This is a genomic window from Niallia sp. RD1 (assembly GCF_024219955.1).
GTDB lineage: Bacteria > Bacillota > Bacilli > Bacillales > Cytobacillaceae > Niallia > Niallia alba.
In genome coordinates this window covers 3,616,172-3,673,842 of record NZ_CP100420.1, presented here as the reverse complement: position 1 = coordinate 3,673,842, position 57,671 = coordinate 3,616,172, and the positions used below count along the sequence as shown (strand labels likewise).

Genomic DNA, 57,671 nt, shown 5'->3' with positions numbered 1-57,671 from the left:
AAAAAAGAAGGCTTTTTGTTATTCAAACCAACATTTATAAAAGTCTTATTTAGAAATGATTGGCACCCATAATTCATGCCGTGGTTTGTGTCCTGGCCCATAGTAACATTCCATGCATGGTAGATTGGCAAGTTCATAACCAGATGTAGGAACCCACTCGGCATATAATCGTTTCCAGGCTTCTACAATATTTGGAAAAACAGCCCATGTTGCTGGTGGAATAATTAATGTTTCCATTCCTTCCCTTGCATCGCCATCATACCGAACACCCGTAAAATAATTAAATGCTTCATCCATTATGGCCGCTTCTTTCCCACACACACCCAAGATCCCTTCCAGCGAACACTTTGGATTTTCCCATGACAGATCAATCAATTCCTGCATAAATCCATCTTTTTTCGCCTTACTCCAAATCGTTGGAATTGTTTTAAACGCTCGACTTGTTTTAACCGAATTACTCTTCCCAATGATTCTTAATTCAAAGTCTAAATTTTCGATTCTATATTCCATTTCCGTATCTCCTTTTATGGATAACTGAAAGGAGATTTTAGGAAAGGCCTTCAGTTGTGTTCCTTGCTGGCGGCATTCCGAAGGTTTTATTCCATGTAATTTTTTAAAAGCGCGAGAAAAAGCATCAGCTGATTCATACCCATACATATTCGCAATCTCTAAAATTCGCTTATCGCTTTTTTGCAACTCAAACGCAGCAAGAGTTAAGCGTCTGCGTCTAATATATTCGGATAAAGAAATTCCTGATATAGATGCAAACATTCTTGAAAAATGAAATTCCGAACAATAAGCAATCTTCGCTAATTGTTTGTAGTCTATTTCTTCTTCTAAATTCTCTTCTATGTAGTCTAAAACATTGTTCATTCGATCAAGCCAATCCATACATTTCCTCCTTTCGTTATCTATTTTAAGAAAATGAAAGACGTTTCGTACGACATTTATTGCCTAAAAAAGTAGCTTTTATAGAGGTAAAGGACAGCTGTGGCATGACTCCACATTCGTGGAATAATATTTGTTGCTTTTAGCAAAAAAAGAAATTTTAGATTCTCTCCGTTCTTTCCTTTATTTCAATCTATAAGCTCCCTTCATCTCCTTACAAAAATTAATAGCAAAAAGATATTTAGGGCATACTATCATCAGTTTAATAAATTGGAGGTCCATCTATGAATAATAAGCAAAGATTAACTTCTTCAGAAATTACAGGATTGTGGACGCAATATATTCAAAATACCATGTCGACTTGCATTAGTAAACATGTTTTAGCAACAGCTAAAGATCCAGAGATTCTTTCTCTTTTTAAATTTACTTTAAATCTCTCTCATAAACATTTAGAAATGGTTAAAGACTTTTTTAAGTCTGAAAATATAGACCTTCCAAATGGATTTACAGAAAATGATGTTCATTTAAATGCTCCGGCTCTATTTACAGATAACTTTTGGTTAATTTACATACATGATATGACCTTGCATGGTCTATCCGGATACACTCTTTCTTTTAGTAATTCCGCCAGAAAAGATGTCCGAAACCATTTTTATCAATGCAATATTGATACAATGGATCTTTATAATAAATCAATTGAAGTTCTATTAGATAAAGGAATCTATCAACGATCTCCTTATTTTTCTACAAAACAAACTGGAAAGTCTCCTACCCAACTAACCTATATAATGGACTCATTTGGAGACAAAAGGCCTTTGAATACTATGGAGGCAGGAAATATTTATTTTAATTTAAAGAAGAGCATTGTAACGAAAACACTACTTAATGGGTTTAAACAAGTTATTCAAGATAAAGAAATTCTTAAGTTTATGGAGCAGTGCTCACAAACAATTCATAAGAACATCAGTATTTTCACTTCTTTATTTGAAAAAGAAAATCTTCACTCTCCAAACTTACTAGATGGAGAAACAACAAATTCTGTAGTTGCACCTTTCTCAGAAAGACTAATGACCTTTCATATAGGTTTTCTATTTCATTTAGCAGCAACGTATTATACAACTGCCATGATAACAAGCATGAGAATAGACATACTAGGACATTGCGACGCAGCCATTTTAAGAGATTTAAAAACAATTTCGTTGTTCGGTAAACTAATGATTAAAAAAGGATGGATGGAGCAATTACCAGAGGCAGATGACCGAACAGAATTAACTTAATTTTATATTTACATTAAGAAGAACAAGAAACATAAATAAAAGAGATGCCGTTTTAAATGGACATCTCTTTTTTAACCTTTCATTTGAATTAATCGTAATCCATTTAAAATAACGATTAAAGCTGCTCCTGTATCGCTTAATACTGCCATTCAAAGAGTTAACATCCCGGGAATATCATTACTAACGCAATAATTTTAATAAGAATAGAGAACCAAATATTTTGTTTAATGATTGCTTACTTAGTTTGATGGTGTGTGGAAGGATTTTGAAGGTCTTCTTGCACTAGCCAACCTTTATAGTAAAAGAAACTTAAATAACAATTAGAAAAGGAAGCTTAACCTCCAATATAAACACTTTCACATGTTCCAGCTTTTGGTTCATAAAAACAGTGATCTTTATATTGACCTGCAAAAGGTTGGTCATACCATGTTGGAGGGCACGGAGCATATGGATTAAAATACCAAAGAGCATATTTCCCTGGGTGCTCTCGCCAATAATCTAAATTTTGTTTTGCTAATTTCTTTTCAGCAGCTCTGGCTCTTTGATAAAACACATTCCCTTTTTGAACCGCTTCAAAAGAATAATTTCCTCCTTGTACTTGAAAAATGACTTGTGAAATGGTTCTTAAATCTACAAAATCTGTACAATCCGCTTTAAGGCGATTAACAATTACATTTCCAACGTATAACATTCCTTGCGGTCCTTCACCTTCGGCTTCTGCTCTCATCATCCTTGCCATTAAGTCAACATCTGAACTTTTGTAACTTACTCTTGGCATTTTGTCACCCCTAAAATATAGTATGAAAAAGTCTTTATTGAAAAGTTCTTATTTTATAGTTTTATTCAACGAAACCCCCGTAAATTCCCCAAAAAATAAATGTTATTCCTAAATTAAGAAAGAATACTAGTCCTTATGTATTAGATCAACGAAAGCCTTCCAGAAAAATAGTTTAAATGAAGCTATCACAAGATGATTGTTGAGATTTAACAAAAAACCAGAGTAACAGGAGAAACTCTGGTGAAAATTTATTATCTATTTAAATTGGGATAAGTCATAGAAAATCATGAGAAATAGGTAAGCTAAAACTTTTTTCGCTTCGTTTGATAACTATCTGACTTTTAAAATAATTTTCCCTTTTGCCCTGCCAGACTCCGCATATTCCATCGCCTTTTGAGCATCTTTAAAAGAGAATACTCTATCAATTACAGGTTTGATTTTACCAGTCTCTATAAAGTTTGCAATGATTTGTAATTGTTCTCCACTTGGCTTCATAAACAAAAACGTATATGAAACATTATGTTTTTTTTCAAGTGCCGTAAGTTTATGACTTGCTGCTGAAAACAATAATGTTTTAATAAATCCTGAACCATATTCTTTACCAAAACGAGCATTCGGCACTCCCGAAACGGAAACAATTTTTCCTCCGCCTTTAATAATATCGAATGATTTTTCGAGTATCTTGCCCCCAAGTGTATCAAATACGGCATCATAATCTCTCAGTATCTCTTCAAATTTTTCTGTTTTATAATTAATAATTTCATCTGCACCAAGAGATTTTACTAAATTCGTACCAGCTTCACTAGCAGTTGTTGCAACAGTGGCACCCATTAATTTTGCCAGTTGAATGGCAAAGGTTCCAACTCCACCAGCTCCAGCTTGAATCAAAATCTTTTGTCCTTTTTTTAATTGCATGATGTCGTGTAACGCTTGATAAGATGTTAAGCCAACCAGAGGGATTGATGCAGCTTCTTCAAAACTCAAATTTTTAGGTTTTAAAGCTATATCATTTTCATGAATAGCAATATATTCTGCGAAAGTACCAATCTTACTCTTACGTGGACGTCCATATATTGCGTCACCAACTTTAAAACGCGTCACTTTTGAGCCAACCTTTGCCACAATACCAGAAAAGTCATTACCTAGGATAAGCGGCATTTTATACTTAACTAACAATTTCACTTTCCCATCCCGTATTTTAAAATCAATAGGATTAAAACTAGCAGCATGAATTTCTGCGAGTACCTCATATTCACCCATTTCAGGTGTGGGCATTTCTGTCAATTGCATTGGGACTTTCCCATACCGATCTATAACCATTGCTTTCATAATCTATACCTCCAAATAATGTATATTTCTATTTATAATTTCAATAAAAGTCCTTCATTAACTTTTCAATATCCAACACAAGCGTTTTTAATAAACTTAATTTCGTCCGTACATTAATATAATAAAAGTTTTTTGTTCCTTCTTTACGCATTAAAATAATACCAGCATCTCGCAAAATTTTAAGATGATGTGACACAGCAGGACGAGAAAGATGTGTTTGCTCCGTAATTTCACCGACACGTAAGCCTGTTTGACAATCCGTTCCCATTAAAACTAACAAGATAGATTGCCGTGTTTCATCCCCAATCGCCAATAGTACTTGCTGACAATTAACAAAATCTTCTTTGATAATAGCTAGTTGATCCTGCTTATTCATTCATTTAATACCTCCAAATTCGGTTTAATGGTTTAAGTTGACGAACCATATTACCGAATCCAATACTATATTATTATTGGATTCGGTGCAATATTGAGAAAGAAAATCGAGACGAATCAAATCATGTGTTTAAAATAAAACCCTAGGCAAATGGCTAGGGTTTGTAAAGCATACAGCGTCTATTAAAAGAGAGAATATTTTCTTTAATATCGACATACCGGATAGCTGATTGTATTTTATTCCTAATGAAAGCTGCTTGTTAATTTAACCAGAATAGGAAGCAACTAAGGATTTTTTGAATTCGTTCTTAAAGCAAACTTTCTTCTAAAACCTTCATTTTATAAAAATATTCTTGTTTATTCATTAAATCGTTATAAGAACCACACTCAACAATTTCTCCATGGTCCATTACAATAATTTGATCCATATGCTCTAAACCATTTAAGCGATGGCTAACTAAAATAAATGTATCCTGTTCAGCGTATTTAAAAATTTCCTGATAAACACTTTGTTCTGTCTGTGAATCGAGCGATGAGGTTGGCTCATCTAATAACCATAGATGCCCTTTTTTCAAAAATGCTCTTGCAATAGCCAACCGTTGTTTTTCACCGCCTGAAAGATTTTCTCCTTTTTCTAACACGCGATGATCTAGTGAAAAATGTTCTAGCTTCACTTTTGCTAATGCTGCTTCCATTTGCGTGTCACTAAGTTGTGATTCAGCTAATTGAAGATTTTCACGAATAGTGCCGTAAAAATAATAATTTTCCTGTAAAACAACTCGCGTTTGTTCCCAGATTGCCTCACTAGATACAGTCGACGTGTCAAAATCTCCCCAATAAATCTTTCCATCATCTACATATTGTAACTTTAAGATTAGCTGAAGCAAGGTGGATTTTCCGGAGCCACTAGCACCGACAATCGCTGTCTTTGACCCGGCTGGTATCACGAATGATAATTTTGGAATCGTTTTACGCCAATCCCCCATATAAGTGAATTGAACATCTGTAAACTGTAATGACGGTGCAAGGCTAGGTAATTTATTTATAGGAATCTCCCTACTATCTTTAACGAAACTCGAGTCTTCAACTACTTCATATAACCGTGTTGATGCATCTCTGCTTTCTTGCATATAAATAGGAAAAACAGCCATCGGTGCAGCAGACTCAAAGACAGTTAAAGAAATCATGACAAGCATCGCCAAGAATATCCCCTCAAGCATCCCATTTGCAACGAAATAGGCTCCAACTCCTATGACAAGCCAACTTGTTACAAAAGTCATAAAACCATTAAACGATTGACTAGATACTTTATTTAAATTTTCTACTTTTTGTTGGTTAATATACGATTCAGAATGACTTAGAAGCTGTTGTTGTTTACTTGGTAATTGATGAAACAGCTTTAATTCACGAAATCCATACATTACCTCTGTAATATGTGTTGATAGATTACCACGCTCCTGCCTCACTTTCCCCTTAATCTTAACTTGCTTTAAGGAAAATAAGGCCGGAATGATAATAGTGGTTAAAAAAAATCCAAGTAAGAGAATCACAGCAATTGCGAGTGAATAAAAGCAAACAAAAAAGATGGTACTGACAAAAACAAGCAAAAGAACTAACGGAGGATAAAACACCCTTAAGAAGAAATTTTGCAGGCTTTCTACGTCTCCAACAACACGAGCCAATAAATCCCCACTTCTATACTTATGAAAAATTTGGGGAACAAGTGGCGTTAATTTTTCATAGAAAGCTATTCGTAAATTACTTAGAATTGTAAATGTTGCGCGATGGGAATAAAGTCGCTCTCCATACTTTGCTCCTGCTTTAACAAGACCAAGTAACTTAACTGTTGAAGTCAATATAATTAATGTATAAAAGGGAGGAATTAATGCAGACTTAGATATTAGATAACCGCTCGCAGCAAATAAACCGACACTGCTAATTCCAGCAATAAAACCGCATATGACAGCAATGTTAATATCTTTTTTCTCCATTAACATCAATTTTATTATTTTCTGCAGTGCACTCACTATTTTCCCCTCCCTTTTTGGATCATTACTAACTCCTTATATGCCGGTGAATTTTCTAATAATGACTCGTGTGTTCCAACAGCTTGTAGCTGTCCATTTTCTAAAAAAAGAATTTGATCAGCATTTTTTATCGTATGTAAACGATGTGCTACAGTAATCACCGTTGCTGTTTCATTTAATTTCTGAATCGATTGCTGTAAGATTTTTTCAGTAGCTAAATCAAGTCCACGCGTTGGTTCATCCAACAATACAATATGTGGTTTTTTTAGAAAAGCACGTGCAATAGATACTCTTTGCTTCTCTCCACTGGAAAGTCCTCTTCCTGCTTCGCCAATTCTAGTATCAAAGCCTTGTTCTAATGTTTCAATCAGTGATGCAAGTCCCGCTAATTTCACTGCTCCCTTAATTGCTTCTAAGCCAACCTCTTCTGTAGTACCCATCGCAATATTTTCACCTATCGTTCCAGAAAAAATATAAGGGTTTTGTGATATATAAGAAATTTGTCCCAACCAAGCAGATTCTGTATATTTGATGAGATCTTCTTGATTAATGTAAACCGAGCCCTTGTCAGGAGTAATCATACCTGCTATTAAATGAAGTAAGGTTGTCTTTCCTGCACCACTAGCGCCTACAATAGCAATTTGTTGCTTAGGTAAGAAAGTCGCTGTCACAGTTTGCAATCGAAAATTTGTATTTGAATAAGTAAAATTCACTTGATCAAGCTGAATAGTTGGTGGCTCTTTCCACTCTGGAAAAGTTTGTTTTCCCCATAAAGTAGGTTCATCTTCTTCATCAAACACTTCCAATACTTTTTTCGCTGCTCCCATGCTGCTTCTACCATTATGAAACGTTACTCCAAGTTCTTTTAATGAAGTATAAAATTCCGGAACCAATATTAAAATCAGAAATGCAGTAAAAAAAGAAATACTTTCATATATAATTAATTGAATAGCAAGTTCTAAAGCTACAATTCCAATACTTAACATTGATATAAGTTCAAGTGCAAAAGATTGTGTAAAGGCTATTTTCAATATTTCTAGCGTAGTATCGCGAAAGCTTAAACTACTTTTTTCTAATGCTTCTTTTTGCCGATTTGTTTGTGCAAATAGCTTTAATGTTACAAGCCCTTGTAAGGTTTCTAAAAACTTACCAGAAAAAGAAGCTAGTTTCTCCAACTTCTCCTCTGATTTTTTTTGTGTTTTAATACCAATCACTATCATATAAATTGGAATAAATGGAGCAGAGACCATTAAAATAATGCCTGAATTCACATGCTGTGTAAGGATAACGATAAGCATTAAAATTGGCACAAATGTACTCTGCATAACCTGTGGGATAAACTGACTATAAAAACTGTCCATTTCATCTACACCATCAAGCAGCATACTTACTTTTTTCCCCGTCTGACCTTTTTCAGCTAATTGGACAGAATTAGCAACATATTTTTTTAATAAAGTCTTACGTGTATCAGACTTTACATCGCTCGCAATCGTAACACCAATCCGCTTACTTACATAATCCGTACTGGACCTTACAAATAAAATCGCAAGTAACATTAGCAGCCACGGGATAACTGCTGAAAACGTCTGGTTTTTTAGAAACACACCATCGACAATGCTTGTCATCACATAAGCCTGTGCAACAATTGCGATACCCAGTATCAAGGTTAATCCAAGTAAATAATAAATCTTTTTCTTATGCATCCAAACCGTTTTCTTTAAATTTTGCATGAACGATTCCGCCCTCTAATTTAGAATTTAGCGTATTCATCATTTTTTTCCTTTGGCATAATCTGCATCAAATAAAAATAAGCGCATCAATAAGATTAGGGAAGGAACTAATAATAAAAGTCCCCCAATAAAAGCAATTATAAGCGCCAGCGCCATGGATGGATTTGTAACACTATCTTCTATATTGATGTATGGATAGAGCAAATAGGGGTACTTAGCCATTCCGTATCCGAAAAAGGCAAAAAAGAATTGCAGCATAATTGCAATAAAGGCCGTACCATAATTTCTGCCAATATATAATAGACTAATACCAATTAAGAAAAACCCCATCGATAGACCAAATATCCACCATAAATCCAACATATTTTCGTAGTTAACCCGATTTCTCTCACTTAAAGCAATCATAGTTGTTAACGCCATAATAATGGTTGGCGTTGCCCAGAATAATGCCCATTTTCGTACCAACTGTAGTGCTGCAATATCTTTTGCTCTTGATGCATAATAGGTAATGAAACTTGCACTAATAAATAAAACAGAAACAATAGCTAACGCAACAATACTCCATGCTAATGGACTAGTAAATAACTCAAAAAACTTTAAAGAAACATGACCATTTTGTTCAGAAATAAAGCCCCCTTCTGAAATCGTTAAGGCGACCGATAACGATGCAGGAATGAATAGCCCTGTGGCTCCATATAGAAACATATAGATATTACTTTGTTTTGAACCATAATTTTCAAAAGCGTAAAAGGACCCTCGAATTGCTAACAAGATAATGGCAAAACTTGCAGGTACAAGTAATGCTGATCCATAATAATAGGCTGAAGACGGAAAAAAACCGACGATTCCCACAAAAAAGAAGACTAAAAATACATTCGTTACTTCCCAAACAGGCGATAAATAGCGCGAAATAATTTGATTAATGATATGGTCTTGCTTTGTAATCTTTGCATAGTAAGCAAAAAATCCTGCACCAAAATCAATAGATGCGACAATTAGATATCCGTATAAAAACAACCATAACACCGTAATTCCGATTACTTCATAACTCATTTTTTAACCCCCTCTTTCCATTCAGGGTAATGTTTCTCCAACTCAAGTTCTGCTGGATTATCTTTAAATAATTTTCGTAAAGTTATCGTAAATAATGTCCCGAGTACAATATACAGTGCTAAAAATAAGAAAAACATATGCAAAATATATGGTGAGGTAGTTGCTGCCTCATCAACAGTCATGTAACCTCTTACGATCCAAGGCTGTCTTCCTAATTCTGCAAAAACCCACCCAAGTTCCACAGCTAACATTGCAAGGGGACCACTAATGGCGATTAGCCAAAGCATAAATCTACTGTGTTCGTTCCAGCGTTTAAACCTGTTTAACACAATATACAAAAAGGAAATACCTAATAGGAAGAAACCAATGGATACCATAGAATCAAATAAATAGTGGATGATTAATGGTGGTCTTTCCTCTTCTGGTGTGGCTTCCAAACCAGTTACCTCACTCGTAAAGTCACCGTGTGCTAAAAAGCTTAAAAATCCTGGTACTCTAATCGCTCCAACGACTTCATTCTCTTCATTCAACCATCCAAAAAGAAGGAGATCAGCATTCTCTTCTGATTCAAAAAGCCATTCTGCCGCAGCTAACTTTTCTGTCTGATGTTTTGCTAAATATTTTGCCGAGACATCACCTGCTAATGCAGTTATCACTGAGAATATAAACATAGCGATAACCGTCATCTTTAGTGCTTTCTGATGATATTCACGAGCCCCTTTGTTTCTTAATAGCGCAATCGCAGCAATCGTTGCTAAAATAGCAGCAACTGTTAAATACGAACCACCTAACACATGAAAAATTCTCGTTGGTGATGATGGATTTAACATTGCTTCTAACGGATTGACCGCTACAAATTCTCCACCGACCATCTTAAAACCATTTGGTGAATTCATAAACGAGTTTACAGTAGTAATAAAGACTGCTGACATACCCGCCCCAATCACAACTGGCAATGTCAATAACCAGTGCGTATATTTACTTTTGAAACGATCCCATGTATATAAATAAATGCCTAAGAAAATAGCCTCAAAGAAAAACGCAAAAACTTCCATAAATAATGGTAAAGCAATCACATTACCTGCCAGTTGCATAAAGTTTGGCCATACTAAAGATAGCTGCAGAGCAATTGCTGTCCCAGTTACTACTCCAATTGCAACAGTAATAACAAACCCCCTAGACCATCTTTTCGCTAATAATTCATAGTGTTTGTCTCTTTTTCTAATGCCGATAAATTCAGCTAATGAAATAAACAATGGTACTCCGACCCCTAATGTTGCAAAGACTATGTGAAAAATTAGGGTCATTGCGGTAATCAATCTACTAATCGTGACCGTATCAAAATCCATGTTTTCCCTCCTCTTTAGTTTTTCGTATTGTCAAAACTTTATATAGAAATAGGCTATTATATCCTATAATAGAGGGCTTTTTGAGCAAAAAAATTGCCACCCCCTGAATTCTAAGGATAATTGAGGTTACCACACACCCAACAACCTAGAATAGGAAGTGACAAATTGTACCCTCAAATTATAACCTATTTACTTACTTTTATTAAGTACCAAGATCAGGTTATTCGAACATTATTAACTCTTTTGATTGGGAAAAGTATGTTTGATAAACCTGTAGAAAAACCTGTAAATAAGCCTTATCGAAAACTACAGGTAGACGACCTCCCAATCATCGAAACCCTACAAAAGTTTGATTATAAACTTCTTTTGAATGAGTATCAGGAGAAAAATGGGAAACCCCTTAAACCTGTTCGAAGACACTCAAATTCAAAAACAACTGTTCCTTCCAGCATAAAATGTCCAAAGTGTGGTGCTCCATCTGATTTTCTTTATGCAAATAACGGAGACAAGGGACAGTATCAATGCAAGGTGTGTACATGTTTGTTTAACCAAAAAAATCATTATTCAAAAGAGGCAATTTTAAAATGTCCTCACTGTGCTAAAACGCTTGAAAAGGTCAAAGAGAGAAAAGATTTCGATGTATTCAAGTGTAAAAACAACGACTGTTCTTATTACCAAAAGAAACAAAATGGACTATCTTCAAAAGAGAAAAAACAGTTTAAAAAGGATCCACAGGCATTTAAAATGCGTTATATTTTCCGTCAGTTTCGTATCGATTACCAACCCTTATCGAAGCGTTCACCTCAGAAACCAAAGTTGGATTTATCAAGACTATATGTGTCGCCACATACATTGGGACTGATTTTGACCTACCATGTGAACTATGGGTTGTCAGCCCGTAAAACAGCTGCACTCATGAAGGATGTACATGGTGTATCCATCTCCCACCAAAGCATTTTGAATTACGAAAATAGCGTAGCACTGATGCTTAAACCTTATGTGGACCATTATCCTTATGAGCTTTCTGATCAATTCTGTGGAGACGAGACCTACATTCGAGTGAAAGGTCGCTGGCATTATTTATTCTTCTTTTTTGATGCCGTAAAAAAGATTATTCTGTCTTATCCTGTTTCTCCTAATCGAGATACTCAGTCAGCCATTCTGGCTATCGATGAGGTTCTTCTAAAGATGAAGGAAATCCCTAAAAACCTCACGTTTATTGTAGATGGCAATCCGATTTACCTATTAGCCCAACATTTCTTTGCCCAACATGATATTTCGTTTGATGTGAAGCAAGTCATTGGATTAACCAACGAAGATCCAGTATCAACAGAATACCGACCACTCAAGCAAATTATTGAACGACTCAATCGAACGTTTAAAGGAAATTATCGCTCGACTCATGGGTTTGGATCTGATCATGGATCTGTTTCTTTCGTCACTTTGTTTGTCGCATACTTTAACTTTCTACGGCCTCATTCAGCCTTAGAAGGAAAAGTACCTGTGATTCATCCAGAGTTACTTCAGCTTCCCAATATGCCAGCAAGATGGACTAAGCTAATTGGATTAGCTCAAGATTGGATTATAGAACAAACAACCTAGCTTTTGTTTAGCTGAGCCCTGAACCAGCAATCGGCGGAGCGAACTCTTGACAAACCGAACTTGCCAATGGTTTAAAATGGAAAAAATCAAGGGCTTATTTGGCATGCCTTCTTTTGTCCCCTTCGCCCTTGATAACCTGAATTCAAACCATTGGTGTGTTTGTCAAGAGCGATTGCGAGCCTCTCCACTTCAAAAAGGAAAGAAGAAAAAGACTTCAGGTTACTTTTTCATAGAAGTTTTGACACTACCTAGTTTTTATTAGGATGTTTTCATAAAGTTTGTGGGTATTAACCCGCAGTCTGAAAACACTTCGCTTTCCATGAAGCGAGCGATCTCACCTGTTTTGCTAATCCCATAGGGAGTCTAGGTGTGTTCAGGCTGCTCATAGATTAAACAATTAATTTCCCTCTTTTAGTAAGTGAAATAATGAGCATAATAAAGCTGTATCATAATCTATATAAACTTTCTGGAATTTATTAAATTCTAACTCCATTTATATTCATGATTCTCTTTTAGAATACCCAAATTAATCTACACTTATGTACTTTACTAACTATACAAACACTAAATAAACATTAACACTATTATTATGATGTTAACACAGAAGACAATCATTAAAATGTGTACATTTTGAGAAGGATTTTTCTTCCATTTGTTTTTACAACATAACGAAAAGGACCAATTCATCATTTGAATTGGTCCGAAAACATTTTAAAGGAGATCACTATTTAATTTTTAAAATTATCTTCCAGTAACTATAATAATTACTTATTCATTCCTTCAAGACCTAATAAAATATACGCATACCAACATAAAGAATGAAATTACGATAATGCTTGCAACCCATAACCAAGCCATATCCATATTGCCTGAATCGATCGCAACATAAATAGCTGTTGGAATGGTTTGCGTTTTGCCAGGAATATTTCCTGCAAACATTAAAGTTGCCCCAAATTCGCCTAATGCTCTGGCAAAACTCAAAATTGCTCCTGAAACAATCGATTTAAGTGCAAGAGGCAAAGTGATGTACCATAATACTCTAAATGCATTTGCTCCATCTACACGTGCAGCATTTTCAATATCACTATCTACAGCCTCAAAACCGGTCCGAGCAGATTGATACATAAGTGGAAAAGCAACAATTGTTGAGGCGATCAGTGCAGCCCACCAAGTGAATAAAACAGGTTGGTTAAAAATCCATTCCATTAAATGGCCAACTGGACTGTTCCGACCAAAAATCATAAGCAGCAAAAATCCGACAACTGTGGGAGGTAACACTAATGGTAATAAAAATATTGTATCAACGAGAACCTTCCCTTTAAATTTTCTATTAGCCATAACTTTACCAAAAAACAACCCCAAAACAATTACTAATATAGTGGAGATAGATGCAATCTCAATGGATAATTTAACAGGTGACCAAAAGTTACTTGCCATTTTTTATTACTTAAGATCCTTAAATCCGTACTCTTCTAAAACCTTTATTGCTTTATCGCTTTGTAGATAATTATAGAATAGTTCGGCTTCTCCAAGATGGGAACTATTTTTTATGATCCCAACTGGATAGATAATCGGATCATGTGAATCATCTTCTGCTGTAGCAATAATTTGCACTTTTTCAGAAGTTAAAGCATCTGTTTTATAAACAATACCGGCGTCAACATTAGTCGTCTCCACATATGTAAGAACTTGGCGAACATCCTTTGCATAAACAACTTTTTCCTCTAGTGTACTCCAGAGGCCTAAATTTTCTAATGTGTCCTTACCATATTGTCCTGCTGGTACGGATTCTGGTGTTCCAAGTGCTATTTTAGTTGCTTTTGGTAAATCTTCAAAACTTTCGATCCCCTTAGTTGAATCTTTCGGTATTACCAATACTAAGTCATTTCCGACTAAATCAATCCCATTACTCTCTTCAATAAGTCCCTCATCCACTAAATTCTGAAATTTATCCTCGGCTGCTGAGAAGAAGATATCTACAGGAGCCCCTTGAGAAATTTGTTGTTGGAGTGCACCTGATGCCCCAAAATTATAATTAAGTTTTATAGTTGGATTTTCCTTTTCAAACTCTGTTTTAATATCCGACAACGCATCTTGCAAACTAGCAGCAGCAGAAACGGTCAACTCCACCTTCTCTTTACTCGTGTCTTGATTGTTATCCGCTGTCTCTGTTTGTTCATTAGTTGAACATCCAGAAATAAAAAGCAATAGTATTAGCATACAAGATAACGCTTGATAAATTTTTTTCATTTCAAATCCCCCTTTTTTATAATTAGTTATAATTGATTATAACTAATTATAATTACTTATTATATCGAAAATGAAAAAATTCTTATATTTTTCTCTATATAAATGTACTTTGGGAGAATTATTAAGTTAAAATACAAAATGGAGGGATGTAAATGTCAAAAGAATTTTCCTATACCATTGAAGAAGTGTCTCAACTTTTAAAAGTATCCAAATTAACCCTTTACGACCTTGTAAAAAAAGGAGAACTTCCTGTATTCCGAGTGGGAAGACAAATGAGAATAGATGCTAATGATTTGAATACGTATATTAACAGACAAAAGAACAACCAAAGCACTATGGCTCAACCATTCGAACCGAAAAGGGAAACAAAAGATCCTTTTAGCATAGTAATTAGTGGACAAGATATGGTTCTTGACATACTTGGAAGATATATTGAAAGAAATTCCCCCTATCATGCATTGCGTTCCTATACAGGAAGTTTAAATAGTCTTATATCCATGTATAATGGGAAAATGGATATTGTTAGTTTACATATGTTTGATGGATATACAGGAGAATACAATGTCCCTTATGTCAAGAAAATTTTAGTAAGCCGCCCATATATTCTACTCAATCTTTTATCTAGAAGAGCAGGTTTTTATGTAAAAAAGGGAAATCCCTTAAACCTTACTTCATGGACTGATTTAAGGAGAAAAGATATAAGAATTATTAATAGAGAAAAAGGTTCGGGAGCTCGGATATTACTTGATGAGCAGCTAAGAATTAACGAAATTCCTTCAGGTGAGATCATAGGATACGATCAGGAAGAAACTAACCATCTAAGCGTCGCTTCCGCTATCTCTACTGGAATGGCAGATATAGGAGTGGGCATTGAAAAAGCCGCCAAAATTGTTGGAATTGATTTTATACCATTAATTACAGAACGCTATGATCTTGTAATGATTAAAAATGATAGTACGGAACTGCTGATTAACACAGTGAAGAATATTCTATCCTCCAGCCAATTTCGGAAAGAAATTGATTCTTTGGGAGACTATGATACCTCTATAACGGGCGAAATTATTTATGAAACATTTTAAAAAGAATTACTTCGCTTCTTTTAGAGTATTGCAGAAAATCTCACGACCAATAGAATCTAAATACACTTCTTGTAGACCAAGATAAAAACTTTATACATAAAAAACAGTTCCGCTATGACGAAACTGTTTTTTATGTATATTTTTATCGTCTTATTTCATAAAGTGAAACTTCCATCAGCGGGGGGATTTCCTTCATTTCCCACTGAGGGTTTTCCTATACCCTTTTTCTGATAATCAAGATGAACTACTATATCTTGAATATAGAAATAAATAGCCCCATCGCCAACAATTCTGCCCATCCCTACAATTTGTTCATTATCTTTGACTGTGAGGCAGTAAATAGAATTACTTAAGGATGTTTCCGCCACTTCAAAATTCATATAATCAGTCCATCCCACAGAGTCACACAAATATTTGTATTCTTCCAATGTTGGCATATTCGCTTCAATCTTAAAGTTTTTCAAAATGTTTCCCCCATCCTCCCACACTATCTAAATTCTACTAAACTTCTTATCTATGCTATTACTCATTATATCAAACCTTTCCTTCTTTAACTTCATACATAATAGCTTCGTAAGACCGCAATTTTATCTTTTTTAGATCTAAACTTGAGTTATTGTAATTACTAATTAATATCTCTGCTTTTGAGTTATTAGACATTTCATAAGAAAACTCTTTTTCATGCTCGTAAAAGTTACAAACAATTAAAATTTTCTTATTCTCTAAAATACGTTCATAGGCGTAAATACTGTCATCCTCAGGATTGAGAAGATGATAAGTACCATAAATAAGAGTAGTATTATTCTTCCTCATATTGATTAATTTTTGGTAGTGATAAAAAATAGAATTTTTATCATTGAGAGCATTTTCTACATTGATAAAAGTGTAATTGGGATTTAGTTTCATCCATGGTTTCCCTGTAGAAAAACCTGCATTTTTTTCATCAGACCATTGCATCGGCGTTCTCGCATTGTCTCTTGCTTTCAAATAAAACGATCTCATAATTTCTTCTTCACTAAAACCAGCTTTTATCCGTTCTTTATAGATATTTTGAGTTTCAATGTCGATGTAGTCATCAATTGAGTCAAAAGCAGCATTCGTCATACCAATTTCTTCTCCCTGATAAACATAAGGTGTACCCTTCATTCCATGTAATAAGGTTGCCAACATCTTCGCTGATTCGACCCGATATTCACGATCATTGCCCCATCTAGATACAATCCTTGGTAAGTCATGATTGTTCCAAAATAGGCTATTCCACCCTTCTTGATCAAGAGCGTATTGCCATTTACTTAATACCTGTTTTAACTCGACTAATTCTAATTTCTTTAAATCCCATCTTTGCTTACCTGGTACCTTATCTAATTGCATATGTTCAAATTGAAACACCATATTTAATTCTTTTCGGTTAGGATCAGAATATAATTTTGCATTCCCTGTTGTTGCTCCCCATGTTTCCCCAACAGTTAGTAAATCGTGTTTTCCGAAAGTATTATGATACATTTCTTGCAAATAACCGTGTAACTTGGGACCATTTTCCTTAATAAGGTTATCTGGTTCCTTCCCTATTAAATCAATGACATCCATGCGAAAACCACTTATACCTTTATCAATCCAGAAATTCATCATGTCCCAAATGCTCTGTTTCATCTCTTCATTTTCCCAATTTAAATCAGGTTGCTGTTTGCTATAAAAGTGTAAATAATATTGACCTGTACTTTCATCATATTCCCAAGCTGATCCACCAAAATTAGAATTAAGTTCATTTGGCTCCTGACCATTTACCGAATCACGCCAAATATAATAATCTCTAAAGGGGTTATCTTTTGATTTCTTAGCTTCAATGAACCATGGATGCTGATCTGAAGTGTGGTTTACAACTAAATCCATAATAATTTTTATGCCTCGCTCATGACTCTCCAATAACAGTTTATTCATATCATCCATTGTTCCATATTCAGCCAAAATAGAATGATAGTCACTTATATCATAGCCATTATCAACATTAGGAGATTCATAAACAGGGCTTAACCAAATAACATCAATCCCTAGTTTTTTCAAGTAATCTAATTTTTGTATCATACCTTTTATATCACCAATTCCATCACCGTTACTGTCATTAAAGCTACGAGGATATATTTGGTATATTACACTTTTATGCCACCATTTTTGCTGAAATTTTTCCATTTGGATCCCCCTTTTTGTATTAGACTCATTAATTCAGTATAATTAATTGCTATTATTACTTCTTGCACTTTTATAAAAAAAATAGCACTATTTTCACTTTAGGAGAAAATTTATGAATAAGAAAACTTTAAAAGAACAGTCCACACATGGTACTCCATTATTTCCGTTGCACATATACAGCAAGGTTAGAGAAAGAGAATACCATGTAGACTTCCATTGGCATGAGGAACTAGAGTTTATTTTTGTTGAAAACGGAGTAATGGAGATAACTATAAATGCAGAAACATTACAAGTTGCAAAGGGGCAGTTTCTTTTTATCAATTCTGGTGACTTACATAAAGTTACCTCAAAAGGCCCCTCCATTCACCATGCCATAGTATTTCATCCGCAAATATTAAATTTTGACTATCCTGATATAAGTCAAAGTTCTATTATTAATCCTATCAGTAAAGGATTTCTGCGTTTTCCATCTACTGCTGAAATTAAGGAGGACGTAAAGAAATATATAGTCGATAAGCTTAAAACAATCATTGCATTAAACAATGCTGAATCTGACTTAGCTGCCTTAAGAATTAAGATCACATTGCTAGAAATTATTTTAGGGCTTTATGAGAACCAACTTTTTGGAAAATTACAAACGAACATTAAAGAGAAGCAAGAAAACATAAAAAAAGTAATTACCTATATCCAGGATAATTACGATAAAAAAATATTACTGGAAGACTTAGCTTCTCTTTTAAATATGAACAAAAACTATTTCTCTAAATATTTTCATACAGCCATTGGAAAAACACCCATCCCCTATATTAATGAATATCGATGTGAAAGAGCTGCTGAGTTATTAAAAAGCAGTGACCTAAAAGTCTTGGATATTTCCTTTATAGTTGGTTTTGAAAATTTCAGCTATTTTATTCGTAAATTTAAAGAACATAAACGTTACTCCCCAACCCAATATAGAAAGAAATTTTATATGGAGAATGTGCAATAATGGATTACTCTTAAACTAACCTGATGTTCTTTGCTTAAGTAAAGAATTCATTTCATCAGCAATAAGTGGTAAATATTTATTCAATAGAACAAGGATAAAGACTCTCAACTCCAACTACCACTTTCTTCTTACTCCATGAGATAGTGGCGTTCATTCATCTGATGAAAACCACTTTCCCTCTTACTCTACAAAATAGTGGCGTTCATTCATCTGGTGAAAACCACTTTTCCTCTTACTCTACAAAATAGTGACGTTCATTCATCTGATGAAAACCACTTTTCCTCTTACTCTACGAAATAGTGGCGTTCATTCATCTGATGAAAACCACTTTTCCTCTTACTCCACAGAATATTGGCGTTCATTTTACTTATGAAAACCACTTTTCCTCTTACTCTACGAAATAGTGGTGTTCATTCATCTGATGAAAACCACTTTTCTTCTTACTCCACGAAATAGTGGTGTTCATTTTACTTATGAAAACCACTTTTCCTCTTACTCTACGAAATAGTGGTGTTCATTCATCTGATGAAAACCCACTTTTCCTCTTACTCCACAGAATATTGGCGTTCATTTTACTTATGAAAACCACTTTTCCTCTTACTCCACAGAATATTGGCGTTCATTTTACTTATGAAAACCACTTTTCCTCTTACTCCACAGAATATCGGCGTTCATTCTGCTTATGAACGCCTGTTTCACTCAAGCTGCCGTTAATGGATTTTTAAAGTATTTCTAATACTTCATTAATTGCCCAGCTTTGATGATCATGAAATAAACTTTCTACTGCTTGAATTGGTTCCATCCATTTAAGAAAATGACCTTCTTCTGTTGGTTCACCTATTTGTTTTACCATATTGCATAAATAGAAATATCCTTCACTAAGATAATATTTATATTCATTTGTAGAATAAAAATATCTTCGAGCATTCCCTATGAATGGACCTATTTCTATTTCCATTCCCATTTCTTCCAAGGCTTCTCTTATTTAACACTCTTGGTGTGTCTCCTTGTTTTCTATTCCTCCACCAGGGAGAAAGTATTTGCCATCACTAGTTTGCATGATGGCAATTTTATCTTTCTGATTATTAAATATTATACAATAAGCCGCAGACCTCTTTATCTATTCTTTGCCTTCTTCTATTTCGCCAAACGTGATTATATTCAAAATTTCCACCTCTAGATTTATAAACTTTTTTCATTCTTCTTCCATTTACTTGTACAATAAAGCTTCTATACTTTATTAACATTAGGTGAAGGTGAATCTAATAAAGTTTAATCACGTACCATTACCATCAGAGACCTATCCACCGTTTTCTGAATCTTGTATAATCGTAGTTATCCAATTTCCAACCATTTTCTCTCCTTCTTCATAATTACTTATCTCATCAGGCAATATTTCCATCGTCTGATACTTCTCTGGGAGATTATACACTTTTCTCCTTAATTCTTTGTTTCTATCGATTCATCATCTATAAGTATTACTTTCTTATTATCAATTGTGACAAATGAACGAGCTGTATATTCTATCTGATTTATATAAACATAGTAATGGCTTCTGTGATTCGGCTTGCAACTAATATGATGCCCCTTCAACTTTGTGAAGCTTTCTTAAACATTTCGAACTGTTTTGATAACAGATAAAATTCTTCCAAATAGTATTTGTTCTCAATATGCTTATCTTTGTTTATATCAAACGTGTCAATAATTAACTTTACATCAGGACTGCTGGGGATATTTTTGACTTTATCATTCCAAAGTTTTCTATACGGCATTAACAATTCTTTCACTAAAGCATCTATTTTTTCATGCTCCAGATCAGAGCCATAGTTTACTAGAAAAATAGGCTACAATACAGGGATCTCCCTTACCTATCAAAATCAATTATTATCTTCTGCTCAATCTAAGGAGTCTATCTCTTTATTTTTGTGATTCTTTGTTGCCTTAATAGCGAAGAACTGCGGAATCAAATTCAACAGACTAACCAAAATTAATAATTGATATGGAGATATTGGCTTAAAATAGCCCTCCCATCTTTCGTTCCCTGCCATCTCGCTGATAAAATAAAAAGAAATGATGACAGATAATAGATTACCAATTATAAGAAAAAGTGTATGGCTGTATGCTTTCCCGAAGTAAGCAAGAAACACAGTCACCACAATCATTACTACATAGCCACGCATGGAACCATTTGCAAAATCCTGATACATGGAAAAATAAACAAAAGGAAAACAATATAAAATAACAAGCAGAATTCCTATTAAAATTTTTTTCATTTGCCACCTCTCTTACATAAATATTGTTCATCATTCCCTATTCCGTAATCACTTCAATATCCTCATACGTAGGTTTTTCCTTTGTGTAGGTAATCCAATATTTATATTCTCTTGAAAAATTAGCTGTAAAATGTTCTATATAGGTTACTGCCTTTGCTGATTCTCCCAGCACTTTTACTTCTTTAATAGTTTTATCTCTAAATGGCAAGGTAATGGTAACAGAAATATCCTCTCTTTCAAATATCATAGATGTATCACTAGAACCCATACGATCCTCTGGACCCGCTACCCATTTTAACTTTCCTTCTTTATTCTCTAAAATTACTAAGTCAGGATTATGCGTGTTGCCACTTTCATGTTTATTTTTAAAAATAACATAAATGAAATCATCTTTTAGGTCATAATCAATTATTTCTTGATTCTTTAATTTGTTTTCTGCCATTACATTCATGATTTGTTCTTCAAGTGATCCAGTATCTGTTGATTTTTTCCCATCATACTCTTTCCCTTCATCCAAACACCCTACCAATACGAACAACATTAATAAAGAAAAAAATATCTTTTTCATATAATAACAGCTCCAGACAGTTTTCTTTAATATACGGTTTAGAATAGAGAAGAGATTCAATAAATGATGTTATTATACAATTTTTACACTATATGGATTTTTTGTAAGATGGGTATTTCTAATGAATGAAAGATTATATATTGGAAAATTTCTTGAACAAGTGTTATTGCAAAATACTAAAAACAAAACAATTATCGGCAAAAAAGAAGCCTATCTTATATGAATTACGCTCTTATATAAAAAATTAATACGTTGTGGAAAACTTACTTCCCATTTTCTTTTATGTAATCACCCATTAGTTCTAAAAATGTTTTAAACAATTGATTATCACTTTTTTCAAATTCGCTTATAAGTTTGTCTAGATATTCTTTATTAATGTCATAACTAGAAATTATCATCTTCCATGCTGCTATTCCAGCTTCATCAACTATCTCTTGATCAGAATGTTTTAATAATCTTAAGATATTATCAAGTTGTTCTGCTAAGATTTCTTCATCATAAAGCATGTTATTGAATGCCTCTATCCCTGTTAGAACATCTATTTTTTCTTGACTTAATACTAACTTTCTCGCTTCTTCCAAGGTATAGGATATCACTTCTTCTCCCTCATCATCTTCTTGCATTTCTTCCTCTATTTCTTCGTGAAGATAGAGATTTTCTAGCATCTTATCAAATGAAGAATATATTTCTATTATCCTCTCATTATCTGTTTGTATGAATATCACTTTAGGCTCTTCTGTTTTATCGTAATCTAACGCAAGCCATTCATGCCCATCCCCACTTAATAAAATGATATTTCTCCTTTTGATTTCCCATTCTTTCACATAATAATCTGTTTCCATAATTCCGTTATTTTCTTTTATTCCTAATAAGTGGTCTATTATAATATGGTTATCATTTTCCCATCGATCCAGGGATATTGGTAATGCATTATAATGTAATTCTCCACCGTTTTTTTGCTTTAAAAGATTTATATATGCTTTAGGAAGCTTCACATTAAAATGCTTTTCTGCTAGATTAATATCTTCGTTCGTTAAACGACTTAAAGTATAACTACTCTCGTCTTCTTTCCAGATATCCATACCTAAATTCCCCTTTCTCCAAAAAACGTTATTATTTCCATTTTTTATTATATTATACAAGTAGGTTTAATAACAAAAAATCTCAATTAATAACAAGACTATACAACTATTAAATATTTAAATAGTTGTATAAATTTTCCTTTTAACCTTCCTTTCTTCACAAAAATTGCAACTTTTTCAATTACCAACCGTATAACTAGTAAATGATCCTAAAGGCGATGATAATTATGTTTAAATCTGATTTAGCAAACTTAATTTCTAAGCTAGTTTTTTATTTTATTATTCATATGATTGTTTTAGTTAATGGTTTCTTTAATGATCGATTACATTTGATCTTTCTAAGCCTTTATATTGTGGGTTTCCATAGACGACATCATAAAATATAAAAAACGAAAAAGGAAGGAGTCTTAAAGAGCTTCTCTTTTCACCCTTTCTTTCCGTTTATAAGTTACAAATTTAGACATAAATCACCATTTACTGTAACCTCCAAGAATGTTAGGCTTTTATTATATAGGAGGTTACGTACTGTGAAGGATAAACTTTTATATATAATATTAATTAGTATTTTACTTACTTTTACTTTTGTTGGATTTGGTATTCAGCAATTAATTGAACAATGCTATTCAACCAAAGGTTCGAACTGCGACATCTTTTTTCTTTAAAATAGATTGTTTCTGTTTATTATAGAAATGCAAATTATTCCATTAGAATAGAGTGTCTAAGTTGAAAATAGAAACTAACGACAAATTATAGTAATACATAATTCTGACTCCATTTTATTAAAAGATTGGCAAAGCGCATTGGATCTTATTATGACAATTAGCAGCGAAACTGGCAGTAATCAAAGAAGCTATATCCGATGATTTTTCAAACTTTGTACAAGACTTGTTGGAGGTATCCTTCCAAAGTTCATCAACTACCAGTAATGCCTTTCTTACTTACTGTCTGCTTTTCCTCTACCTTTGTAATAGACTCTTTTTTGTCCGTTCGGTGTATAGATTAGGAGATGCTCTCCTTTTTCATCATGTTCCGATTCAGCTAAATTACCAAATATGTAAATTAGGCCAAAACCATCACATTCCATTATTAAACGATATGCTTGCTCCTGGTTATAAGCAACAACTAAGTGGTTTTGGTCTCTTGACCTAATCAGATAATCAGACACCAACTGTTGTTTTACTTGAACGGGTCACTTCTAATTTGACATCATAAGAAGCAGTAATTATTTGTTTTTATTTAGGAGAAAAAGTAATCATTCATTTTATAAGAGTACCGTCTACTTCATCTGCATTCATTAAACCAACAAAACTTTATGAACCTATAACACTATCGCCTTTCCCAGAAATAAAATCGTTGCATGCAAGCCTGATATACCCTAAATATTCCCATGTAAAGTCTTTGAATGAAGTATCTTGTGTAACTGAAACTAATTGATTTCTATTTAAGAATAAGACCTTTTTTTACCTTCTAACATTGATTTTCTAGCTCCAACCCAGTTCACAGTAAACCTTCCTCACAATAGTTATTGAATCGTTAAATATTAATTGCTAAGTGTGTTATCATAGATAGAAATACGCATAAGAATAAACCGAACACTGCTCCAAAAATCCCCACTATTACATAACCCTTCATGTTCTTATCCCACATAAGTTATCAATTTAGCAATAACCCAATTATCACTAGACAACTATCTCTTTAATTTATTCAACATAAAATAAAACAAAAAATTAATGGAGGTATAGGTTAATGCAACGAACAATAATTACCGGTCTTAATGGTGGTGCTATATACCAAAACTTTCCGAATCCCACTTATGGAGCATGGAACCAACAATTGTTAGGATATTCCCCCTATCATTATATGATTGGAAATCAATATTACCAAATTGCTCCAAGACCACCAGGAACACAGATTTCTTCTCCCTATTTAGGACCTAATGTTCCGTTCAGTATTAGAAGAGTGTTTTAATATCTTATATTGCTCTTCCTCCCAAAGGAAGGAGAGCAATATTAAGATATTAATCCAATTCTTGGTTCCGACACAAATGTCGGTAGCAAATACTGAACAATAGTTTCAAGCTGCACAACAAAATAAACATTTACTAAATTTAATTATTTATGTTAGTACACTAGTGTTGCGTTAATTTAATTTAACTATTAAAAATACTTGAAATGTTCAATTTTATCATTTTATGCAAAGAAAAAGTCCTTTATAATGGATAAGTTAGGTGGTAACCCGTCCAAATCCACTAAAAAGGACTATCGCATGGACAAGATTACACGAAAAACTTCATTTGGACAATGGTTTTCACCAATAAATCTTCAATTATTTGAAGAAAACGTGAAAACGTTGAAATTAGATTTCTATACGAAAAAACTAACGACAGAGTCATTTCTAAAATTATTACTTTTTGCGCAGCTAGAAGAAGTCGAAAGTCTGCATGCGCTGAGCGATTGTCTTTTCGATGATCAACTGCAAAAGGGCATTGATCTTGATTCTATCAGTATTTCCCAACTCTCACGCCGTTTAAATGGCATGAATCCAGACTTATTCCAAAAGCTTTTCCTTGATTTAGTTTCACAAATTCATGCCAAAACGCACAACACGAAACTTGTGATGCCATTAAAAATCATTGATTCAAGCACATTGCCTCTCAATTTGACTAATCATAAATGGGCAAAATTCCGCAAAACAAAAGCGGGTGTTAAATTGCACTTACGCCTTGTGTTTATGGAAAAAGGTATATCCTATCCCGAAAAGGCCATTATGACAACGGCCAAAGAACATGACCGCGGTCAGCTTGAAGTAATGGTTGATGACAAGGAATGTATGTATGTGTTTGACCGTGGTTACTTAGACTACGAACGCTTTGATCGGATGACAGATGACGGCTACTTTTTCCTTTCTAGGCTGCGAAAAAACGCAGTCATACGGGAGGTTTACGATTTTAAACTACCCGAGAATACATCTGTTTTGTCGGATCAAATGGTGTTGATTGGTACGACGCAAAACCGTGCCGAAAATTACTTTCGTCTTCTAAAAGTGATTGATTCAAAAGGAAATGAGCTTCATTTAATCACAAATCGTTTTGATTTAAGTGCTGAAGAAATCTCAAAGATGTATAAATCACGCTGGGCGATTGAGTTATTTTTCAAATGGATTAAACAACATCTCCATATCAAAAAGTTTTACGGCCAAAGCGAATGGGCAATTCAGAATCAAGTGTTTATCGCACTTATTGTTTTTTGCCTGCATGTTCTCGCACAAATCGAGACAAAAAGTAAACGAAAAACCCTACAAATTAGCCGATATTTACGGGCAGCTTTGTGGAAACCAGCACATATTTGGCTTCGAAAGATTGAAGGAAAAACCATTCCTTAATAAACAAATTGTCGTCGTCTCTTAAGTCTAATTGTAAAAAATTTCCAAATGGATGGATCCACCTTTAGTTGGGTATTTACTTTTTTGGCTCTTAACAGGGGACATATTTAAACTGAATATTCTAACAACATTTATGCAACACTAGTGATGTTAGTATTCTTAATATAAAAAATTCGGGGGCGAAATTATGTCATTTGCAAACACACCAAAACCACCCTATTACGCTGTGATTTTCACTTCTAAAAGAACAGAAGAAGATGATAAAGGTTATGGTCAAGTTGCTAATTTAATGGTTGAACTTGCTTCTAAACAACCAGGCTTCTTAGGTGTAGAAAGTTCTAGAGATCAAGATGGCGTCGGCATTACTGTTTCATATTGGGAAAATCTAGAATCTATAAAATCTTGGAAAGAAAACATGCCTCACCAAAAAGCTCAAGAAAAAGGTAAAAGTGATTGGTATTCCAAATACATAACTCGCATTAGTAAAGTGGAAAGAGATTATTCTTTTAGCCTATAAAATTGATCTGTGGCTTCGTGCAATCGAAGCTCTTTTTATTACACATTAGTTATCTTTCTGCAGCTCCTCCCATTACTAACACCGTATCGCTAGGACTCCATTTTTTAGATGTTTGAGCAACTATCCCGCGAACCATAGCATACAAATCATTGGACTTAGTTGTATTGCATCCGAAATTAATGGTAAAAGAATCTTTATCGATATACTTTCCGTCCACAAGACTAGCACAATTTATTGTCGCACTTCCTGCATCTATTATTCTCACTAGTACTGTTTGTGGATTACTCCAAAACGCCGCTCCTCCTTCTGCTGCTACTTCTACACGATTTATTTTGATTGTCTTTTTCACTCCGTTTAAAGTTAGATCGTGAGAGCCTAGTAACATGTTCTTGATTCGTTCTTTTTCTATGGAATATGCTTTTTAATTGGCTGACCAACAACAATCTGATATGTTGTTCCAGGTAGATGATGTAATGCTAATAAGACTCTTATTTTTGTATCCTCATGGGCTTTGCTATCTACCATAAGTGAGCCGCCAAACTCCGATTCAGCAAGCGCCAGAGTACCTGCAAAACCTTTTCTACCGTTAAATTCGAATATCATATCATCCTTTCCGTGACTACTTTCTATGTGCCTATTACGGTATTCTCCAATAGCACTTTTAAACTTAACTATTCCAAATCTACTTGCATATTTAACCTCCTCATTTCCAGGATCAATGCCTACTATTTCCATGAGTCTCACCTTCTTGCAAAATATTAAGTAGTTAATATACTATATGGCAGTTATCTCTATTAATGCCTGTCTATCAAAATAAAAGTTAAAAAATATCTAAATAAAAATTAAAAAGGATTTTACAAGATTGTACAGAATATTGATACTGAGGTGTTTATAGATGAAAGTACATATTGATAAGTACATTGAAGAAAGTGGATTACGGAAAGGCTTTATTGCGAAGAAGTTGGACATTTCATCTACTCAACTATCGAATGTCCTAGCTGGTAGATCTTTCATAAGAACGCCTAAATTATTTTTGTTGGGGAAAATATTGAATTGTAAAGTGGATGACTTTTACGAATTTGAGGAGGATGATTATTTGAAATAAAAACAGCCCAACTCATTTGAGAAGGGCTTCTTTTAAACTACATTAACCAAATTTATATTCTTACTATTTCTTTATCTTTCATTATCATTTAAATACTCAGATATAAGATAGAGAAACGTTTTAAATATTTGATCTTGTCTTTTTTCAAAATCTGAAATGACATAATTTATAAATTCTCTTTTCACATTATAGCCCATTGTAATGGCACTCCAAGCCTTTTGTGCAGCGTATTCGACCACATCCTCCTCATCATGTTTTAACAATCTAATGATATCATCTTGGTGTTCGGCTAAAATGTTGTCCTCATATATATAATGTTCGAATGCATCAAGTCCATTTTTAATTTCAGAAATATCATTACTTCTTACTAATTTTCTTGCTTCTTCAAGTGTAATTATAATTGCACCTTCGCCAACTTGATCATTTTCATTTTCTTCTTGAATAAAAAGATTATCTACCATTTCATCAAACGATGAATATAATTCTATAATCTTGTCTTCCTCTGTATCGATATAGATAACTTTAGAATTCACTGAATGATTGTAATCTAATGCAAGCCATTCATGGCCATCACCACTTAACAAAATAATATTTTTTCGTTTTATCTGCCATTCTTTCACATAATAATCTGTCATCATGATACCCTCATTTTCTTTTATCCCTAATAGGTGCTCAATTAATAAATAATTATCACCTTCCCAACGATTTAGAGATATTGGTAATGCGTTATATAATAGATTCCCTCCGTTCTTTTCCCTTAAAGTATCAATATATGCCTTTGGCAATTTTACACGAAAATGCTTTTCTGCTTTATCTATATCTTCACTTGTTAAATTATTTAGAGTATAACTACTCTCTTCAGATTTCCAAATATTCATAATTTTAACATTCCTTTCATATAAATGTTTATTTTTGTAAAAAAATAATATATTATGTAATTTAGGTAAATATTCTGACTTGTTACAATAATATACCAATTTATTAAAAAGGAGAAGAGTTGTGAAAAAATATATTTTAAAAATAGCAACAGTATTATTACCAATTCTATTAATTTTTAGTACATTAAGCGAAGCAAATATTAACGCTGCACCAAATATAAATATATACCCAAAAGATCCAAGCGATCCTGTTACAGAAGAACAATATGAATACCTTGAGCCAGATTTAAAGACTTATGAAGATATCAATATAGACGAACTAGAAACAGTACCAGTTGAAACCTTAGAAGATGAACCTGAAAATATTGATGATTTTGATGATGAACCAATTATCGATTTTGATTCTGATTCAGAATCACCTGATAAAGCGCCTGTAATAGAAGAAGCTGAAAAAAATAATAATCCTCCCTATGGTGGAGCTATAAATATCTATCCTACTACAAGAATAAAAAAAATGGTAAAACTAAAACAGTAGAAGTTCAAGTTTTTAAAGGAAATGGTAAGAAGGTATATGAAACGGTTAAAAATGGTCATATGGCTAATAAATATCACCCAGTGACTAAAACTTTCTATAATAAAAATTCTTTCCCCGTATTCCCTGGTAAATCTTTTACAGTTTCATCTAAATATTGGAAGTCGTCTAAATCAACGGTTTGGAATCAAATAAAAGGTGATGTAAAAAAAGCTGTGACTTCTGATTTCAATTATTCTAAATTATTTAATCAAAAGCAGATTAATCAAATAAAAAATGGAAAATTCCCTGATGACTTTAGATTACATCACCATGAGAAATCAGGAAATTTCCAATTAGTTCATAAAAATTTACATGATAAAACTGGCCATACCGGCGGCAAATCTATTTGGGGTAGCTGGTAAACAAATAATAAGATAGAAAATATCCGCCTTTATATTTTATAAAATTCGGAATATTTACCCAATTAAAGGATAAGCCCCTCTCACCTAAGAGAAGGGCTTTTGTGTGGAGCCTAAGCTGTACAACTATTTTATATCCATCCACATTACTTTATGCGGATTTTTTGCTTTGGATAGATTTTATCAATATTTTTAATACTTGGATTTAACTTTTTGATTGCTGTAACGGTTGAACTATATTTCTTAGCAATCTTAGTTACATTGTCTCCACTTACAACTGTATGATATTTCTTAGTGTGTACTTTAATGTTTGTCCTACATAAATTTTATTCGGCCGTTTAATTCTTGCAGACGTTTAACTGTAGTACCCCATTTAGATGCTAGTTTACTTAATGCATCTCCACTTTTCACCTTATATGTCTTAGTAACTTTCTTAGTTGTGCTTGCGGCTGGTTTGGCAGCAGTTTCTTTTTTATCTACAGAAAACTTTAACTTTTGGCCAGCTTTAATTAAATTTGCATTTTCAATATTGTTCCAACTGGCTAGATCTTTGACAGTCACGTTAAAATCATTCGCAATCTCTGAAAGAGTATCACCACTTACAACCGTATATATGCCATCAGAATTCTTCTTACATTTGCTCGGAGCTGATGGTTTTGTAACGATTTCACTACCTACTTTAGTTTCTTCTGGAACAACAACTTTCACATCTCCCCAATGACCAGGTTCTTTTTTAATATCATTTCGGTCAATCGCTACTCCTGCAACTTTGACATCATTCTCAAACTGATGCATGTGAATAAAATCAGCAACATGACCGCGACTCCATGCATATGTTTTCCAATAGTAATCAACTTTTCCTTTCACCGCTTGCATTACATTGTAGGAACCATATATCCCAACCTTATAATCCTTCAATTCTGATTTAATACCTTCCACAAACTCTAAAATTTTGCTCATATGACTAGAGAGCATTGAAATCTACAGCAAAGTAAATAGCTATCCCTTCTGGCTGTTCAACTGCTTTTGCAAAACCCTCAGCTTCTTTCGCATGAGAAATTCCCTGCTCCTTGCTAAAAAATTGAATTCCATTATTACTTTTCTGAAAAATACTAATCAGCTTTAAACCAGCATCTTGAATTGCCTTTGTCTCCGCTTTATCAAAAGACTTCCAACTATTCCCGAGATAACGAGCCACATATTCAAAGCCCTCTTTTCTCAAACCAGCTGCTGTTATACTATTTAATTTAGTTGCACAATCAAATCCTTTTACCATTATCCATTCACACTCCATTTAATTTTTTATAAAAGAAATTTATAAAAGAAAAAGGATAGCCGTCATAGCCATCCCTTACTTTGTTATAGATTTAGCTCCACTGTATAATCCACAAGCTGACAAACCAATGATTAGTCCATATACAATCCCTGTTTTCAGGTCCACATCCAAATATAAAATCCCTACCGGTACCCCCAAAAGAACAGAAACTAAAGGAGCATACCTAACTGGTAATCCTAAACTTTTCTTAAACAACTCCACTAATGCAATAAATACTGCAACTGTTAATTCTCCCACTTCCAACCTCTCCCTTACTTTAATTTTTGCTTGATATCATCCAATTTCGTAATGACTAAATCATACTTATCACTAAACTTATCAAGCAGATCCTACAAACGATTTTCCCTCTCCTTGTTATTCTTCATAACATAAATAAGGAGCCATACGAATAATAACGCAAATGGCCCCTGAGTAAGAAAGTATTTAGTTAGTTCTAATTCCAAAATGGTTTCACCTCCTCAAAAGGACATAAAAAAGACTCCTCCTAGTGGAAGAATCCAAAAATACCATTAAATTTAACGATAAAAACTTGCAACAAAATTTTTCACATTCTCATCTGAAACAACATTCGTGTATGCAATATTAACATTCAATCTATTTGTACTAGGCTCTGCTACTATATCTATATAGCTAACCAAATCATACCTAGCATTGGGAATTACAAGTTGAACAAGCTAACCAGGATTGAGTATCAAAAACATTTAAACCGATTAAGTGAAAAATACGCTAAAACAACCGTACAAACCATCCATTCCATTTTCTGTACTGCCATAAATAAAGCTGTTGAACTTGAGTTATTGCAACATAATAATTTTCTAAATCTGAAAGTTCAAAAAGATAATGAAATAGAAAAGAGAAATTATTTAACTAGGGATGAGGTCAGTACTTTTATTAGAACAGCAAAAAAGGCAAGCCTCATCACTACTTGATTGTATCCTTCTTATTAAGAACAGGTCTTCGAAAAGGTGAACTATTAGCATTAAAAAGGCAGGACATTAATTTTGAAAAAAACTTATTGTCATTTCGAAGTCTAGAAATGATAAAAAAGTCAAAAAATCTAAGACGTCTTCTAGCTTCCAAACAATTCCTATAGGTGATAAGCTTATTAAAGATTTATCAGCGTATAAAGATTGGCAAAAACAGAATAAAGAGAGATACGGGGAGAAATACATTGATCAGGATTATGTCATTACAACGTGGAGTGGAAGACCACTAGGTCCATATGGTATCAACAAAGTACTCAAAAGCATTATTGATAATACAGATCTTCCTAAAATTAGTCCACACGGCTTACGTCATACACATGCTATTATGATGCTCGAGAGTGGTAATGATATTAAGGTTGTTAGTGAGAGACTTGGACACCCAGCACTTAACGTGACCTCTGATGTATATTTATATATAACCAAAAAGCACGAGTTGGAAAGTGTTAACCGATTAGAAAAGTATCTAGAAGGAGATGAAGAAGATGAGGAATAAAAAATTGGGGGGGAAATTGGGGGCAACGAACATTTTCACCCCCTCATAACCCCTGTAAATCCCGCTACATCACGCGCTTAAACATCTTCTCCATCTCATAAGTAGAATAATGCACAATAATCGGTCTCCCATGCGGACAAGTAAATGGATCCGATGTAGTCCGAAGTTCGTCGAGTAGGCTCTGAATTTCGTCGTTTCGCAAATGACGGTTTGCTTTGATTGAGCCTTTGCAACTCATCATGATGGCTGCTTCTTCTCTTAATAGTTTGATGTCTACTTTTTTCATGGAGAGAACTTGTTCGATCATTTCTTCGATTGTTTCTTTTTCTTCGCCTTTTGGGAACCATTGTGGATGAGAGCGAACTAGGTAGCTTTGCTGGCCAAATGGTTCGAGAAATACGCCTACTTTTTCTAATTCGACTTTATTTTCTTCTATTTTCATCCACTCATCTAGCGAATAATCTAAAGTTAATGGAATGAGCATTTCTTGTAATTCATTATGAACTTCTCCGACTTTTTCACGGAAAAATTCGTATTTGATTCGTTCTTGGGCAGCGTGTTGATCGATAATGTACAGCCCTCTTTCATTTTGGGCAAAAATATACGTTCCATGCATTTGACCAATTGGATAAAGTGGCGGTACTCTTGATCCTTCGACTACATCGGCTATTTCTTTCTCTTCCCATGTTTCCTCTTCTACCTCGGCTGGTAATGGTGGAAGGATAGTATTCGACTCTCCGCCTAAAAAGAATGGTGCACTGTCCATTGGATTGTTCTCTACTTCCTCAGCCGGCCAACTACTTGGTGCATCTTCAACAGGCTGATTCCATGTCGATTTTTCTTCTACCTCTACTTTTGGAATCGAAAAAGTTGGTTCGGTCTTTGGAATAGATGGTATCGCCGGTTCTCTTATCGTGTCAAAGCTAAAAGCTGCTTGTTCTTCCTTCGGAGCTGGCTTTTTCTCCCGGATAAGCCCTGCTGGAATAAGTTCTTTTTTCTTGAAGGCAGCTTTAATCGTATTACTTACGAGTTCATATAATTCTTGTTCTTTACTGAAGCGAACTTCCATTTTCGATGGATGGACATTAACATCTACTAAAATTGGATCCATTTCTACATTTAAAAGAACAATTGGATATCTGCCAATCGGCAATAACGTGTGATACCCTTCTTGAATGCTGCGAACAAGGGAATAGTTTTTAATAAACCGTCCATTAATCATCGTGGAAATGTAGTTACGTGACGCACGAGTGATTTCCGGCAGTGCCATATAACCACTTAATTTAAAATCAAGGGTGCTTGCGGAAATAGGAATCATTTTTTTCGCTATATTTAAGCCATAAATGCTCGCAAGAACCTGTCTTACATCCCCATTACCATTTGTATGAAGTAACTTGCGGTCATTATGGACTAAACGGAAACTTACATTAGGATGTGCAAGTGCCAGTCGGTTAACGATATCGGTAATATTGCCAAGCTCTGTATGAATCGACTTCATATATTTCAGTCTTGCCGGTGTATTAAAGAATAAATCGCTGACGATTATCTCTGTTCCTTTTCTTCCGGGTGCGCCCTCTTGTTTTACTAAATGGCCACCTTTCAGCTCAACTGTTGTTCCTTGTTCTCCTATCGAAGTCGTTAAAGTGACATGGGAGACTGAGGCAATACTCGGTAGTGCCTCTCCTCTAAATCCAAGAGTGCGAATACGGAATAAGTCATTTTCATCCTTGATTTTACTTGTCGCATGTCTAGAAAAAGCTGTTAAGACATCCTCTTCCTCAATCCCTTGTCCATTATCGAGAATGCGAATGCTTTGTAAACCAGCTTCCTCGATAAATATTTCAATCGACGTACTTTTGGCATCTATGCTATTTTCCACTAATTCTTTTACAACAGAGGCTGGCCGCTCAACAACTTCACCTGCAGCAATTTTATTCGAAAGTGCATCATCCAGTTGAATAATCTTTGCCATTGTTTCTCCTCTTTTCTTTCCTACTTTTAATCAGATTAATCGGCATATGCATAAGATTGAACTGTAGTACTAATTTCGGCGTTCAACTTGTACATGAAGACCATTATTTTCGGTGTTTCTCTGTTTTTGGCTTTCATCTTGCTTATGAACACCATTTTTTCAGGCGTTTATCTATTTTTCGGCTTTCATCTTGCTTATGAACGCCACTTTTTCAGGCGTTTCTCTATTTTTCGGCGTTCATCCCACTTATGAATGCCACTTTTTCAGACGTTTCTCTATTTTTCAGCGTTCATCCTGCTCATGAAAACCACTTTTCCCAACATTCCTCTGTTTTTCAGCGTTCATCTTGCTTATGAACCCCACTTTTTCCAACATTCCTCTATTTTTCAGCGTTCATCTCGCTTATGAACACCACTTTTCCCAACATTCCTCTGTTTTTCAGCGTTCATCCTGCTTATGAAAACCACTTTTTCTAACGATTCTCTATTTCGTAGCTTTCATCTCACTTATGAACATCATATTGACTCACTTTATCCGTCGTTTCGAACTTTTTTATGAAGTTCATACAGTGTATTTAATGCCTGCATTGGTGTCATTTCTAAAATATCCAAGTCTTTAAGTTTGTTTACAATTTGCTTTTCCTTTGTAGAAAGAGCTTTTTGAGGCTTTTTCACTTCTGTATCAAAGAAGGATAATTGTGCTTCTTCCTCGATTTTTTCTGCTTTTACAACAGGTTGTTCGATTTGCGTGACTGCTGCTTCTCCAGCAAATTGATCTTTTTGCTCTAGACTTGTTAATAGTTCTTGTGCGCGTTCAATTAGTGCTTCTGGTAATTCAGCAAGCTGGGCAACGTGAATTCCGTAGCTTTTATCTGCTGCTCCTTCTTTAATTTTATGAAGGAAGACTACTTTTCCATTTTGCTCCATTGCGCTAACATGAACATTGCTTAATGACTGAAGCTCTTCCGCAAGTACAGTTAGTTCATGATAGTGGGTCGAGAATAACGTTTTAGCGCCGACTTCATGATGGATATATTCAATAATCGCTTGGGCAAGCGCCATTCCATCATAGGTGCTTGTACCGCGTCCAATTTCATCAAAGAGAATTAAGCTGTTATTGGTTGCATGTAAAAGTGCATTTCTTGCTTCTAGCATCTCAACCATAAATGTGCTTTGACCAGAAATAAGATCATCTGCTGCACCAATTCTCGTAAAGACTTGGTCAAATAATGGCAATACTGCTTCGTCTGCTGGTACGAAACAACCGATTTGCGCTAAAATGCTTGTTAAGGCAATTTGGCGCATATACGTACTTTTACCAGACATATTTGGTCCTGTAATTAACAGCAACTCTCTCTCTTTATGCATCGTGCAATCATTAGCGACATAGTTCTGCGCGTTCATCACCTTTTCCACTACTGGATGACGGCCATTTTTAATAGAAAGAGTTCGATCACTTGAAAACTCTGGCTTCACATAGCGACGATCTTCACTAACAGTTGCAAAGCATTGTAATACATCTAGCGTACTGACTGTTTTTGCTAAATTTTGCAAGCGCGGGATATATTCTTTGATCGTTTCTCTGATTGTTGTGAAAATCTCATATTCTAGTTCAACCATTTTTTCTTCTGCTTGCAAGATTAAGCTTTCTTTTTCCTTTAATTCTGGTGTGATATAACGCTCTGCATTGGCAAGTGTTTGTTTGCGCTCATACTGTCCTTCTTGTAAAAGATGAACATTTGCTCTTGTTACTTCAATGTAATAACCGAATATACGATTATAGCCGATTTTTAATGATTTAATGCCTGTTTTTTCGCGTTCTTCTCTTTCCAGCTGGGCGATCCACGTTTTACCGTTTCGACTTGCATCACGGTAGCTGTCTAATTCAGAATGATAGCCATCTAAGATGATATTTCCTTCTTTAATGGAAAGTGGTGGATTTTCAACAATTGCCCGTTCTAATAAATCGGTTATATCTTCACATGGATCTAGTTCATCAGCAAGTCTGGTTGCTTCTTCTGATCCGAACGATGCAACGATTTGCTGAATGATTGGCACTTGTTGTAGCGATTTTTTTAGTTGTACAAGATCTCTTGCATTTACATTACCAAATGCCACTCGGCCTGCTAGACGTTCTAAATCGTACACTTCCTTTAGCTTTTCCCGTAAATCTTGGCGTTCAAAGTAATGACCGATCATCGTCGCTACTAAATTTTGACGATATTCAATCTCCTCTTTATTTAAGAGTGGGCGGTCAATCCACTGTTTTAAAAGTCTTCCGCCCATCGCTGTTTTCGTTTCGTCCAATAACCAGAGGAGCGATCCTTTTTTCCCTTTTGAACGAATCGTTTCTGTTAATTCTAAATTTCGCTTGGAATAATAATCTATATTCATAAACTGATCGATTACATAAATCGAAACAGGCTGTAAGTGATCCAAGCTTCGTTTTTGTGTTCGATATAAATAATTAAACAAGCGTGCAACGGTGTTTTTCAGCTGTTGCTTTTCGACTCCTTGCAATAAAGGAGCATGCATATCTTTTTCATCGGTATCATTTTCGATTGAAAGCGTTAAAGTTCCTCGCTCCTGCAATCGCTTCTGATACTCTTTGGAAAAGTCATCTGAAATAACAACTTCTTTCGCTCCTGACAAAGATAGTTCATTTAATAACGAATCGATGCCAGTTAAAATGGTTGCTTTACTTTCCCCAGTCGATAAATCGCTATAGGCAAAGCCAAATTTTTCGTCTGCAAATAATGAAATAGTGGCAATATAGTTGTTTTCTTTATCGGAAAGATTTTTTCCTTCCATCATCGTACCAGGCGTGATGAGCTGAACGACTTCTCTTTTCACGACTCCTTTTGCTTGCTTTGGGTCTTCTGTTTGTTCACAGATTGCTACTTTGTAGCCGCGCTCGACAAGCTGTTCAATATAGTTAGGAGCAGAATGATGAGGAACTCCACACATCGGAATTCGCTCCGCTCCCCCACCTTCTCTACTCGTTAACGTAATTTCGAGCTCTTGTGATGCTTTGATTGCATCATCAAAGAACATTTCATAAAAATCCCCTAAACGAAAAAATAAAAAGGCATCCTGATAATCTGCCTTTACTTGTAAGTATTGTTGTATCATTGGCGTATATGTCGTCATAACTTCCTCCAAAATCCAAGTCCAAATCTATTATTCTCCCATTATAACATAAAGAAATAGAATATTTCAGTGGGGGGTTTTGGGAAAAGACATCAAATTTATCCTTATAAAAAATTAGCTGTTTTCATGAAGTAAGATGTGATAACTAGTTCATTCCATTGCGCTCGAGACATTCCACTATCTTTTTAAAAATAATACTAGTAATTCGCAAGCAAATCTTCTATAATTTAGCTTGCTACAAAAGTTAATATTAGGTAAAGGAGCAATTATCTTGAAACGTTATTTATCGATTCTTTTAGCTATAGTTCTCATGTTTAGTTTTATGCCGTTTTCAAGTGCTGATGCAAAGACAAAGGTTAAAACGTACAAAAATTGTACTGCCCTTAATAAGGATTATAAGGGTGGCGTTGCTAAATCTAAATCCACAAAAAATAAAGGTGGAAAAACGAAGTACAAACCTTATGTTTCGAAAGATTTATATGAAGCAAACAAAAAAAGCGACCGTGATAAAGACGGAATAGCTTGTGAAAGATGATAGGAACGCCTTTCTCCTATACATATAGGAGAAAGGCGTTTTTATTCTTTATAAGGTTAAGCAATACTAACCAGAACCCCCATTATAAGAAAAAAAGACTAGGAAAAGCTCCTAGCCTTTACTCCTCTTCTCCGCCTACGAGAAAGTCTGGATTTAATTCTTCAAATTCTTCGTCTTCTACTTCATCTTTAAACCATGCATCATCATCTTCTTTGCCGCATTCGTCTGTGCAAACTTCTACACAGATTTTTGTTTCTCCAATAACTTCTACGATAAATTCTCTTTCTACATGAACAATAATTTTATTGCCATTTGGAGAAATAACTGCTTCGATGCAGTTTGGTTGTTGTAATACGCGTGCAATCACATCGTGATCTTCTAGGCAATCAGGGTCACGATATTTTAGTTTAATGACATCTGTATATTTTACACGCTCTGTAACAACTTCTGTTTGTGTGTTGTCATTATAGGAATACCAAACGTTAATGTCATAGTATCCGCAAATTTCTACTGTTTTACCAACCTTTTCCGCTTCATACGTATGGTTGATAATCCAGCAGCCCAAGATGCTTGAAGGGCTGTTGTCTGGGCAGATCGTATGATTGGATTTTGTGAATTTACGTCCTTTCGCTACGACTGCCTTTGTAATAATCTCTCTATATTCTCCCATGTTCGAGCGAAACCTCCTCATTCATTTTCATTTCATCCTATGCGGGATAGGAGTCTAGTGTGCGACAATTTTTAAAGACTATAAATAATGCTTAAATCTACTTCATTGTATGTAAAACTTGGGTAAGTGTGCCGATATTAACCATTTTTCTAGACGAATAACCTCTCCTTTATCCCCTTTCCACGCTGCTTTGTTGACCCACATATACGGAATTCTCTTCTTAGGTAAAAACCAGCTTTCCATCAAAACTATCTTAACCATGAATCAAAACCACCAGTGTGAACTGGTGGTTTGCTCTGCGGCTAAAAGCCTCTCTTACCGGCCTCGGCCTTAAAGGCCCACTGAAAAGGTTTCCCTTCTGCACCACATTCACTCACCAATTCTAAAGAATTTCTTTATTTACTTCCGATTTTTCTCACCCGTGAACGGATCGAATTCTTCGAACAAAGTTAGCTGATCAGCCATATAATCTTCTTTCAGCTGATTTCTTATATATTCTTGTATTTGTTTCTTATTTCTCCCCACGGTATCAACGTAGAAACCACGACACCAAAATTTACGATTCCCATAGCGATATTTCAAATTCGCATGTCGATCAAATATCATCAGGCTACTTTTTCCTTTTAGGTAACCCATGAACTGCGATACACTTAATTTTGGTGGAATACTAACCAACATATGGATATGATCCGGACAGGCATTTGCTTCATGTATAATGACACCTTTTCTTTCACATAGCTCTCTTATGATTTGTCCTATACTCTTTTTGTATTTGCCATAAATAATTTGCCTTCTGTATTTTGGGGCAAAGACTATGTGATACTTACAATTCCATGTTGTATGTGCTAAACTGTTCATGTCCTTCATAAGGGCATACCTCCTTCTTGCGTGAGATAAAGTGGTCGGGAAACCAACTTTATCCTACCATGAAAGGAGGTTTTTTTGTTACCTCGCTATAAGCTCTCCGGAACCCCCGGCATAGCCAGGGGTTTTCGAAACCATCAAAAAAAATATGCGAATGTATTAATACATTCGCGGATACAGCTTGTTCGAATCTTTATATACTGTAGTATACGGTAAGGGGGTGAGGAAGTTGGCAGGGTTATTTAATAAAAACGATCAGTTTGATTTTAAATTCAATGTGAATGGTAAAGAGGTAACTGGAGAGGACGGAGCTAAATACGCACAAGAATTAATCGAGAAGCTATCAACAGAAATGGGTGGCTTAGTACAAAAATTAACAAAAGGTGTTTCTGAAAATGTAGCGGGAAGTACGATTGAATCGCTAAAAGATAAGGTTGCAACAAATGTTGATTTGGATTCTATTAAGGAAAAAGTATTGCCTAATCTTAATCCAGAAACGCTTAAGAGTTTACTAAATCAAGATACACTAAGTAAACTCCAAGAGAAATTACCTGTCATTGATGCTTCAAATGATGATGGGAATCTTAAATTAAACGTTAATGGCAAGCCTATTTTTTCACTAGATATTTCAGATTTCATCAAAAAATAACGATTAAATCTCACTTTTGAAAGGAGGTGAAATCATATGTTGTCTAACTACACATCTGATTGTCACAAAGGTAACGGTTCAAGACTTGCTGGTACTGATGTTACTGCTAAAGGTAAAAGCATTGGAAATAAAGGGGCAGAACTTCGCGGATTCACTAACGCTACTCAAGGAAATGGTAACCTTGCTAACCAATTTACTGCTTCTGGTGCTGCTGGTGGTGCTGCTGTAGGTGTTAACTTATTAAACTTCTTTGTTGGTGGTATTTTAGTTAATGCTAATGTTGCAGGTGATGCTACAGCTGTATCTTACAATGAAAACAGACCTGAAATGGTGAACGAAGGTTAATCACCTTTATTGAATAATCACTCCTACAAGAGATAAGCATATAATAAAGGGCAACATCTACTTGATGTTTGCCCTTTTCTTTTTTTACATACCTAATAGGAGGAGGGGAAAAGAATGGCGAAGGATAAAAATTCTGGATTGACTGCTGAAAAATTAAAAGAGCTTGGTGTACCAGAGGAGTTAATTGATACAATTCTTGAAACAGGAGGGCCTTCTGTTAATACACATGCAGAGGGCGGAAATGGCGGAAGTGCTGTCAGTCTTACTTATGTGGATAATTATTCTGTTCTATTTCTTGTCTATACGTTTCTTTTGCAAACAGTTAATGATGGAAACGCAAAAGATAAAGAAACGAAGCAGCTTAATAAAGCATTGCTATCGACCTTACAAACGGCTATGAAGGAACAGCAGGAATATCGCAAGGCTTTCTTACGCGCGATTAACATTTTAAATAATCAGAATAAGTAAAAACCAAGCAAAATTATGCTTGGTTTTTCTTTTGGATGTTTTAATTGTATTCGTAAATAAATGGAGCTCGTTGCTTTCCGCTTCAGACACAAGATTCGTCTGTGGGGACTAACATTCCCCCTCATCTCCTCCAGGAGTCAAGTGTGCTTCACCCTAAACAACACAGAATGCTAACGTTATTTAACGAGAAACAATCCAATCTTACAAAAAGCCATTTTTTACTCTTCTTTCTTTTTCTCAATGGAGGAAAGAATTTCGGTTTCGACTGTTTCTGAGATTGTTTTTGTTACCATTTGTAGCATGTCATTGACAATTCCCTGTGATTCTTTAAATTCACTGACAATTGGTAGTTCGTCGATTTCCTTTTGCAGTGCATCAATTTTTGCTTCTGTTTCTTTTAGAGCAGCAATTTTCCCATAATGTTGGAGATTAACTGCTTGCTTTTGCAATTTTTTGATTTGGGCAATTCGATCATTCACTTTTTGGTTTTGATTGATTTGCTTTTCTGCACGCTGATAAAACTCAACTTCTTCTGTATCACGAATCATTTTGGCTAGTTGTTCTGTTCGCTCGATGATTTCTTCACGTGTGTACTTAGCCATTAATTTGCCTCAACAGCTTCTGCTTCTAATACCTCAATCATTTCTCCATTTAATGACCATGTTTTCGCATCTGTAATTTTAACAGAAACAAGTTTGCCGATTGCTGACTTTGGTCCAATAAAATTCACTAGCTTGTTTTTGCGAGTATAACCAGCAAGTACATCCGGATTATTCTTACTTTCCCCTTCCACAAGAACCTCCACGATTTTGTCTTGGTAGCCCTTCATGGAATTAGCAGAATACTCATTAACTAATGCGTTTAGGCGCTGTAAGCGTGCCTTTTTCACTTCCATTGGAACATTATCTTTCATTCTTGCAGCTGGTGTGCCTTCACGTGGAGAATAAATGAATGTATAAGCAGCTTCAAAGCCAACTTCTTTATAAAGAGATAATGTTTCTTCAAATTGCTCATCTGTTTCATTTGGATATCCAACGATAATATCCGTTGTTAAGGTTAAATTAGGAATAGCTGCTTTCATTTTGCGTACTAATTCTAAATACTGCTCTCTTGTATATTTACGTGCCATAATTTTTAACACATCAGAGGAACCAGACTGAACTGGTAAATGGATATGCTCCACTAAGTTTCCGCCTTTAGCTAGTACCTCAATTAAATGGTCATCAAAATCTCGTGGATGACTTGTTGTAAAACGAACACGTGGAATATCAATTTTACGCATTTCTTCCATTAAATCTCCAAAACGAAATTCAATATCTGTGAAGTCTTTTCCATATGCGTTTACGTTTTGACCAAGTAGCGTAATTTCTTTATAGCCTTGTGCAGCTAAATGGCGCACCTCTTGAATAATATCCTCTGGACGGCGACTACGTTCTTTCCCGCGAGTATAAGGAACGATACAATAGGTACAGAATTTATCACAGCCGTACATAATATTTACCCATGCTTTAATTTTTCCGTTACGTACTTTTGGAAGGTTCTCGATTACGTCCCCTTCTTTAGACCAAACTTCGACTACCATTTCTTTCGACATATATGCTTCATGAAGAATGTTTGGTAAACGGTGAATATTATGAGTACCAAAGATCATGTCTACTTGTGTGTAAGTTTTTAAAATCTTATTTACTACTGATTCTTCTTGGGACATACATCCACAAACACCTAATAAAAGGTCTGGTTTTTCTGTTTTTAAATGTTTTAAATGGCCTAACTCGCCAAATACTTTATTTTCTGCATTCTCACGGATTGCACATGTATTAAGAAGGATAACATTTGCATCATCCACTGAATCTGTTGCTTCATAGCCTAATGCTAAAAAGATCCCTGCCATTACTTCTGTGTCATGCTCATTCATTTGACAGCCGAATGTGCGAATATAGAATTTACGTCCTTCTCCCATTCCACGGAATTGTTCGGGAATAGAGAAATCTTTTTCATATCGAACTTCTTCTTTTCCACGTCTTTTTGCATCTTTTAGAGAAGGTGCTTTATATACTGTCTCGAAATATTTGCTATAATCCTTTTCGGATTTTTTGTCCGAAGAATTATTGCTTTCAATTTTTTGTCCTTCTAAACGTTGTTTTTCGTTCATTTCAACTACTCCTCTCTTATCGATGATTTGGTTTCATCCATAAGTTTGTTAATATACATGTTTTAGATTAGTTCTTATAGATTGTTATTTTGCTTATGTTAGGAAGTTGGTTGTTTTCGTCTCAGGAATTTTTTCGCAAGGGAAGTTGAGCATCCCTTTTATCTACAGAAAGTAAACTTAAAAACTTCCTAGATTTTATAAGCAAAAATCTATATAATAGCAGTTGCTTTTATATGTACTATTCTTTATAGACATATTTTCATTATTCTAGTATAAGCCTTTCACCATTTGAAAACAATAGCTAGGTTACAAAGAAAAATTTCTACTGTTTTCTTTATGTATAACTTATAATTCACAACAATAGGCAGTTCAAACCCTCCCTCACAAGGAAGAAATTAAACTGCCTGTATAGCTAGATTGGAATACCCTTTATTTAGGGAATCTTTTTACCATATTCGTATATAAAAACTTCTCTACTTGCGTACTAGTATAATATTTTGTTAGTTCGTTTATTAGATTAGGATAATCAGCAATGGAAGCTAGACCTTTTACCGTTTGAGAGATTCCATCAAAATCGGAACCAAAGCCGACATGATCTTCTCCTCCGAGTGAGCAAATATAATCTAAATGCCGCAATATGTCCGTAATAGTTGCTGTATTTGTCCCACTTAAAAACTGTGGGACAAATGTAATTCCGATTACACTATCCGCTTCTATCATTGCTTTGATTTGCTCATCTCGTAGATTACGAGGATGGGGGCAAAGATTATACGTATTGGAATGGGATGCATAGGGATGATCTGCTTGCTCCATTACATCCCAAAAGGCATTTTCTGATAAATGGGAAACATCCACCCATATATCTTGCTTATTTAAGAGCTTTACTGTTTCTTTACCAAATAAAGATAAACCTGCACCTCGAGGTTCTAAAGCACCATCAGCAACAGCATTCGCATAATTCCAAGTTAGACCGACTGCCGACACACCTAATCGAAGCAATGTTTTTAATTTCAATAAGTCTCCACCAATTGCATCACAACCTTCAAGTGTTAGAAGCGCACCGGTTTCCCCATCTTTCAAATCCTCGATATCTTTTTTCGTACGAATAAATTTAAAATCTGGATTCGGCTGTAAGATTTTTTCGTAAAAAATTGTCGCCATCGATAGTGCTGCTTCAAAACGCATATCGGGATGAACGGACTCTGGAACATAGAGGGCAAAACACTGAATCTTTGTTCCCCCTTTTTGCAACCCCTCCTTCGTTACATGAAGCTTATCACTATTCTGAAAATTGATTGTTTTATCCATAAACATTTTATATAATACATCACAATGCCCATCAAAGTATTTCAAAAAAACTTCACTCCTATACGAATATGTTCTATCTTTTTCTATGTAAATCTTGGCGGCTTTCCATCAAGACATCATTAATTACAAACAATTTAATCCTATCCTTATATAAAGAAAACTTCCATCAGTGGAGTTCTTATTGACCGTTAAGAGTGAGATAAATAAAAAGAAAGGGCGTCTCATTCATTCGGTTTGCTTACGCACAGAGTCAAGAGTCTAGTTGGCGAAAGTTCGTTTTCCAACTTTTCATTCTTGCTGTGGGACTAAACCTTATTGATGAGACACCCCCCTCCTTTTCGGAGGTTTGCTCTATTTTTCTAAACAGAATCTCCCTCAAGAGGATTCTTTTGGCCGAGCATACCACTCATAAGAAGGGATAAATTGGGAAAGTAATCAAAATCATACTTTCTTATTTTTCATCTAATCTTATTTTCTCTTTATCTAGGCTCCACAATGAGCTTGATGGCTGTTCTTTCCTCACCGTCAATAACGATATCAGTGAAGGCAGGGATACAAATTAAATCCACTCCGCTAGGTGCTACAAATCCTCTTGCGATAGCAACTGCTTTAACCGCTTGATTTAATGCACCTGCACCAATTGCCTGGATTTCTGCTCCACCTCTTTCTCGTAGAACACCTGCAAGCGCACCAGCTACAGAATTGGGACTAGACTTTGCTGAAACCTTTAATATCTCCATTTCTAGCTCCTCCTTGTTTAACCCCCCCGCATGTACATTAAGATTAATGAACATATCAGGATATATATCATTCCAATGTTACTATATTCCAAGTTAATTACACATATTCCAGCTTGGACATAAAAACTTAGAAAATTATTTGATTTTTCAAGGAAGAGCTAATTTTCCATAAAGAAAATTTCCATCAGTTGGGATTTTTCCTCATCCCACTGATGATTAGTTGCACTTATCAAGCCTTTACGAGAGGATTCGATTAGGAATAAAAAGGATGATCGTCATTAATTAAGATTCGTTCGATTTTTTTCGCTTTGCCAGTCTTGTTATCCACTTCAATTAGACAGCCGCTTAACTGAGCTCTCCCGCTTTTTGGCGGCTCAAATCGTGTTGGCAAATTTGTTAAAAAGCGATTTAGTACTAATTCCTTTTGCATACCAAGTATTGCATCATATGGACCTGTCATGCCGACATCTGCCATAAAGGCTGTTCCATTTGGTAAAATGCGATTATCAGCTGTTTGCACATGTGTATGTGTTCCAACAACAGCTGTAACTTTTCCATCTAAATACCATCCCATTGCTTGCTTTTCACTTGTTGCCTCTCCGTGAAAGTCAACAAAAATAAGATCGGTACGTTTTTTCGCTTCATTAACTAAACGATCGATGACGATAAATGGATCGTCACTCGGATTCATAAAAGTCCGCCCTTGTAAATTTATAACTGCTACTTCTATATCGTTAATTTTAACAAAGACCATCCCTTTACCTGGATTATTTTCAGGAAAATTTGCCGGTCTTACTAAATATTTCGCTTTATCGATAAATTCAAATATTTCGCGATTATCCCATGTATGGTTTCCCATTGTTACCGCTTGAGCACCAATTTCTAAAAAGCTTCGGTAAATTTTCTCAGTAATTCCTTTTCCACCGGCAGCATTCTCCCCATTGATAATCGTTAACTGTGGACGATATTTTTCCTTTAGCTTTGGTACGTACTCTTTAATCATGTCACGGCCCATAGAACCTACAACATCACCAATAAATAAAATATGCATGTCTTTTATCCTACTTTCTACTCTTCACTATGTAACAGTGTAACATACAATTCCCTTTCGTTCACAATCCCATTTGACTCTAATTAAACTTCCGGAAATTATTTGCTTTTTCATACAAAAAAACGGTGCAATCGCACCATTTTTTATTTTGCATATTCAACCGCTCTTGTTTCCCGAATAACGGTTACTTTTATATGACCTGGATAATCAAGTTCTTCTTCGATTTTCTTACGAATATCGCGAGCTAATCGATGAGACTCTAAATCATCTACAAGATCTGGTTTCACCATGATTCGAATCTCACGACCTGCTTGAATAGCGAATGATTTCTCTACTCCATCATAAGATTCTGAAATTTCTTCTAGTTTTTCCAGACGGCGAATATAGTTTTCTAATGTTTCTCTTCGCGCCCCTGGTCTTGCAGCTGAAAGTGCGTCAGCAGCAGCTACTAGTACAGCGATGATTGAAGTTGGTTCCGTATCACCATGATGGGATGCGATACTATTGATTACAACAGGATGTTCTTTATACTTAGTAGCAAGCTCAACCCCAATTTCCACATGGCTTCCCTCTACTTCATGGTCAATTGCTTTACCAATGTCATGTAGTAAGCCGGCTCTGCGGGCAAGGGTTTGATCTTCCCCTAGTTCAGCAGCTAAGATTCCTGATAATTGTGCCACTTCCATACTGTGCTTTAATACATTTTGTCCATAGCTTGTACGGAATTTTAGACGTCCAAGGATTTTGATTAAATCTGGATGTAACCCATGAACACCGACCTCAAACGTAGTTTGTTCCCCGATTTCACGAATATGTTCATCCACTTCTCGACGTGCTTTATCAACCATTTCTTCAATACGAGCTGGATGAATACGACCATCCTGAACGAGCTTATCTAACGCAAGTCTTGCAGTTTCGCGTCTTATTGGATCAAAACCAGATAGAATAACTGCTTCTGGTGTATCATCAATAATTAAGTCAATTCCTGTTAATGTTTCAAGTGTGCGAATATTACGTCCTTCTCGACCAATAATTCGACCCTTCATTTCATCATTTGGAAGGTTAACAACGGAAACTGTAGTTTCTGCAACATGATCAGCTGCACATCGTTGGATTGCAAGTGACAAAATTTCTTTAGCCTTTTTATCTGCTTCTTCTTTTGCTCTAGTATCACTTTCTTTAATCATTATCGCAATATCATGAGCAACTTCTTGCTCTGTACGCTCTAAAATGATGGACTTAGCCTCTTCTCGAGTCAAGCCAGAAATGCGCTCTAGTTCTGTTTGCTGCTTGCGAACCATCTCATCCACTTTGCTTTCCATCTCTTCCATATGCTGTTGTCTTTTATTAAGAGAATCGTCCCTCTTTTCTAAAACCGATTCACGTTTATCTAACGCTTCTCCCTTGCGATCAAGATTCTCCTCTTTTTGCAATAAACGATTTTCTTGTTTTTGTAGTTCATTTCTTCGATCACGAACTTCTAGTTCTGCTTCACTACGAAGCTTGTGAATCTCATCCTTTGCTTCTAACAAAGCTTCTTTTTTCAATGCGTCTGCTTCACGCTTTGCATTTTCAATAATTTGTTCAGCAGTCATGGTTGCATTACTAATTTTTGCATTAGCATTGGACTTTCGAATAAAATATACGACAAAGCCAACAACGGCAATAACGATTAGAATAAGCAAAATGGAGATGAGTGTTATTAGATCCATCATTTTCACCTCCTCTTGCTATCAAATTGTGTTTGTTACGATTTTAAAAGTATTGGCTTAATGTTCCTTTTTTCAATCGAATTTCCCTAGTCATATAATTTGTTTTCTAGGTTTTCATACTTATAAAAATGTAAAATATACAATTCAATTGTATAGTTGTACCAATTTATTGTCAAGACTTTGAACTAGTAGGTTTCACCTAATTCTCATTGGCTATCTAGCTATTATTTTTCTCTAACAATTGCTCTATTCTTCCTATATGTATGAAATGTCACTTTATTAAAGCTGTAATAGATTATCCAAACCTAACCTATCATCCGTATTATGGTCAGAAAAAAAGCTTGTTAAACCTGATTGAGTCTTTTATTCTGTCCGTTTTTTTCAAATGCATTATTGATTGGTGCACTAACAATTATATTTTGCATTAATATATCTATGAAAAACAAGTATGTTTTCTAAAAAACACAAAAAAGATGGTAAGCTAGAAACGCCGTTTACCATCTTTTTTAGCATTAATCGATTAATTCAAATTGTTCTTGGTCGTCATTTTCAGGCTTCAATGGTACTTCTTTATCTAGCCCGTAATGGTCGCGAATTTTCTTTTGAATTTCTAGGCGCATTTCTACATTTTCTTTTAAGAAAAGCTTCGCATTTTCTCGGCCTTGTCCTAATCTTTCGTCATTATAGGAATACCAAGCTCCGCTCTTCTGAACAATATCAAGTTCTGAACCAAGGTCAATTATCTCGCCTTCTTTAGAGATACCTTCTCCATACATGATATCAACTTCTGCCACTTTGAAAGGTGGTGCAACTTTATTTTTTACAACTTTAATTTTTGTCTTGTTCCCTACCATATCTGTCCCTTGTTTTAGCGTTTCTGCACGACGCACTTCTAAACGAACAGATGAATAGAATTTCAACGCACGACCACCAGGAGTTGTTTCAGGATTTCCGAACATTACTCCAACTTTTTCACGAATTTGGTTGATAAAAATAGCAATCGTTTTTGATTTATTAATTGCTCCAGATAATTTACGAAGAGCCTGTGACATTAAACGTGCTTGAAGTCCAACGTGAGAATCTCCCATTTCTCCTTCAATCTCCGCTTTTGGTACAAGTGCTGCTACAGAGTCAATTACTAGAATATCAACTGCTCCACTTCGAACTAAAGCTTCTGCAATTTCTAATGCTTGTTCCCCTGTATCTGGTTGGGAAAGTAATAACTCATCAATATTAACGCCAAGCTTTTGTGCATAAACTGGGTCTAATGCATGCTCTGCATCAATAAATGCTGCTTGTCCGCCATTAGCCTGAACCTCAGCAATAGCATGTAGTGCTACTGTTGTTTTACCTGAACTTTCTGGACCATATATTTCAACGATACGACCTCTTGGATATCCACCAACACCTAGGGCTGCATCTAAAGCTAACGATCCACTTGGACTAGTAGAAATGACTTTATCAGCTTGCTCTCCCAGCTTCATGATACTACCTTTACCGAATTGCTTTTCTATTTGTTTTAACGCCATTTCTAATGCAGCTTGACGATCACTCAAATACGTTCTCCTCCTTATATAAAAAATGAATCTCACTATCATGATTCATTCGTTGTTTAAAAGAATATATACTTAATATACCTTTTTTCTATTCATTTGTACAGTAAAAAATCGAACATTCATTCGTTTTTTTATTTTTTCATGGAAAGGAGCTCTATCTTTAGTAGAACGTAAGCCGCTACTAGTCATTATCTATTTTCCAACATTTTTAATAGAAAGTATTGACCGTATTTCACACTTCTAACTCGATTGCCGGCTCTTGTTCCACTTAAAGCTAACGCCTCTACTTTTGTCGACTCGCCTTTTTTGGCAATCCCAATATAGACCGTACCAACCGGGTTACCTTCTAATTCATCTGGACCTGCAACCCCTGTAAAGCTTATTCCAATATCCGCATTTAGTAATTGGGCAACATTTTCAGCCAACTCTTTTGCGCATTGCTCGCTTACAACACCATGCTCTTGTATCGTTGACTCTTTTACATGAAGAATTTGGTGCTTTACTTCATTCGTATAACAGACAACACCACCTTGAAAGATGTTCCCAGCGCCAGGTATGCTTGTAATTTCCTGCTGGAATAAACCGCCTGTTAGACTTTCTGCCGCTGCTAAGGTCAATTTTTTCTTTAATAACACATGAGAAAGTTCATTCATTAAAGTTGTATCATCATAGCCATAGAAAAATTCGCCTACGCGCGCAAATATTTCCTCTTCTGTCTTTGCAATTAATTTATCTGCTTCTGTTACCGAATCATGCTTACATGTTATACGTAGTGTTACCTCGCCATCTCCCGCAAGCGGTGCAATGGTAGGGTTTGTCTGTGCATCAATTAAATCTTCAATTTTTGTTTCTAATAACGATTCACCAATTCCGAAGAAGCGCAGCACGCGAGAAACAATTACATCTTTACTTGTCATCTGTTTCTGAAGCGCTGGAAATCCGTATTTTATAAACATCGGCTGAATTTCTTTAGGTGGTCCTGGTAAAAGCATATAAAAATGATCGTCCTTTTTTAGAAACATTCCAGGAGCCATCCCATGGTCATTTGGAAGAACATCACATTCTTCTAAAACTAATGCTTGTTTTTTATTATTTTCTGTCATTGTGCGCTTTGTCCGCACAAAATAGTCTTCAATCGATTGTAGTGCTGTTTCATCAAAGACAAGCTCTTTTCCTATATAATTAGCAATCGTCTCTTTCGTTAAATCATCCTTTGTGGGGCCAAGCCCTCCTGAGAAAATAAGTAATTGCGCCCGTGTTTCTGCAATTTTAATTGCTTCCTTTAAACGACCAGCATTATCTCCAACAACAGTATGATAATAAACATTTACTCCTAAGTCTGCTAAATGTTTAGAGATAAATTGTGCATTTGTATTAGCTATTTGCCCTAGTAATAACTCTGAGCCAACAGCGATAATCTCTGCATTCATCTATTGCTCCCCCTTTGTCTTCTTAAAGGATGTTCTAAAAGATTGTTGTTTTAGCTTTTTAAGAATACACGTAGACTCTTGCAGGAATTAGTGAAACAGGGAAAACTCCCAAAGGCTCGTGCCGAGGAGGTCCCCGCTCGCTCCAAAAAAATTGAAGTGTATTCAGAGACTGCGGGTTACAAACAACAAAATTTACGAAAACAGCCTCATAAAAAAAAGACATCTCTTTATAAAGCAATATTCGCATGTAATAGTAGATGTCCTCTTTTTTTATTCCTCTATTTTATTTGGATGAAACAAAAGCTTGTTTGTTTTTTGCAAAATAATCCCAACCAGACCAAACTGTAAAGAACAATGCAACCCATAACGCAATCAAGTCAAGCGGAAGAGATATAAGTTCAAAAATCATATTATGTAATAAAAGTGCCGAGATGGCAACAATTTGTGCCCAAGTTTTTATTTTCCCGAGCATGTTTGCAGCGACCACTTCTCCACCACCAGCAAGCACTAAACGCAAGCCAGTTACAGCAAATTCTCTGCTTATAATAACAATAGTAATCCACGCAGGGGCCATATCTAATCCAACTAATACAATTAGTGCAGAAGAAACGAGTAATTTATCTGCTAAAGGATCTAAAAATTTCCCTAAATCCGTTACTAAATTATATTTTCGCGCAAAGTGTCCATCAATCCAATCTGTGGTTGAAGCAATAATAAAAATCAAGGCACCGATAAAATGTCTCATCGGCAATGTGACACCTAAAAGCGTCAGCTCTCCCCATGGAAAATCTATTAGCATGATTACTAGAAAGACGGGGATTAATAAAATTCTTGCTACGGTAATCCTATTTGGTAAATTCATCTTACAACCTCCATTACCATGACGATAATCGCCACTTCCATAAAAATAATTAAAAACATTAGTATTATAACCTAAATACGTTAGAATAGCGAAAAATAGCCATCGAATGGATGACTATTCTTCTTTTAAATATTTAATGACAAGATCCTGTCTAGAAGAAGAATCACCAAGCTCTAATTTCTCATCATTAACAAAAACATCTACCTGACTATTTCCGATTATGATATGAGCTTCTGTTTCTTTTGATAAATCTACTTCCTTGGATTCAGATCCACCTTTTTCAATAATACCTTGGAAAAAAGAATAGTTTTTGCCATTTTGAATATCTACCCAAACTTTTCCTGTTGCCACAAGCTTAACAACAAACTTTTCTGCATTTTTAACTTCATAAGTAGTTGTTCTTCCAACTGTGTCTTGTTTCGTAATCTCTTGTTTCGGTGTCTCTTCTTCTACTTTTTCCTCTTCTTCTATTACTTTTTCTTCATCTTTATTAGCATCTTCGTTAGCTTTCTCTTTTTCCTTCTCCTCTAACGCATCAGATCTCATATAAACTGAATTTTGTTCACCTGTATTATTGGATTGTTTTTCTGGATTAGAATCTTTTGCAAACACAAAATACCAAACCAAGAAAACAACTGCTAACACAAGGATAGCAATAAGGATAGTAGGCAGAATATCAAATACTTTCGAACTGCCTCCATCTAATGATCTTCTCGAGTTTACTCTTGATAAATTTTGCGGCAACTCATCGTTTACCGTCGTCGGTACCTCATCTTTATACTCTTCAAACAATTCTTCTGGTACTAAATCTACGGCTTCCGCGTATTGTTTGATAAATGCCCGCGTATAGAATTTACCTGGCATCATACTGTAATTACCTTCTTCAATGCCAACTAAATAGCGGACTTGAATTTTTGTAATTTCTTGTAATTCTTCTAACGTTAGTCCTTTGGCTTCCCTAGCTTCCTTTAATCGATTTCCTAATTCACTCAAGATAACACCTTCCAACTTACTAAAAATCAAAACCCTCGAATTCACTTTCTAAGGCAAAAGTATTCTTTTTGTGAACATCATAAAGAATCTCCTCGCCTGGCTCATGTCTTAACTCAATAATATAATCAAAATCATCTAAAGTGTATTCTGTATTATGTACAAAGGCGTCGGGATGTTCTACCACTTTGATGCATGGCAGGCGCATTACTTCTCTAATTACTGCCCAATGTCGCTCATTAATTTGCTTGGAAGATACAATTCCATCCATAATAAATAAATTGTTTTCATTATATTCTCCTTGCATTAAGGACTGGCGAATTGTTTGCTTTAACAAAGTGGAACTTAATAAAAGCCATCTCTTATTGGCACAAACACTAGCAGCAACAATAGACTCGGTTTTACCTACACGCGGCATCCCTCTTATGCCTATTAATTTATGGCCTTCTGTCTTAAATAATTCAGCCATAAAATCGACCAACAGTCCAAGCTCATAGCGAACAAAACGAAATGTTTTTTTATCATCAGCATCTCTTTGAATATAACGACCATGTCTCACAGCAAGTTTATCTCTTAAAGATGGTTCTCTAAGCTTGATTACTTTTATTGTGTCCATTGTATAGAGAATAGATTCTAACCTTTTTATTTGTTCCTTATTTTTTGCTAACATTAATAAGCCGCGACGTCCATCGTCCACCCCATTAATGGTGATAATATTAATAGAAAGCATCCCTAGTAAAGAGGAAATATCCCCTAATAGGCCAGGTCGGTTTTTTTGAATTTCGTATTCTAAATACCATTCCTTCTGTTCCAAAAAAATCCTCCTACAATTATCAAGTGAAATTTTCTAGTCTTTTAATTTCTATCATATAGGAATGGTATAAATAATCAAGAAAAAAGGGGTAAAAATAGAAAAAAAGATAGACCTTTACTCGAAAGTCTGTTTGTATGAAAACTCTTTAGGTAAAAGGCAACACTAAGCTGAACCTTCTAAATTTGAACTTTTTTAAAAGGCTAGGAATGATTAAATATAGTGCTTTTGTTATTCATTAAGCAATTTGTTCATTAGTGGGTTCAATACGATACCCTTTCCTTTTTAAGTATTGAATCATTTTTTGTTCTTTACTTTGTTCGAGATCAACATAATCAGGGCCTAGTTCCTGATATGGTTGCCTTGTTTTTAAAATATTGTAAGCAATTGTTAGGATTAAATGAGCGGAAGCGATCCGTGCTTTCGATTTTCCTTGTCGTTTCATAATTCTTTTTCTATGTGCAGATATGCGATTATACTGTCTATCTGTAGCCATGGAACATTCAACAGCGGTGGTTCTTAATGATTTGTTTCCGTACTGAGTTTTACCTGTTTTTTTTTTACCGGCACTCTCATAATTTCCTGGACTCACTCCAGCCCATGAGGCTAGATGTTTAGAACTTTTAAATACTGACATGTCTACACCCATTTCAGCTATAAAGATTGCGGATGCATTTTTATCCACACCCGGTATGGTATCTAGTAGTTCGCACTCCTCTTGATAAGGAATAAGCGCTTGGTCTATGCGTTCAACTACTTTTTCGATTGTTTCATCGATGTGATTGATATGGTCCCAATGGAAACGTAACATATCAATATGATGTTTACGTATTCCACCGTTAAGGGCTTCTGCAATATCTGTTGTGCTCGCCTTAACTCTTGAATCAACCATTTGTTGAAGTTCAAACACACCTATTTTTTCGCCGTTTATTAGGGCTTCAATAATGCGACAACCAGTGACACCAAAAATGTCAGATAAAACAGAAGTTAGTTTAATATTTGCATCCTGTAGAATTTTGTGGATTCGATTGCGCTCAGAAGTTCGTGTATGGATGAGTTTTTTACGATACCGGGTTAAATCTCGCAAATCACGAATTTCTTTGGGCGGTACAAAATTTTTTTCAATTAGTCCAGAACGCAAAAGTTTAGCTAACCACTCCGCATCTTTTACGTCTGTTTTCCTTCCGGGAACATTTTTAACATGTTGGGCATTGGCAAGGATTAATTGGAAGTCACATTCTATAACATTCCAAACGGGCTTCCAATATACACCGGTACTTTCCATTACAGCATCCGTTATTTTGTGTGAGGATAGCCAGTCGCTAAGTGCCAAAAGGCCACTTGTGGTTGTTGGAAAGGTTTGAATCTCTTTATTTGGTTTTTTATCTAATGAACCAAATAAAACACAAGCAACTACTGTTTCTTGGTGTACATCTAGGCCTGCACACCGTTCAATCATAGCTTCCATATAATCACCTCAAAGATTTTAATACAATACAAGCGACAGAAGTCATCATACAAAATTTTTGTATTCGTGTTTATAAACACATTAGACGGTTCTTTTAAACTGTCACAACCAGTTTTTCTAACGGGGTATCAACTTGTATTGATCCACCAAACAGTCTTCGGACTGGTCGTATTGTACTATTAATTATGGTCAGGTGTTAAGTGGTTTAGACTTTCTATCATGGGATAGGAGCAAGTTTTCATGATAGACGGTGGCGGCGGGTAACGCCGCCATGAGAGTTTTTCTAGAAGAATCATGCTTTATTTTTTAAAGGAAGACCATAGATTTCTGTTAGATATTTATGCATTTATTTGAGGATGAGTGGCGATATTTAATAATGCACTTCCTCTGTTACCGTTTGCTTTTTTTTCTTGCGCTCGGTCACTGATAGGCTCTCTCTGTTCTCTTTTCCAAAGTCAATTCAATCACTGATCCAACTTTCCGACAACGGAAGAAGCTCGATAAATAGACTTATTCCTTCGTCTATTTATCGAGCTTCTTTTCCTAAAATTATTTTGTTCCGTTATTGTGCACTAATTTTACCATCATATTGGCAATTGCATGTTGTTCTTTTTCGTCTGCAACTGACCATAGATCAGAAAGAATCTTTTCTTGTTCGTTTTTAGGTTGAACTTGGTTAGATAGGTAATCTCCAATTTGGAAAGCAAGGTCTCCGATTACTGCTTGGCTCATGCCCTCATTTTCCGCATGATGAAGACGATCTGCTAAAAAGTCTTTCCATTGATCCCAATTTTCTAATATAGACATACTGAAATTCTCCTTCCATTGCTTAAATGAATTACATCATTATTTTTGTTAGTTCCAAGTAATAATATGCATGGAAAGCAATTGGAAAAGCTATCTATACATACCAGCCACCATTTAGAGAAAGGATTTGGCCAGTCATATAAGAAGATTTTTCTGATAATAAAAAGGCCACGCTTTCTGCCACTTCTCTTGGGCTCCCCAATCTTCCCATTGGTATTTCTTCTGTAATCAGCTGCATTTCTTCTGGCGAAAATGTATGAAGCATATTCGTTTTAATGGCACCAGGCGCTACAGCATTGACACGAATCCCGTTGTAGGCTAATTCCTTGCTTAATGCCTTTACAAAGCTTATTTGTGCCCCTTTAACGGCAGAATACGCTACTTCCATCGCCGCACCTACCTGTCCCCAAATACTTGTAATAACAATAATATTACCACTTTGTCTAGATAGCATTTTGGGTAATATTGCTTTTGTTATACACATTAATGAATGAACATGGATATTCCATAAAGCTTTCATTTCTTCCTCTTTGAGATCGGTAAATAATCCGTATGTACTGATACCACTCGCATGAATGATTCCATCTATTGTAAAAATATTTTCCACTATTTTTTTATAGTCGTTCTCTTGTTGTAAATCTGCTTGAATCGGTAAATATTCTCCATCATACGCAGATAGTGATTCTAAAAGCTGCTTTATTGCCGTTTCATTTTGATAATAATGCAAATAAAGGGAATAACCTTCTTTAGCTAACTGTTTCGCAATTGCTTGGCCGATTCCCCCAGAGGCACCGGTAATTAAAATCCATTTCCCCATTATTACTCCACTCCATTGACTTTTAGTTACACATAAACAGCAACAGACACAAAGAAAACTATTTCTTTGTGTCTACAAATGCCTATTTAGGCACCACTTGACAAGTAGTTATTCTTTCTTCTGCTAATAATTTATTCGCTGCATTCTTTATATCTTCAACCGTAATTTCTTCAACTGCTAGTACTACATCAAATAAATTCATCTCATTAAATGCATAGCGCGTAAATTGGTTAGCGATGTATTCTGGTGAATTAATCGCGCGCAAAAATGCACCAATTTTCTTTTTCTTTGTTCTTTCTAGTGTTTCATTTGCGAAATCCGTTGTTTTTGCTTTCATTAAGATATCTTTGATTGCACTTTCCAATCGATCAGGATCACTCGTATCGCCACCGATCATCGCAAATCCAAAACCATGCTCCTGTGTGTAATCATAAGAAAAAGTATCATCAATTAAGCCTTCTTGAAAAAGGTTTTGATAGTTTTCAGAGCTTTCGCTGAATAGAAAATCTAATAATAAATTAATGCTCCACTCTTGTTTCATCATTTCTTTTCCTGATTGCTCTACATCAATTCCTTTAATTCCAATCAAGCATTTTGACGTATGCACATTCATTTTCAATACTTGCTTTTCTTTATTTACATGCTCTGGTTCACTAGCAAATTTGCGCTGGATTTTACTATGATTGGTATAATCTTTTTTCTCCTGATTTTCTTTTATATGGGCCATGTATTCTTCTGGATCAACTGGTCCCACAATGAAAAGTAGCATATTACTTGGATGATAGAACGTATTGTAGCACTCATATAACATATCTTTCGTAATGTGTGAGATTGATTCAATCGTGCCAGCA

61 protein-coding genes and 3 pseudogenes (1 of these 64 cut by a window edge) are annotated in these 57,671 nt (G+C 35.1%); 18 read left to right on the top strand and 46 right to left on the bottom strand.

The window, feature by feature from the left end; genetic code table 11:
* Nucleotides 1-45: 45 nt before the first annotated feature.
* Nucleotides 46-891, bottom strand: a complete 846-nt coding sequence (locus tag NKG37_RS17395; protein WP_016204689.1) for an AraC family transcriptional regulator — start codon at nucleotides 889-891, stop codon at nucleotides 46-48.
* Between the two features lie 281 nt (nucleotides 892-1,172).
* Between NKG37_RS17395 and NKG37_RS17390 the strand changes: the two genes are divergently transcribed.
* On the top strand, nucleotides 1,173-2,165 hold the full coding sequence (locus NKG37_RS17390; protein WP_016204690.1) for a DUF3231 family protein: 993 nt from the start codon (nucleotides 1,173-1,175) through the stop codon (nucleotides 2,163-2,165).
* 71 nt (nucleotides 2,166-2,236) lie between these two features.
* Here the strand turns inward: NKG37_RS17390 and NKG37_RS17385 are convergent.
* The 8 genes and pseudogenes from NKG37_RS17385 to NKG37_RS17350 all read right to left on the bottom strand — a co-directional run.
* Nucleotides 2,237-2,451: pseudogene (locus tag NKG37_RS17385) on the bottom strand (hypothetical protein); the annotation flags it as partial.
* Between the two features lie 48 nt (nucleotides 2,452-2,499).
* Entirely contained in the window at nucleotides 2,500-2,943 is a 444-nt protein-coding gene (locus tag NKG37_RS17380; protein ID WP_016204691.1) for a cell wall hydrolase, read from the bottom strand.
* A 330-nt stretch (nucleotides 2,944-3,273) separates the two neighbouring features.
* On the bottom strand, nucleotides 3,274-4,272 hold the full coding sequence (locus tag NKG37_RS17375; RefSeq protein ID WP_254415006.1) for an NADP-dependent oxidoreductase: 999 nt from the start codon (nucleotides 4,270-4,272) through the stop codon (nucleotides 3,274-3,276).
* Between the two features lie 40 nt (nucleotides 4,273-4,312).
* Nucleotides 4,313-4,648 carry an ArsR/SmtB family transcription factor gene (locus NKG37_RS17370; RefSeq protein WP_016204693.1) on the bottom strand — a complete coding sequence of 112 codons (336 nt, stop codon included), beginning with the start codon at nucleotides 4,646-4,648 and terminating at the stop codon, nucleotides 4,313-4,315.
* A gap of 307 nt (nucleotides 4,649-4,955) precedes the next feature.
* A complete protein-coding gene (gene cydC, locus NKG37_RS17365; RefSeq protein ID WP_016204694.1) occupies nucleotides 4,956-6,674 on the bottom strand; it encodes a thiol reductant ABC exporter subunit CydC in 1,719 nt (572 codons plus the stop codon).
* Nucleotides 6,674-8,404: a thiol reductant ABC exporter subunit CydD gene (cydD, locus tag NKG37_RS17360; protein WP_254415005.1), complete on the bottom strand. Its 1,731-nt coding sequence runs from the start codon at nucleotides 8,402-8,404 to the stop codon at nucleotides 6,674-6,676. Before cydD ends, cydC begins: the two co-directional genes overlap by 1 nt.
* Before the next feature lie 39 nt (nucleotides 8,405-8,443).
* Nucleotides 8,444-9,457, bottom strand: a complete 1,014-nt coding sequence (locus NKG37_RS17355) for a cytochrome d ubiquinol oxidase subunit II (RefSeq protein ID WP_016204696.1) — start codon at nucleotides 9,455-9,457, stop codon at nucleotides 8,444-8,446.
* Nucleotides 9,454-10,806 (bottom strand): cytochrome ubiquinol oxidase subunit I, encoded by a 1,353-nt coding sequence (locus tag NKG37_RS17350; protein WP_016204697.1) that lies wholly within the window; start codon nucleotides 10,804-10,806, stop codon nucleotides 9,454-9,456. Before NKG37_RS17350 ends, NKG37_RS17355 begins: the two co-directional genes overlap by 4 nt.
* 165 nt (nucleotides 10,807-10,971) lie before the next feature.
* Between NKG37_RS17350 and NKG37_RS17345 the strand changes: the two genes are divergently transcribed.
* Nucleotides 10,972-12,408 (top strand): DDE-type integrase/transposase/recombinase, encoded by a 1,437-nt coding sequence (locus tag NKG37_RS17345; RefSeq protein ID WP_016205479.1) that lies wholly within the window; start codon nucleotides 10,972-10,974, stop codon nucleotides 12,406-12,408.
* 780 nt (nucleotides 12,409-13,188) lie between these two features.
* On the opposite strand, the gene modB is transcribed toward NKG37_RS17345, so the two are convergent.
* Entirely contained in the window at nucleotides 13,189-13,845 is a 657-nt protein-coding gene (modB, locus tag NKG37_RS17340; protein WP_016204698.1) for a molybdate ABC transporter permease subunit, read from the bottom strand.
* 6 nt (nucleotides 13,846-13,851) lie between these two features.
* Nucleotides 13,852-14,658: a molybdate ABC transporter substrate-binding protein gene (gene modA / locus NKG37_RS17335; RefSeq protein ID WP_016204699.1), complete on the bottom strand. Its 807-nt coding sequence runs from the start codon at nucleotides 14,656-14,658 to the stop codon at nucleotides 13,852-13,854.
* A gap of 152 nt (nucleotides 14,659-14,810) precedes the next feature.
* Between modA and NKG37_RS17330 the strand changes: the two genes are divergently transcribed.
* The gene (locus NKG37_RS17330; RefSeq protein WP_169188417.1) at nucleotides 14,811-15,737 is read left to right on the top strand and encodes a substrate-binding domain-containing protein; all 927 of its coding nucleotides are present in this window, start codon (nucleotides 14,811-14,813) and stop codon (nucleotides 15,735-15,737) included.
* A 209-nt stretch (nucleotides 15,738-15,946) separates the two neighbouring features.
* Here the strand turns inward: NKG37_RS17330 and NKG37_RS17325 are convergent.
* Nucleotides 15,947-16,201, bottom strand: a pseudogene (locus tag NKG37_RS17325) (GNAT family N-acetyltransferase); the annotation flags it as partial.
* A gap of 70 nt (nucleotides 16,202-16,271) precedes the next feature.
* Complete coding sequence (locus tag NKG37_RS17320; protein WP_254415004.1) at nucleotides 16,272-17,924, bottom strand: glycoside hydrolase family 13 protein; 1,653 nt, start codon at nucleotides 17,922-17,924, stop codon at nucleotides 16,272-16,274.
* Nucleotides 17,925-18,036: 112 nt separating this feature from the next.
* On the opposite strand from NKG37_RS17320, the gene NKG37_RS17315 reads away from it, so the two are divergent.
* On the top strand, nucleotides 18,037-18,912 hold the full coding sequence (locus NKG37_RS17315; RefSeq protein ID WP_016204709.1) for an AraC family transcriptional regulator: 876 nt from the start codon (nucleotides 18,037-18,039) through the stop codon (nucleotides 18,910-18,912).
* Nucleotides 18,913-19,633: 721 nt separating this feature from the next.
* On the opposite strand, the gene NKG37_RS17310 is transcribed toward NKG37_RS17315, so the two are convergent.
* From NKG37_RS17310 to NKG37_RS17295, 5 genes are all read right to left on the bottom strand, one after another.
* Entirely contained in the window at nucleotides 19,634-19,870 is a 237-nt protein-coding gene (locus NKG37_RS17310) for an NUDIX hydrolase (RefSeq protein WP_224428112.1), read from the bottom strand.
* A gap of 27 nt (nucleotides 19,871-19,897) precedes the next feature.
* Nucleotides 19,898-19,972, bottom strand: a complete 75-nt coding sequence (locus tag NKG37_RS26370) for a hypothetical protein (RefSeq protein WP_367976436.1) — start codon at nucleotides 19,970-19,972, stop codon at nucleotides 19,898-19,900.
* Nucleotides 19,973-20,807: 835 nt separating this feature from the next.
* Nucleotides 20,808-21,185 (bottom strand): hypothetical protein, encoded by a 378-nt coding sequence (locus tag NKG37_RS17305; protein ID WP_101729995.1) that lies wholly within the window; start codon nucleotides 21,183-21,185, stop codon nucleotides 20,808-20,810.
* A gap of 37 nt (nucleotides 21,186-21,222) precedes the next feature.
* Nucleotides 21,223-21,753 carry a hypothetical protein gene (locus tag NKG37_RS17300; protein ID WP_016201231.1) on the bottom strand — a complete coding sequence of 177 codons (531 nt, stop codon included), beginning with the start codon at nucleotides 21,751-21,753 and terminating at the stop codon, nucleotides 21,223-21,225.
* 263 nt (nucleotides 21,754-22,016) lie between these two features.
* On the bottom strand, nucleotides 22,017-22,835 hold the full coding sequence (locus tag NKG37_RS17295) for an SMI1/KNR4 family protein (protein WP_016201230.1): 819 nt from the start codon (nucleotides 22,833-22,835) through the stop codon (nucleotides 22,017-22,019).
* A 527-nt stretch (nucleotides 22,836-23,362) separates the two neighbouring features.
* Here NKG37_RS17295 and NKG37_RS26130 point away from each other — a divergent pair.
* Nucleotides 23,363-23,497 carry a hypothetical protein gene (locus NKG37_RS26130; RefSeq protein ID WP_263479834.1) on the top strand — a complete coding sequence of 45 codons (135 nt, stop codon included), beginning with the start codon at nucleotides 23,363-23,365 and terminating at the stop codon, nucleotides 23,495-23,497.
* 272 nt (nucleotides 23,498-23,769) lie between these two features.
* Here the strand turns inward: NKG37_RS26130 and NKG37_RS17290 are convergent, their stop codons facing one another.
* Nucleotides 23,770-24,000 (bottom strand): hypothetical protein, encoded by a 231-nt coding sequence (locus NKG37_RS17290; RefSeq protein WP_254415003.1) that lies wholly within the window; start codon nucleotides 23,998-24,000, stop codon nucleotides 23,770-23,772.
* A 581-nt stretch (nucleotides 24,001-24,581) separates the two neighbouring features.
* Here NKG37_RS17290 and NKG37_RS17285 point away from each other — a divergent pair.
* The 3 genes from NKG37_RS17285 to NKG37_RS17275 all read left to right on the top strand — a co-directional run bounded on the left by NKG37_RS17285 (nucleotide 24,582) and on the right by NKG37_RS17275 (nucleotide 26,733).
* Nucleotides 24,582-24,803: a hypothetical protein gene (locus NKG37_RS17285; RefSeq protein WP_016201227.1), complete on the top strand. Its 222-nt coding sequence runs from the start codon at nucleotides 24,582-24,584 to the stop codon at nucleotides 24,801-24,803.
* A gap of 297 nt (nucleotides 24,804-25,100) precedes the next feature.
* A complete protein-coding gene (locus NKG37_RS17280; RefSeq protein WP_100525938.1) occupies nucleotides 25,101-26,216 on the top strand; it encodes an IS4 family transposase in 1,116 nt (371 codons plus the stop codon).
* 184 nt (nucleotides 26,217-26,400) lie between these two features.
* Entirely contained in the window at nucleotides 26,401-26,733 is a 333-nt protein-coding gene (locus NKG37_RS17275; RefSeq protein WP_198013149.1) for an antibiotic biosynthesis monooxygenase family protein, read from the top strand.
* A 49-nt stretch (nucleotides 26,734-26,782) separates the two neighbouring features.
* On the opposite strand, the gene NKG37_RS17270 is transcribed toward NKG37_RS17275, so the two are convergent.
* Both NKG37_RS17270 and NKG37_RS17265 read right to left on the bottom strand, forming a co-directional pair.
* Complete coding sequence (locus NKG37_RS17270; RefSeq protein WP_254415002.1) at nucleotides 26,783-27,082, bottom strand: ParM/StbA family protein; 300 nt, start codon at nucleotides 27,080-27,082, stop codon at nucleotides 26,783-26,785.
* 56 nt (nucleotides 27,083-27,138) lie between these two features.
* Nucleotides 27,139-27,468 (bottom strand): ParM/StbA family protein, encoded by a 330-nt coding sequence (locus NKG37_RS17265; protein WP_040342588.1) that lies wholly within the window; start codon nucleotides 27,466-27,468, stop codon nucleotides 27,139-27,141.
* Nucleotides 27,469-27,628: 160 nt separating this feature from the next.
* Between NKG37_RS17265 and NKG37_RS17260 the strand changes: the two genes are divergently transcribed.
* Nucleotides 27,629-27,838 (top strand): helix-turn-helix domain-containing protein, encoded by a 210-nt coding sequence (locus tag NKG37_RS17260; RefSeq protein ID WP_016201225.1) that lies wholly within the window; start codon nucleotides 27,629-27,631, stop codon nucleotides 27,836-27,838.
* A gap of 71 nt (nucleotides 27,839-27,909) precedes the next feature.
* On the opposite strand, the gene NKG37_RS17255 is transcribed toward NKG37_RS17260, so the two are convergent.
* A complete protein-coding gene (locus NKG37_RS17255; RefSeq protein ID WP_254415001.1) occupies nucleotides 27,910-28,716 on the bottom strand; it encodes an SMI1/KNR4 family protein in 807 nt (268 codons plus the stop codon).
* A 121-nt stretch (nucleotides 28,717-28,837) separates the two neighbouring features.
* On the opposite strand from NKG37_RS17255, the gene NKG37_RS17250 reads away from it, so the two are divergent.
* Together NKG37_RS17250 and NKG37_RS17245 are read left to right on the top strand one after the other, a co-directional pair.
* Entirely contained in the window at nucleotides 28,838-29,251 is a 414-nt protein-coding gene (locus NKG37_RS17250) for a hypothetical protein (RefSeq protein ID WP_254415000.1), read from the top strand.
* Nucleotides 29,252-29,310: 59 nt separating this feature from the next.
* Entirely contained in the window at nucleotides 29,311-29,652 is a 342-nt protein-coding gene (locus tag NKG37_RS17245; RefSeq protein WP_235678952.1) for an HNH endonuclease, read from the top strand.
* A gap of 143 nt (nucleotides 29,653-29,795) precedes the next feature.
* On the opposite strand, the gene NKG37_RS17240 is transcribed toward NKG37_RS17245, so the two are convergent.
* From NKG37_RS17240 to NKG37_RS17220, 5 genes and pseudogenes are all read right to left on the bottom strand, one after another.
* A complete protein-coding gene (locus NKG37_RS17240) occupies nucleotides 29,796-29,900 on the bottom strand; it encodes a LysM peptidoglycan-binding domain-containing protein (protein WP_254416413.1) in 105 nt (34 codons plus the stop codon).
* Nucleotides 29,901-29,964: 64 nt separating this feature from the next.
* Nucleotides 29,965-30,609 (bottom strand): LysM peptidoglycan-binding domain-containing protein, encoded by a 645-nt coding sequence (locus NKG37_RS17235; RefSeq protein WP_254414999.1) that lies wholly within the window; start codon nucleotides 30,607-30,609, stop codon nucleotides 29,965-29,967.
* 4 nt (nucleotides 30,610-30,613) lie between these two features.
* Nucleotides 30,614-30,925 (bottom strand): glycoside hydrolase domain-containing protein, encoded by a 312-nt coding sequence (locus NKG37_RS17230; RefSeq protein WP_254414998.1) that lies wholly within the window; start codon nucleotides 30,923-30,925, stop codon nucleotides 30,614-30,616.
* A 75-nt stretch (nucleotides 30,926-31,000) separates the two neighbouring features.
* Nucleotides 31,001-31,222, bottom strand: a complete 222-nt coding sequence (locus NKG37_RS17225) for a transposase (protein WP_254414997.1) — start codon at nucleotides 31,220-31,222, stop codon at nucleotides 31,001-31,003.
* 14 nt (nucleotides 31,223-31,236) lie between these two features.
* Nucleotides 31,237-31,428, bottom strand: a pseudogene (locus NKG37_RS17220) (BhlA/UviB family holin-like peptide).
* 123 nt (nucleotides 31,429-31,551) lie between these two features.
* On the opposite strand from NKG37_RS17220, the gene NKG37_RS17215 reads away from it, so the two are divergent.
* From NKG37_RS17215 to NKG37_RS17210, 3 genes are read left to right on the top strand one after another with little or no spacing between them, the layout of a single operon-like run.
* Nucleotides 31,552-31,914 (top strand): tyrosine-type recombinase/integrase, encoded by a 363-nt coding sequence (locus NKG37_RS17215; RefSeq protein WP_084668585.1) that lies wholly within the window; start codon nucleotides 31,552-31,554, stop codon nucleotides 31,912-31,914.
* On the top strand, nucleotides 31,911-32,078 hold the full coding sequence (locus NKG37_RS26365) for a site-specific integrase (protein ID WP_367975982.1): 168 nt from the start codon (nucleotides 31,911-31,913) through the stop codon (nucleotides 32,076-32,078). Before NKG37_RS17215 ends, NKG37_RS26365 begins: the two co-directional genes overlap by 4 nt.
* Nucleotides 32,000-32,464 carry a tyrosine-type recombinase/integrase gene (locus NKG37_RS17210; protein WP_367976435.1) on the top strand — a complete coding sequence of 155 codons (465 nt, stop codon included), beginning with the start codon at nucleotides 32,000-32,002 and terminating at the stop codon, nucleotides 32,462-32,464. The genes NKG37_RS26365 and NKG37_RS17210 overlap by 79 nt, the downstream gene beginning before the upstream one ends.
* Before the next feature lie 64 nt (nucleotides 32,465-32,528).
* On the opposite strand, the gene mutL is transcribed toward NKG37_RS17210, so the two are convergent.
* Complete coding sequence (mutL, locus tag NKG37_RS17205) at nucleotides 32,529-34,436, bottom strand: DNA mismatch repair endonuclease MutL (protein WP_016201216.1); 1,908 nt, start codon at nucleotides 34,434-34,436, stop codon at nucleotides 32,529-32,531.
* Between the two features lie 530 nt (nucleotides 34,437-34,966).
* Entirely contained in the window at nucleotides 34,967-37,585 is a 2,619-nt protein-coding gene (gene mutS, locus NKG37_RS17200) for a DNA mismatch repair protein MutS (RefSeq protein ID WP_254414996.1), read from the bottom strand.
* Nucleotides 37,586-37,856: 271 nt separating this feature from the next.
* On the opposite strand from mutS, the gene NKG37_RS17195 reads away from it, so the two are divergent.
* A complete protein-coding gene (locus NKG37_RS17195; RefSeq protein ID WP_016201214.1) occupies nucleotides 37,857-38,120 on the top strand; it encodes an excalibur calcium-binding domain-containing protein in 264 nt (87 codons plus the stop codon).
* A 118-nt stretch (nucleotides 38,121-38,238) separates the two neighbouring features.
* Here NKG37_RS17195 and NKG37_RS17190 read toward each other — a convergent pair whose 3' ends face one another.
* The gene (locus NKG37_RS17190) at nucleotides 38,239-38,790 is read right to left on the bottom strand and encodes an outer spore coat protein CotE (RefSeq protein ID WP_016201213.1); all 552 of its coding nucleotides are present in this window, start codon (nucleotides 38,788-38,790) and stop codon (nucleotides 38,239-38,241) included.
* Between the two features lie 399 nt (nucleotides 38,791-39,189).
* Entirely contained in the window at nucleotides 39,190-39,657 is a 468-nt protein-coding gene (gene tnpA / locus NKG37_RS17185; RefSeq protein ID WP_100525941.1) for an IS200/IS605 family transposase, read from the bottom strand.
* A 226-nt stretch (nucleotides 39,658-39,883) separates the two neighbouring features.
* Here tnpA and NKG37_RS17180 point away from each other — a divergent pair, with 226 nt between their 5' ends.
* The 3 genes from NKG37_RS17180 (at nucleotide 39,884) to NKG37_RS17170 (ending at nucleotide 41,116) form a co-directional block, all read left to right on the top strand.
* The gene (locus NKG37_RS17180) at nucleotides 39,884-40,303 is read left to right on the top strand and encodes a hypothetical protein (RefSeq protein ID WP_016201212.1); all 420 of its coding nucleotides are present in this window, start codon (nucleotides 39,884-39,886) and stop codon (nucleotides 40,301-40,303) included.
* Nucleotides 40,304-40,339: 36 nt separating this feature from the next.
* Entirely contained in the window at nucleotides 40,340-40,648 is a 309-nt protein-coding gene (locus NKG37_RS17175) for a hypothetical protein (RefSeq protein ID WP_016201211.1), read from the top strand.
* A gap of 114 nt (nucleotides 40,649-40,762) precedes the next feature.
* The gene (locus NKG37_RS17170; protein WP_016201210.1) at nucleotides 40,763-41,116 is read left to right on the top strand and encodes a hypothetical protein; all 354 of its coding nucleotides are present in this window, start codon (nucleotides 40,763-40,765) and stop codon (nucleotides 41,114-41,116) included.
* Nucleotides 41,117-41,334: 218 nt separating this feature from the next.
* Here NKG37_RS17170 and NKG37_RS17165 read toward each other — a convergent pair whose 3' ends face one another.
* From NKG37_RS17165 to NKG37_RS17095, 15 genes are all read right to left on the bottom strand, one after another.
* Entirely contained in the window at nucleotides 41,335-41,718 is a 384-nt protein-coding gene (locus tag NKG37_RS17165; RefSeq protein WP_016201209.1) for a YlbF/YmcA family competence regulator, read from the bottom strand.
* Nucleotides 41,718-43,268: a tRNA (N6-isopentenyl adenosine(37)-C2)-methylthiotransferase MiaB gene (miaB, locus tag NKG37_RS17160; RefSeq protein WP_169188393.1), complete on the bottom strand. Its 1,551-nt coding sequence runs from the start codon at nucleotides 43,266-43,268 to the stop codon at nucleotides 41,718-41,720. Before miaB ends, NKG37_RS17165 begins: the two co-directional genes overlap by 1 nt.
* A gap of 429 nt (nucleotides 43,269-43,697) precedes the next feature.
* Nucleotides 43,698-44,621, bottom strand: coding sequence for a dipeptidase (locus tag NKG37_RS17155; RefSeq protein WP_016201205.1), 924 nt, complete (start codon nucleotides 44,619-44,621; stop codon nucleotides 43,698-43,700).
* A gap of 434 nt (nucleotides 44,622-45,055) precedes the next feature.
* Nucleotides 45,056-45,316 (bottom strand): stage V sporulation protein SpoVS, encoded by a 261-nt coding sequence (gene spoVS, locus NKG37_RS17150; protein WP_016201204.1) that lies wholly within the window; start codon nucleotides 45,314-45,316, stop codon nucleotides 45,056-45,058.
* Between the two features lie 253 nt (nucleotides 45,317-45,569).
* A complete protein-coding gene (locus NKG37_RS17145) occupies nucleotides 45,570-46,367 on the bottom strand; it encodes a TIGR00282 family metallophosphoesterase (RefSeq protein ID WP_016201203.1) in 798 nt (265 codons plus the stop codon).
* A 143-nt stretch (nucleotides 46,368-46,510) separates the two neighbouring features.
* Nucleotides 46,511-48,079 (bottom strand): ribonuclease Y, encoded by a 1,569-nt coding sequence (gene rny / locus NKG37_RS17140; protein WP_016201202.1) that lies wholly within the window; start codon nucleotides 48,077-48,079, stop codon nucleotides 46,511-46,513.
* Between the two features lie 512 nt (nucleotides 48,080-48,591).
* Entirely contained in the window at nucleotides 48,592-49,635 is a 1,044-nt protein-coding gene (gene recA / locus NKG37_RS17135) for a recombinase RecA (protein ID WP_016201201.1), read from the bottom strand.
* A 188-nt stretch (nucleotides 49,636-49,823) separates the two neighbouring features.
* Nucleotides 49,824-51,065, bottom strand: a complete 1,242-nt coding sequence (locus tag NKG37_RS17130; RefSeq protein WP_254414995.1) for a competence/damage-inducible protein A — start codon at nucleotides 51,063-51,065, stop codon at nucleotides 49,824-49,826.
* Between the two features lie 283 nt (nucleotides 51,066-51,348).
* Complete coding sequence (gene pgsA / locus NKG37_RS17125) at nucleotides 51,349-51,927, bottom strand: CDP-diacylglycerol--glycerol-3-phosphate 3-phosphatidyltransferase (RefSeq protein WP_254414994.1); 579 nt, start codon at nucleotides 51,925-51,927, stop codon at nucleotides 51,349-51,351.
* Nucleotides 51,928-52,041: 114 nt separating this feature from the next.
* A complete protein-coding gene (locus tag NKG37_RS17120) occupies nucleotides 52,042-52,920 on the bottom strand; it encodes a helix-turn-helix domain-containing protein (protein WP_040342572.1) in 879 nt (292 codons plus the stop codon).
* 19 nt (nucleotides 52,921-52,939) lie between these two features.
* Nucleotides 52,940-53,731, bottom strand: coding sequence for a YmfK family protein (locus tag NKG37_RS17115; RefSeq protein WP_016201196.1), 792 nt, complete (start codon nucleotides 53,729-53,731; stop codon nucleotides 52,940-52,942).
* A gap of 235 nt (nucleotides 53,732-53,966) precedes the next feature.
* Nucleotides 53,967-55,196: an IS110 family RNA-guided transposase gene (locus NKG37_RS17110; RefSeq protein WP_100525939.1), complete on the bottom strand. Its 1,230-nt coding sequence runs from the start codon at nucleotides 55,194-55,196 to the stop codon at nucleotides 53,967-53,969.
* A gap of 549 nt (nucleotides 55,197-55,745) precedes the next feature.
* Nucleotides 55,746-56,003 (bottom strand): DUF3243 domain-containing protein, encoded by a 258-nt coding sequence (locus NKG37_RS17105; RefSeq protein WP_016201195.1) that lies wholly within the window; start codon nucleotides 56,001-56,003, stop codon nucleotides 55,746-55,748.
* Between the two features lie 94 nt (nucleotides 56,004-56,097).
* Complete coding sequence (locus tag NKG37_RS17100; RefSeq protein WP_254414993.1) at nucleotides 56,098-56,820, bottom strand: elongation factor P 5-aminopentanone reductase; 723 nt, start codon at nucleotides 56,818-56,820, stop codon at nucleotides 56,098-56,100.
* A gap of 82 nt (nucleotides 56,821-56,902) precedes the next feature.
* Nucleotides 56,903-57,671 carry the 3' portion of an EF-P 5-aminopentanol modification-associated protein YfmH gene (locus tag NKG37_RS17095; RefSeq protein ID WP_254414992.1) on the bottom strand. 515 nt of this gene lie beyond the right edge of the window, so 769 of the gene's 1,284 nt are visible here — the last part of the coding sequence; its start codon lies off the right edge, out of view — the gene reads right to left on this strand; the stop codon is at nucleotides 56,903-56,905.

What these genes read in the sequence shown, in the direction of transcription:
- NKG37_RS17395 (WP_016204689.1), bottom strand. Translation starts at nt 891, where the DNA reads ATGGATTGGCTTGATCGAATGAACAATGTTTTAGACTACATAGAAGAG.
- NKG37_RS17390 (WP_016204690.1), top strand. Translation starts at nt 1,173, where the DNA reads ATGAATAATAAGCAAAGATTAACTTCTTCAGAAATTACAGGATTGTGG.
- NKG37_RS17380 (WP_016204691.1), bottom strand. Translation starts at nt 2,943, where the DNA reads ATGCCAAGAGTAAGTTACAAAAGTTCAGATGTTGACTTAATGGCAAGG.
- NKG37_RS17375 (WP_254415006.1), bottom strand. Translation starts at nt 4,272, where the DNA reads ATGAAAGCAATGGTTATAGATCGGTATGGGAAAGTCCCAATGCAATTG.
- NKG37_RS17370 (WP_016204693.1), bottom strand. Translation starts at nt 4,648, where the DNA reads ATGAATAAGCAGGATCAACTAGCTATTATCAAAGAAGATTTTGTTAAT.
- cydD (WP_254415005.1), bottom strand. Translation starts at nt 8,404, where the DNA reads ATGCAAAATTTAAAGAAAACGGTTTGGATGCATAAGAAAAAGATTTAT.
- NKG37_RS17355 (WP_016204696.1), bottom strand. Translation starts at nt 9,457, where the DNA reads ATGAGTTATGAAGTAATCGGAATTACGGTGTTATGGTTGTTTTTATAC.
- NKG37_RS17350 (WP_016204697.1), bottom strand. Translation starts at nt 10,806, where the DNA reads ATGGATTTTGATACGGTCACGATTAGTAGATTGATTACCGCAATGACC.
- modB (WP_016204698.1), bottom strand. Translation starts at nt 13,845, where the DNA reads ATGGCAAGTAACTTTTGGTCACCTGTTAAATTATCCATTGAGATTGCA.
- modA (WP_016204699.1), bottom strand. Translation starts at nt 14,658, where the DNA reads ATGAAAAAAATTTATCAAGCGTTATCTTGTATGCTAATACTATTGCTT.
- NKG37_RS17330 (WP_169188417.1), top strand. Translation starts at nt 14,811, where the DNA reads ATGTCAAAAGAATTTTCCTATACCATTGAAGAAGTGTCTCAACTTTTA.
- NKG37_RS17320 (WP_254415004.1), bottom strand. Translation starts at nt 17,924, where the DNA reads ATGGAAAAATTTCAGCAAAAATGGTGGCATAAAAGTGTAATATACCAA.
- NKG37_RS17315 (WP_016204709.1), top strand. Translation starts at nt 18,037, where the DNA reads ATGAATAAGAAAACTTTAAAAGAACAGTCCACACATGGTACTCCATTA.
- NKG37_RS17310 (WP_224428112.1), bottom strand. Translation starts at nt 19,870, where the DNA reads ATGGAAATAGAAATAGGTCCATTCATAGGGAATGCTCGAAGATATTTT.
- NKG37_RS17305 (WP_101729995.1), bottom strand. Translation starts at nt 21,185, where the DNA reads ATGAAAAAAATTTTAATAGGAATTCTGCTTGTTATTTTATATTGTTTT.
- NKG37_RS17300 (WP_016201231.1), bottom strand. Translation starts at nt 21,753, where the DNA reads ATGAAAAAGATATTTTTTTCTTTATTAATGTTGTTCGTATTGGTAGGG.
- NKG37_RS17295 (WP_016201230.1), bottom strand. Translation starts at nt 22,835, where the DNA reads ATGGATATCTGGAAAGAAGACGAGAGTAGTTATACTTTAAGTCGTTTA.
- NKG37_RS17285 (WP_016201227.1), top strand. Translation starts at nt 24,582, where the DNA reads ATGCAACGAACAATAATTACCGGTCTTAATGGTGGTGCTATATACCAA.
- NKG37_RS17280 (WP_100525938.1), top strand. Translation starts at nt 25,101, where the DNA reads ATGGACAAGATTACACGAAAAACTTCATTTGGACAATGGTTTTCACCA.
- NKG37_RS17265 (WP_040342588.1), bottom strand. Translation starts at nt 27,468, where the DNA reads ATGGAAATAGTAGGCATTGATCCTGGAAATGAGGAGGTTAAATATGCA.
- NKG37_RS17260 (WP_016201225.1), top strand. Translation starts at nt 27,629, where the DNA reads ATGAAAGTACATATTGATAAGTACATTGAAGAAAGTGGATTACGGAAA.
- NKG37_RS17255 (WP_254415001.1), bottom strand. Translation starts at nt 28,716, where the DNA reads ATGAATATTTGGAAATCTGAAGAGAGTAGTTATACTCTAAATAATTTA.
- NKG37_RS17245 (WP_235678952.1), top strand. Translation starts at nt 29,311, where the DNA reads ATGGCTAATAAATATCACCCAGTGACTAAAACTTTCTATAATAAAAAT.
- NKG37_RS17235 (WP_254414999.1), bottom strand. Translation starts at nt 30,609, where the DNA reads ATGAGCAAAATTTTAGAGTTTGTGGAAGGTATTAAATCAGAATTGAAG.
- NKG37_RS17230 (WP_254414998.1), bottom strand. Translation starts at nt 30,925, where the DNA reads ATGGTAAAAGGATTTGATTGTGCAACTAAATTAAATAGTATAACAGCA.
- mutL (WP_016201216.1), bottom strand. Translation starts at nt 34,436, where the DNA reads ATGGCAAAGATTATTCAACTGGATGATGCACTTTCGAATAAAATTGCT.
- mutS (WP_254414996.1), bottom strand. Translation starts at nt 37,585, where the DNA reads ATGACGACATATACGCCAATGATACAACAATACTTACAAGTAAAGGCA.
- NKG37_RS17190 (WP_016201213.1), bottom strand. Translation starts at nt 38,790, where the DNA reads ATGGGAGAATATAGAGAGATTATTACAAAGGCAGTCGTAGCGAAAGGA.
- tnpA (WP_100525941.1), bottom strand. Translation starts at nt 39,657, where the DNA reads ATGAAGGACATGAACAGTTTAGCACATACAACATGGAATTGTAAGTAT.
- NKG37_RS17175 (WP_016201211.1), top strand. Translation starts at nt 40,340, where the DNA reads ATGTTGTCTAACTACACATCTGATTGTCACAAAGGTAACGGTTCAAGA.
- NKG37_RS17170 (WP_016201210.1), top strand. Translation starts at nt 40,763, where the DNA reads ATGGCGAAGGATAAAAATTCTGGATTGACTGCTGAAAAATTAAAAGAG.
- NKG37_RS17165 (WP_016201209.1), bottom strand. Translation starts at nt 41,718, where the DNA reads ATGGCTAAGTACACACGTGAAGAAATCATCGAGCGAACAGAACAACTA.
- miaB (WP_169188393.1), bottom strand. Translation starts at nt 43,268, where the DNA reads ATGAACGAAAAACAACGTTTAGAAGGACAAAAAATTGAAAGCAATAAT.
- spoVS (WP_016201204.1), bottom strand. Translation starts at nt 45,316, where the DNA reads ATGGAGATATTAAAGGTTTCAGCAAAGTCTAGTCCCAATTCTGTAGCT.
- NKG37_RS17145 (WP_016201203.1), bottom strand. Translation starts at nt 46,367, where the DNA reads ATGCATATTTTATTTATTGGTGATGTTGTAGGTTCTATGGGCCGTGAC.
- rny (WP_016201202.1), bottom strand. Translation starts at nt 48,079, where the DNA reads ATGGATCTAATAACACTCATCTCCATTTTGCTTATTCTAATCGTTATT.
- NKG37_RS17130 (WP_254414995.1), bottom strand. Translation starts at nt 51,065, where the DNA reads ATGAATGCAGAGATTATCGCTGTTGGCTCAGAGTTATTACTAGGGCAA.
- pgsA (WP_254414994.1), bottom strand. Translation starts at nt 51,927, where the DNA reads ATGAATTTACCAAATAGGATTACCGTAGCAAGAATTTTATTAATCCCC.
- NKG37_RS17110 (WP_100525939.1), bottom strand. Translation starts at nt 55,196, where the DNA reads ATGGAAGCTATGATTGAACGGTGTGCAGGCCTAGATGTACACCAAGAA.
- NKG37_RS17105 (WP_016201195.1), bottom strand. Translation starts at nt 56,003, where the DNA reads ATGTCTATATTAGAAAATTGGGATCAATGGAAAGACTTTTTAGCAGAT.
- NKG37_RS17100 (WP_254414993.1), bottom strand. Translation starts at nt 56,820, where the DNA reads ATGGGGAAATGGATTTTAATTACCGGTGCCTCTGGGGGAATCGGCCAA.